Raw genomic sequence first — 57,671 nt, forward strand, 5'->3', positions numbered from 1 at the left:
GTGCTTCTCCGGGGCGGGCCTGCGCTGCGGGCGCCTCGGGCGCCGGGGCCTCGCGGCGGCCGTCCGTCGGGTGGGAGGCGTCACGGCTTTGCCGGTGCTTCTCCGGGGCGGGCCTGCGCTGCGGGCGCCTCGGGCGCCGGGGCCTCGCGGCGGCCGTCCGTCGGGTGGGAGGCGTCACGGCTTTGCCGGTGCCTCTCCGGGGCGGGCCTGCGCCGCGGGCGCCTCGGGCGCCGGGGCCTCGCCGAACCGGGCCAGCAGCAGCGCCCCCACCACGGCGACACCGAAGCCGAGCACCGCCAGCCAGCCCAGGCCCTCGCGTGTCCGGTCGCCCAGCCACACCACCCCGACCGCCGCCGGCCCCACGGTCTCGCCCAGCACGAGGCCCGCCGTCGCCACCGTCACCGACCCCCGCTCCAGGGCCGTGGTCAGCAGCAGGAAGGCCGCGCCGCCGCCCAGCAGCAGCGCGTACGCCGCCGGATTGGTGAGCAGGGCGGACGGTGTGAGCCCGTCGATCAGCCGTACCGCCACCTCGACGACCCCGAAACCGAACCCGGCGCCCAGCCCCAGCGCCAGCGACCGCCCCCGCGCCGGCAGCCGCCCCCCGGCAAGGCCCAGCAGCAGCACGGCCACCGCGGTCGCCAGCATCGCGTACTTCAGTGCCATGGACCCGGGTCGGCCCCCCTCGGCCCCGGAGGCAAGCCCCAGCAGCGCGAGCCCCGCGCACACCACCCCGACCGCGGCCCACTCGCTCCCGGCCAGCCGCGCCCCGAGCAGCCGGGCCCCGGCCACCGCCGTCACCGCGAGGCTCGACGCGAGTGCCGCGCCCACCACGTAGATGGGAAGCGACCGCAGCGCCGCGATCTGGAGCAGGAACCCGAGCCCGTCCAGCGCGAGCCCCGCCAGATACCGCCACTGCCGCAGGGCCCGCAGCAGCAGCGCCGCGTCCCCGCCCCCGCCCGGGCTCGCCGCGCGTGCCGCGACCGCCTGCAACACCGTCGCCGTACCGAAGCAGACCGCCGCGCCGAGGGCGCACACCATTCCAAAGAACACAAAGCGACTGTAAGGGAGTGGGTGAAGGGAGGGGGCCGATCGAACGCCAGAGTGGCGCTCTTTAGTGTGGTGGCCGAAAACCTCTCACCGACGTCTCAACGAACACTCACTCGACGGGGGAAACGGACATGGCGGACGCTCGCCGGCAATTGCGCTCGGGCACGGTCGTCCTCGGCGGCATGGGGCTTCTCGCGGTGGCGCTCACCGCCTGCTCCTCGGAGCCGGACAAGCGCTGCGTCGACCGTGACAGCTACACCCTGGGCAGGGGGTACAAGGTCGTGGCCGACAAGAACTGCACCTCCCACACGTCGACCGCGCACGGCGGCTGGTACTACGGCGGCACCAAGAAGAGCGGCTTCGTGGACGACGGCTCCTTCACCAGGCCGAGGAGCTCCGGCAGCGGCAGCCACAGCGGCGTCCACCGCGGCGGCTTCGGCGGCCACGGCAAGTCCGGCGGCTGAGCGGCCGTGGAACGCCGCAGGACCGAGCCCCGCCCCGAGTGGCAGCGGACCGTCGAGGCGCAGGGCCTCGTCTACCCGCTCACCCGCCACCCGGACGACTCCCTGCGCCCCTACTGGGACGAGAGCGCGTACTACGTCTTCGGCCTGGACGAGGTGGAGGCGCTGGAGGAGGTCGTCGAGGAACTGCACGGGATGTGCCTGGCCGCCGCCGCGCACATCGTCGCGGAGGACCGGTTCCCCGACCTCGGCATCACCGATCCGCGCATCTCCCGCGCGGTCGCCGACGCATGGCACCGCCGCGCCGAACTCCCCTCCGTCTACGGCCGCTTCGACCTGCGCTACGACGGCACGGGCCCGGCCAAGCTCCTGGAGTACAACGCCGACACACCCACCTCCCTGGTCGAGGCCGCCTCGCCGCAGTGGTTCTGGATGCAGGAGCGCTTCCCGGGCGCCGACCAGTGGAACTCGCTCCACGAACGCCTCGTCGCCGTCTGGCAGAAGCAGTCCGAGCTGCTCCCGCCCGGCAGCCCGCTGTACTTCGCGCACTCCTCCGTCGACGAACTCGGCGAGGACCTCATGACGGTGGCGTATCTCAAGGAGACCGCCGAGCAGGCCGGGCTCGACACCGACTGGATCTCCATGGAGGAGATCGGCTGGGACCCCCTCTCGGAGCGCTTCGTCGACAACCGGCTCCGCTTCATCCGCAGCTGCTTCAAGCTCTACCCCTGGGAGTGGCTCCTCACCGACCGCTTCGGCGGCCATGTCCTCGACACCCTCGACAACGGCGGCGGCACGGGAAGCACGCTGTGGATCGAGCCCGCCTGGAAGATGCTGCTCAGCAACAAGGCGCTGCTCGCGATCCTATGGGAGCTGTACCCGGGCCACCCGAACCTCCTGCCGGCCCACCTCGACGGCCCCCGGGACCTGGCGCACAGCACCGGCTACGTCGCCAAGCCGCTCCTGGGCCGCGAGGGCGAGGGGGTGACGATCCACGAGCCGGGCGCCGAGCCCGTCGTACGGGACGAGCCCTGCTGCTACCAGGAGCTGGCGCCCCTGCCCTCCTTCGACGGCAACCATGTCGTCCTCGGCGCCTGGGTCGTGGGGGACGAGTCGGCCGGGCTCGGCATCCGCGAGTCGTCCGGCCTGGTCACGGACGAGTACGCACGGTTCCTTCCGCACGTGATCCTGTGAGGCTTCAGCCGCACGGGATCACGTGGGGCTCCGCCGCGCGCGATCCCGTGCGGCGCGTCCGCCCCCGCCGGGGCGTGCCCCGGGGCGTTCTCCCGCGAGGGGCCCGCATGATGGACGTATGCCCCCGCCGTCCGACCGGCCCGGTAGGCTGATCGCCGGGCCGTGACTGGCGCGCTGGGATGGGACCGACCATCGGGGAGCGGCCCTGATGTGACGAGTGCCGTGCGCCTGGGCCGACCGAGAACCGTGACCGCTTCAAGCCACGCCACCCGGAGGCCGACATGCCGGAGCAGCAGCCACTCTCCACCGAGTCCACCGCCTTCCGCGCCGCCCTCGACGTGATCCGCGCCGTCGAGCCCCGCGTCGCCGACGCCATCGGGCAGGAGGTCGCCGACCAGCGCGAGATGCTCAAGCTGATCGCGTCGGAGAACTACGCCTCGCCCGCCACTCTGCTGGCCATGGGCAACTGGTTCAGCGACAAGTACGCCGAGGGCACCATCGGCCGCCGCTTCTACGCCGGCTGCCGCAATGTCGACACCGTCGAGTCGATCGCCGCCGAGCACGCCAGGGAACTGTTCGGCGCCCGCCACGCGTACGTCCAGCCGCACTCCGGCATCGACGCCAACCTCGTCGCCTTCTGGGCCGTCCTCGCCCAGCGCGTCGAGACCCCCGCCCTGGAGAAGGCCGGCGTCCGCCAGGTGAACGACCTCTCCGAGCAGGACTGGGCCGAGCTGCGCCAGGCCTTCGGCAACCAGCGCATGCTCGGCATGTCCCTGGACGCGGGCGGCCACCTCACCCACGGCTTCCGCCCGAACATCTCCGGCAAGATGTTCGACCAGCGCTCGTACGGCACCGACCCGGCCACCGGCCTGATCGACTACGAGGCCCTGCGCGCCTCCGCCCGCGAGTTCAAGCCGCTGATCATCGTCGCGGGCTACTCGGCCTACCCCCGACTGGTGAACTTCCGGGTCATGCGCGAGATCGCCGACGAGGTCGGCGCCACGCTGATGGTCGACATGGCCCACTTCGCGGGCCTGGTCGCGGGCAAGGTCCTCACCGGCGACTTCGACCCGATCCCGCACGCGCAGATCGTCACGACCACCACCCACAAGTCGCTGCGCGGCCCGCGCGGCGGCATGGTGCTGTGCGACGACTCCCTGAAGGACCAGGTCGACCGCGGCTGCCCGATGGTGCTGGGCGGCCCGCTCCCGCATGTGATGGCCGCGAAGGCGGTGGCCCTGGCGGAGGCCCGGCAGCCCTCCTTCCAGGACTACGCCCGGCGGATCGTGGACAACTCCCGCGCCCTGGCCGAGGGCCTGACGCGCCGCGGCGCGACCCTGGTGACCGGCGGCACGGACAACCACCTCAACCTGATCGACGTGGAGACCTCGTACGGCCTCACCGGCCGCCAGGCCGAGGCGGCCCTGCTGGAGTCGGGCATCGTCACCAACCGCAACGCCATCCCGGCCGACCCGAACGGCGCCTGGTACACCTCCGGCATCCGCATCGGCACGCCCGCGCTCACCACCCGGGGCCTCGGCACCGCGGAGATGGACGAGATCGCGGCCCTGATGGACCGCGTCCTCACGACCACCGTCCCGGGCACCACCGCCAAGGGCGCCCCGTCGAAGGCCCAGCACGTCCTGGACCCGAAGATCGCCGACGAGATCGCCCACCGCGCGAGCGACCTGCTCCAGGGCTTCCCGCTCTACCCGGAGATCGACCTGGGCTGATCCGGCCCCCGGCGGAGCGCTCCGCCGCTCACAGTTCGATCAGCTCCTGCCGCGGCTCACGAGGCATCCCCTGCCTCCGGGCCGCGGCCCGGCGTACGGCGTAGGTGCCGAGGACACCCAGCGCCAGCCCCGCCGCCGCTCCGGCGGCCCCCCAGCGCAGGTCGTCCGGGAGGCCGTCCGCGGCCGCGGGGGTGGACGGCTCGAACAGCCCAGCCCGCTCCAGCCGGTCGAAGACGAGCCTCGGTGCCCGGTGCCACCGGATGTCGTCGTCGGAGACGTCCGGCGCCGGATCGGACCGGACCCACGGCGTCCCGTCCGCCGCCAGGAACAGCTGGTCCTGGCGCTCCACGGCCACATCGCCGCCCGACGCCCGCCGGGTGTACGGCCACCCGCCGATCCCGGTCAGCGCCCACACCACGGTGGTCCGCACCCGCGGATACCGGCCCTCGGCCCAGGCGTCCGGCACCGGCTCGGTCCCGTTCTCCGTCGGGGACATCAGCTGCCACAGCAGCGCGAATTTCTGGTCCCCGGAGCGCAGTGTCGTCGTACGGCCCGTGCCGTTCGTCACGACGAGCGCCAGATCCGGGACGTCCTTGCGCATCGCCCACGCCGGGGCGGCCGTCCCCGCGAGCACCGCGACCGCCATCGTCAGCGCCGCCGCCAGAGCACGCAGCCCCCGCACGCCTTCCCCCTCGCTCCGCATGCCTCTTTGTTACACCGTCCGTCTTACGGCCGGGTCACCCCGTGGGGCACGGTCCGCGCCCCGTCTGTCTCCCACCGCTTCCGGAACGGCCCTCCGGACCTGAGAGAATGGTGAACATGGCCTCAGACAGTCCCCGCGTGCTCTCCGGGATCCAGCCCACCGCCGGCTCGTTCCACCTCGGCAACTACCTCGGTGCCGTCCGCCAGTGGGTGGACCTGCAGGAGACCCACGACGCGTTCTACATGGTCGTCGACCTGCACGCGATCACGGTCCCCCAGGACCCGAAGGAGCTGCGCGCCAACACCCGTCTGGCCGCCGCCCAGTTGCTCGCCGCGGGGCTGGACCCCGAGCGGTGCACGCTCTTCGTCCAGAGCCATGTCCCCGAGCACGCCCAGCTCGCCTGGGTCATGAACTGCCTCACCGGCTTCGGCGAGGCCAGCCGGATGACCCAGTTCAAGGACAAGTCCGCCAAGCAGGGTGCCGAGCGCGCGAGCGTGGGCCTGTTCACGTACCCGATCCTCCAGGTCGCCGACATCCTGCTGTACCAGGCGAACGAGGTGCCGGTCGGCGAGGACCAGCGCCAGCACATCGAGCTGACCCGCGACCTCGCCGAGCGCTTCAACGGCCGCTTCGGCGAGACGTTCACGATCCCGCGGCCGTACATCCTCAAGGAGACGGCGAAGATCTACGACCTGCAGGACCCGTCGATCAAGATGAGCAAGTCGGCGTCCACACCGAAGGGCCTGATCAACCTGCTCGACGACCCGAAGGCCACCGGCAAGAAGGTCAAGAGCGCCGTCACCGACACGGACACCGTGATCAGGTTCGACAGGGAGGAGAAGCCGGGCGTCAGCAACCTGCTGACCATCTACTCCACCCTCACCGGCACCGCGGTCGCCGATCTGGAGGAGCGCTACGCCGGCAAGGGCTACGGCGCGCTCAAGACGGACCTCGCCGAGATCATGGTCGACTTCGTGACGCCGTTCCGGGAGCGCACCCAGCAGTATCTGGACGACCCCGAGACGCTCGACGCGGTTCTGGCCAAGGGTGCGGAGAAGGCGCGTACGGTCGCGGCGGAGACGCTCGCTCAGGCGTACGACCGAGTGGGCTTCCTGCCTGCCAAGCACTGACCCGTCCCGTGCCCCGACGCGCCGTGGAGTGCTGCACTCCACTCTGACTGTGCCTGCCCGATGGCAGGGCGTGGTCGTACAGTCGGAAAGCGAACACCGTGACGGCAGTCCGTCCCGCCCCGGCCACGCACACCAACACGACGACAGGAGACGACGTGGGGACCGTAACGATCGGTGTGTCGATCGCGGTCCCGGAGCCTCATGGCAGCCTCCTCCAGGAGCTGCGCGCGGGCTTCGGCGACGCCGCGGCTCACGGCATCCCCACGCACGTCACCCTGCTGCCGCCGACGGAGGTCGGTGCCGACGAACTGCCCGCGATCGAGGCGCACCTCGTCGACGTCGCGGCGGCCGGACGTCCCTTCCCGATGCGGCTGTCCGGGACGGGCACGTTCCGGCCCCTGTCGCCCGTGGTGTACGTCCGGGTCGTCGAGGGCGCGGAGGAGTGCGCCTGGCTGCAGAAGCAGGTCCGGGACGCCTCCGGGCCGGTCGCGCGCGAGCTGCTGTTCCCGTACCACCCGCATGTCACGGTGGCCCACGGGATCGACGAGGCGTCCATGGACCGGGCGTACGAGGAGCTGTCCGGCTACGAGGCCCAGTGGCCGTGCACGGGCTTCGCCCTGTACGAGCAGGGCCCGGACGGCGTCTGGGGCAAGCTGCGGGAGTTCCCGTTCGGCAGCGCGATGGTGCCGCCCCAGGCCACCGCCCCGACCGAGGACGCCACCCTGCCCGCCCACCGCGCCTAGGCGGCTCGAACCAGGGGGTGTCGTCAGCCTCCCGCCTGCCCTGCGACGCCGTGCACGCTCGGCTTCGCTCGCGCGGGCGGTGCCTCCACCGCCGCACCGGGCGAAACCCCACGTACCTCCAGTACGAGGGCTTCCGCCCGGCACTCCCCCCGAGCTCTTCGAGCAGGGGGCGCCCCCAGAGCACGCACCTGACGCCGCAGGGCCGCCCTTCGGGCGCCGACGCGAGTTCGACGACAGGCCCTAGAGCGACAGACGCCGGAACAGTGTCCTCGGCAGATGCCGCAGGGCCGACATCACCACGCGCAGGACCCTCGGCACCCACACCACCTCCGACCGCCTGCGCAGCCCCAGCTCGATCGCCGTGGCGACCTCCTCCGGGGTCGTGGCCAGCGGCTCCCGGTCGTGCGCGGCCGTGCCGGGCCGCCGCAGGGACGCGGGGCGTACGACCATGACGTGCACCCCGGTGCCGTGGAGAGCGTCGCCGAGGCCCTGTGCGAAGGTGTCGAGCCCCGCCTTGCTGGAGCCGTAGATGAAGTCCGAGCGGCGCGCGCGCTCACCGGCGGCCGAGGACAGCACCACCAGCGAGCCATGGCCCTGGGTCTGGAGCGCCCGGGCGCACACCAGGCCCGCGGAGACCGCGCCCGTGTAGTTGGTCGCCGCGACGCGCGCCGCGGCCGAGGGGTCGCGCTCGTCGGTCGCCTGGTCGCCGAGCACACCGAACGCGAGCAGCACCAGATCGACGGCCCCTTCCGCGAACACCTTGCCGAGCGCGTCCTCATGGGACTCGACGTCCAGCGCGTCGAAGGCGACGGTGAACGTGTCGGCGCCGAGCCCGCGCAGATGCCCGGCGGCCCTCTCCAGCTCGGGGGAGGGGCGGCCGGCCAGCCCGACGGTCCGGGTGCCGCGGACGATGAGGCGGCGGGCGGTGGCCAGCGCGATCTCGGACGTGCCGCCGAGGATCAGCAGGGAGCGAGGAGTGCTGAAAGCGTCCTTATGGGCAGGCATGACCGTGACCGTAGCGTTGCAGATAGGGCATACCCTCTCAATATCTCCACTCGGCGGTACTGCTCACTGGAATGGGTGATACGGGGAATGCTGAGTAGGCCGGGAGGCGGCGAAGGGCACGAGGGGAGCGTCTGATCATGGACTGGCTGAAGAGACTCCCCGGCATCGGACCGCTGGTCGTCCGGCTCATGGCCACGCACGCCTGGCGGTCCTACGAACGCCTCGTCCGGGTGAAGTGGACCCGGCTCGCGGCCGCCATGACGTTCGTCAGCTTCGTGGCGCTCTTCCCGCTGCTCACCGTCGCCGCCGCGATCGCCGCTGCCACGCTCAGCGTGGACCGGCAGAACAAGCTGCAGAGCAAGGTCGCCGAACAGTTCCCCGGCATCTCCGGCCAGCTCGACATCCACGGCCTGGTCCAGAGCGCCGGCACGGTCGGCATCATCGCCGGTGCCACCCTGTTCCTCGTCGGAATCGGCTGGGTCGCCCAGACACGGGACTGTCTGCGCGCGGTGTGGGAACTGCCGGACAAGGACGAGAACCCGCTCCTGGCCAAGGTCAAGGACGGTGGGGTGCTCATCGGCCTGGGCGGCGCGGTCCTGGTGACCCTCGCCATCTCCACCCTCGCCACCGCCCTCGTCGACTGGATGGTCGGGGAGCTGGGCCTCGACAAGGGCGGCTGGGGGAGTGTGCTGCTGCGGATCGCCGCCTTCGCGGTGGCCGTCCTCGCCGACTTCCTGGTCCTGCTCTACGTCCTCACCCTGCTGCCCGGCGTCGAGCCCCCGCGGCACCGGCTGCTGGTCGCCGCGCTGATCGGCGCCGTCGGCTTCGAGCTGCTCAAACTGCTGCTCAGCGGCTATATCCAGGGCGTGGCCTCGAAGAGCATGTACGGCGCCTTCGGGGTGCCGGTCGCGCTGCTGCTGTGGATCAACTTCACCGCGAAACTGGTGCTGTTCTGCGCCGCCTGGACGGCGACGCGGAACAGCGGGACCGAGGAGGTCAGGGACGCGTCCGGCGACGCATCAGATCGGGCAGCGGCCAGCGGCGGTTGACCAGGAAGACACCCGCCGCGAGCAGGGCGAGCACGCCGGCGGAGATGCCGAGCGCCACCCCGGCCCCGCTGGAGCCGCCGCTCTTCGCCGAGGCGGCCACCGGTTTGGCGCTCCCCCCGCCCTTGCCCCCGTTCGGGGTCGCTCCGGTGCCGCCCCGGGGGCTGGCGCCGACGCCCTTGGGGGCGACCAGCTCACCCACCGGCCTGACCTTCCCGGCCGCGCTGAAACCCCAGTCCAGCAGTCGGCCGGCCTCCCGGTAGACCTCGTTGTGCTCCTTCTTCTCGGGGTTCATCACCGTGACGAGCAGCACCCTGCCGTCGCGTTCGGCGACCCCGGTGAAGGTGGCGCCCGCGTTGGTGGTGTTGCCGTTCTTCACGCCGGCTATGCCCCGGTAGGGGCTGATGTCGAAGTCCCCGGCCAGGAGACGGTTGGTGTTCTGTATCTCGAAGGACCCGCGGGTCGTCTTGCCCTTCTTCTTCGTGGTCTCGCCCGGGAACTGGGTGCGCACGGTCGAGCAGTACTCCCGGAAGTCCTTCTTCTGCAGCCCGGACCGGGCGAACAGCGTCAGGTCGTACGCCGACGAGACCTGCCCGGGCTCGTCGTAGCCGTCCGGACTGACCACATGCGTGTCGAGGGCCTGCAGCTCCTCCGCGTGCGCCTGCATGTCGCGGACCGTCTGCGCGACCCCGTGGTTCATCGCGGACAGCACGTGCACGGCGTCGTTGCCGGAGCGCAGGAACACACCGAGCCACAGATCGTGGACGGTGTAGGTCTCGCCCTCCTTGATCCCGACCAGGCTGGAACCGGAGCCCATGCCGGCCAGGTCGGAGGAGACCACCTTGTGCGTCTCGGTGCGGGGGAACCTGGGCAGCACGGTGTCCGCGAACAGCATCTTCAGGGTGCTCGCCGGGGGCAGCCGCCAGTGCGCGTTGTGGGCGGCCAGAATCTCACCCGACTCGGCGTCGGCGACGACCCAGGAGCGCGCGGTGAGGTCCTTCGGGAGCACCGGGGCGCCGTTGGCCAGGGTCACCTGGGTGCCGGGCCGGCCCAGCAGCTCTCCGCCGACCGTGGACATCGCCGCCGGAGGCGCGGCGGAGGGGGCCACGGCAGGACTGCGCGGGGCCGCGAACGCGGTCGCGGGCGCGGCGAGCGAGAGGGACAACACGGCGGCGGAGGCGATCGGCAGGCGGCGCCGGGCGATCTTCTTCAAGGCGGACACGGTCGCGAACGTACCGGGTGCGCGACGGGAAGTCCCGGCCGGTCCCGGCCGATAGCCCGCACCCCCGGGCGAGTGGTCGTCGGGCAACGGCGATACTGGGCTCATGCTGTGCCTGACCGGGCGACCGTCCCCGGACCCCTGGCCGGTCGGCTCGGCCTCGGGAGCCCGGCGCAGCGAGGAAAGGCCCGGTCTCGTGAAACTCAGCCGCCGCATCTCCTGGTTCCTGCTCGCTTTCGGGGTGTGGAGCTGGTTCATCTGGATCACTTTCGTCAAGAACCTCTGGAAGGACGGCAGCGGACTCGCGTTCGACAACGCGGGGAACCCGACGGCGTACTTCTGGGTGCATCTGACGCTCGCCGTGGTCTCCTTTGTCTTGGGGACAGTCATCGGCGTCATCGGGTTGCGCGGGCTGCGCGCGCTGCGACGAACGCCATAGCGGAGATCCACGAGGCCGTGCGGCACCACGTGGACCTCCAGCTCTCCGGCCACACCCACGGCGGTCAGCTCTGGCCCGGAAACTTCGTCGCGGCCGCCGCCAACCCGACGGTCGCGGGCCTGGACCGCTACGGCGACACCCAGCTGTATGTGACCCGGGGAGCGGGCGCCTGGGGCCCGCCGACGCGGGTGGGCGCGCCGTCGGACATCACGGTGGTGGAACTGGCGTCGCGCCGGGCGTGACGAGCCGCGAGAGCGGCGGGTTCACTCCGAGGGCGCGCGGGCCGCGCACTCCGCCTCCTGGGCCGCCATGACCTCGTCCCCGTGCACCCGAGCGCCGCCGCGGGTGGAGTAAGCGCTTCACCAGCGGTGACATCGGCTTGAAACAATCCGTCGGTAAGTTCTTTCTCATCTCGAAAGATCCCTCTTCCCCCAGGTGAAACACCTGTGATTAGGTGATCCGCGCCACAGGGGAGTGGCATGCGCTGAGGGCCTGGGGAGGGGCGCCGATGCGATCGGTTCGCATGCGGATTCTCGCGACCGTGCTGGTACTGGCGGGGGTGGGAGTGGGCGGGTGGCAGTTGCTGCCGGCCGAGGAGAACACCGGCAAGACCATCACGGTCGGTACGGCGGACGCCGTCACGTCACTCGATCCGGCGGGCGCCTACGACGCCGGATCCTGGGCGCTGTACAGCAATGTCTTCCAGTCCCTGCTGACCTTCGAACCCGACGGCGTGGCCCCCGTGCCGGACGCCGCCCAGAGCTGCACCTTCGAGGGGACGGACCTCACGACGTACCGCTGCACCCTGCGCAAGGGGCTGAGGTTCCCCGGCGGACGCACCATGACCGCCGAGGACGTCAAGTACTCCTTCGACCGGGTCAAGCGCATCAACTCCGACGTCGGTCCCGCGAGTCTGCTCGAGACGCTCCACTCGGTCGACGCCGACGGCCTCACGGTCACCTTCCATCTGTCGTCGCCCGACGCGACGTTCCCGTTCAAGGTGGCCACCGGCGCCGGTTCGATCGTCGACCGCACCAAGTACCCGGGCAACGCGCTGCGCAAGGACGACGGCGCCGACGGGACCGGCCCGTACACCCTGACCTCGTACACGAAGGACAAGGAGGCCGTCCTCGCGCCCAACACGCACTACCAGGGCGATGTGAAGGACACCGGCCGACCCGTCGTGCTGCGCTACTACGCCGACCCGAACACCCTGGAGAAGGCGTGGAAGGGGCGGCAGATCGACGTCGCCACGCGTCAGCTGCCGCCCTCCGTGCTCGCCGGGCTCTCGCCCAGCGACCCCAACGAGCGTGTCAGCGAGACCGACAGCGCCGAGATCCGCAATCTGGTGCTCAACACCGCCGCCGGATCACCGCTGCACGACCGCAGCGTCCGCCAGGCCCTCGCCCTGCTGATCAACCGTGAGGAACTGGTCAGCAAGGTGTACGAGGGCACCACCGACCCGCTGTACTCGCTGATCCCGGCGGGCATCACCGGGCACACCACGTCCTTCTTCGACGCCTACGGCAAGCCCGACGCGCACAAGGCCCGCGCCCTGCTCGTCGCGGCGGGCGCGCACCTGCCGGTGCACTTCACCTACGGCTATGCCCAGGGCAGCGGCGCCGCCGCCGCGGAGGCAGCCGAGCTCAAGCAGCAGCTGGAGGCGAGCGGTCTGTTCACGGTGGACACCAAGGGCTATGAGTGGACCGACTTCCAGAAGAGGTACGCGAGCGGCAAGCTCGACGCGTACGCCGTCGGCTGGGTCGCCGACTTCCCGGACCCGGACACCTTCGGCGCCCCGCTCGTCGGAACCGGCAGCAGCATGAAGAACGGCTACAGCAACCAGGAGGTCGACCGCCTCATCCTGGACAGCCAGCGCTACTCGGACCGCAGCCGTACGGCCGACGACTTCTCGCAGATGCAGCAGATCGTGGCCGAGGAGGTGCCGCTGATCCCCCTGTGGCAGCGCAAGGAGTACGTGGTCAGCAGCGAGGACGTCGGCGGCGGACAGTATCTGTCGGACGGTACCGGTGTCTTCCGGCTGTGGCGGCTGGGCTGGATCTGAGCGGTCGGAACTCTCAGGGGCGCTCGTCCGGGGCGGGCGCCCCCGTCCGTGCGGCGGGATCCGGAAGCGCCTTCGTCATTCCGGGCAGGAAGTCCGTGAACAGCTCGTGCACCTCGTGGACGAGCGGCCTGAGCACCCGGAATCGGGCCAGCGAGACGCCCCGGGCGGTGAGCCGGGCGCCGCGTTCGGCCAGCCGGTAGCTGCGCTCGCGCCCCTCGGTCCGGTCGAAGACCCAGTACAGGACGAGCCCCATCTGGGCGAGCCACATCAACTCGGGCAGCACGTCCCGCAGTTCCTCCGCCACCTTGGTCTTCGCGCCGCGGAGCACCTCCTTGTGGACGCTGATGGCCTCCACGCGCGCGTGCTCCGACTCGGGGGAGAAGGGGCTGAGCGGACTGTCCGGGTCGGCGGCGTTCTTGAAGAACTGCACCGCGAACTCGTGGTACGGCGCGGCGATGTCCAGCCATGCCTTCAGCACTCCCGCGAGCCGCGCCTCCAGGTCGGTCTCCTCGGCCAGGATTCCCCGGACGGCTTCCTGGTGCTCGGCGGCGATCCGGTCGTAGAAACCCTGGATGAGGTGTTCCTTGCCGGCGAAGTAGTAATAGGCGTTGCCCACGGAGACCCCGGCCTCCTGGGCGATGGCCCGCATGGTGGTTCTGTCGTAGCCGCGCTCCTGGAACAGCCGCATCGCCGTCTCGATGATCAGGGCGCGGGTCTGCTCGGACTTGGTGGGCACGAGGAGAGAGCCTAGTCCTCCTGCCTGCGCCGCCCCGCGTCGAGGATCTCCTCGACGTCCAGGGTGACCTTGGCACCGAGGGAGTCGGGGAGGGTGACGAGTTCACCGGGGGCGTGGACGCGGTGGGTGGCGTAGTCGCCCTCGCTCGGGTCCGTGAGGACGTGGACGCGCTGGTGCTTGCGGTCGACGATCACGTACACGGGGACGCGGGCGTCGGCGTATGCGGACACCTTGGTGCGCAGGTCGGTCTTCCAGTTGCCGGAGGTGACCTCCAGGACGAGCCGGAAGACCACCGGGTCGTAGCAGTTGTCCCTGACAAAGTGTTCATCGATGTCGGAATCGACGATCGCCAGGTCTGGGATGGCGTAGTCCTCGCCTGTGTGGAGCCACAAGCCGATGCCTTGCAGCAGCTCCGACTCGCCGTCGTCGAGGCCTGCCTCGATGAACGGGCGCATGAGCTTGGTCAGGCAGCGAGAGTGGGGGGCGTCCGGGGGCGGGGACACGATGATCTGGTCTCCGATGATCTCGACTCGGTAGCCCGGCAGGCGGTCCGTGATCCGCTTCGCCTCCTCGATCAGCGAACGCTCGTCATGGGGCCGCTCGACAGCTGCTGCTGACATCGGGTGCCTCCTGGGGGCTGGTGTCGAGGGCATCATCGTAGGCGGGCGAGCCCGGGAATGTCCCGATCACGACGCTTCACCCGATCGTGGCCCCGCACGCCCGAGGGCCCCGTTTCCAGCGGAAACAGGGCCCTCGGCCGTCGCGCGGGCAGACCTCAGAAGCGGCGCGTGATCAGCGCTCGCTTCACCTCCTGGATCGCCTTGGTCACCTCGATACCGCGCGGGCAGGCGTCCGTGCAGTTGAACGTGGTGCGGCAGCGCCACACGCCGTCCTTGTCGTTGAGGATCTCCAGACGCTGCTCGCCGGCGTCGTCACGCGAGTCGAAGATGAAGCGGTGCGCGTTGACGATGGCCGCCGGGCCGAAGTACTGGCCGTCGTTCCAGAACACCGGGCACGAGGACGTGCACGCGGCGCACAGGATGCACTTCGTGGTGTCGTCGAAGCGCTCGCGGTCCTCCGCCGACTGCAGACGCTCACGCGTCGGCTCGTTGGTGTCCTTCGCGATCAGGAAGGGCATCACGTCCCGGTACGCCTGGAAGAACGGCTCCATGTCCACGACCAGGTCCTTGAGGACCGTGAGGCCCTTTATGGCCTCGACCGTGATCGGCTTCTCGGGGTTGATGTCCTTGATCAGCGTCTTGCAGGCCAGACGGTTCTTCCCGTTGATCCGCATGGCGTCCGAGCCGCAGATGCCGTGCGCGCAGGAGCGACGGAACGTCAGCGTGCCGTCCATGTCCCACTTGATCTTGTGCAGGCCGTCGAGGACGCGCTCCTTCGGGTCGATCTCCAGCTGGAAGTCTTCCCAGGTCGCCTCGGCCGAGACCTCCGGGTTGAACCGGCGGATCCGGAACGTGACGGTGATGAGGTGCGACGAGGCCGCGGCCTCCGCCTCCACCTGGTCCAGAACAGGGGTAGCCATCAGTACTTACGCTCCATCGGCTGGTAGCGGGTCTGGACGACCGGCTTGTAGTCGAGACGGATCGACTCGGTGCCGTCGTCGCCCACCTCGCGGTACGCCATGGTGTGGCGCATGAAGTTGACGTCGTCGCGGTTCGGGTAGTCCTCGCGGTAGTGACCGCCGCGGGACTCCTTGCGGGCCAGGGCGGACACCGCCATGACCTCGGCCAGGTCGAGCAGGTTGCCCAGCTCGACGGCCTCCAGCAGGTCCGTGTTGTACCGCCGGCCCTTGTCCTGGATCGCCACGTTCTTGTAGCGCTCCCTGAGCTCGGCGATCTTCTCGACGGCCGTCTTGATCGTCTGCTCGGTGCGGAACACCATGACGTTGGCGTCCATGGTCTCCTGCAGCTCGCGGCGCAGTTCCGCCACGCGCTCGGTGCCCGTCGACGACCGCAGTCGTTCGATCTGCGAGACCACCAGCTCCGCGGGGTTCTCGGGCAGCTCGACGAACTCCGCCTTCTGCGAGTACTCGGCCGCGGCGATACCCGCGCGACGCCCGAAGACGTTGATGTCCAGCAGCGAGTTGGTGCCGAGGCGGTTCGCGCCGTGGACGGACACGCAGGCGACCTCGCCGGCCGCGTACAGGCCCGGGACCACCGTTGTGTTGTCCGACAGGACCTCACCCTCGACGTTCGTCGGGATGCCGCCCATCGCGTAGTGCGCGGTCGGCTGGATCGGGATCGGGTCCGTGTAGGGCTCGATGCCGAGGTAGGTACGGGCGAACTCGGTGATGTCGGGCAGCTTGGCGTCCAGCTGCTCCGGCGGGAGGTGGGTGAGGTCCAGGTAGACGTGGTCGCCCTCGGGACCGCAGCCCCGGCCCTCGCGGATCTCCGTGTAGATGGAGCGGGAGACGACGTCACGCGACGCCAGGTCCTTCATGACGGGCGCGTACTTCTCCATGAAGCGCTCGCCGTCCTTGTTGCGGAGGATGCCGCCCTCGCCGCGCGCACCCTCGGTGAGGAGGATGCCCATGCGCCAGATGCCGGTCGGGTGGAACTGGAAGAACTCCATGTCCTCCAGCGGCAGACCACGGCGGTACACCGCGGCCTGGCCGTCACCGGTCAGCGTGTGCGCGTTCGACGTCACCTTGAAGAACTTGCCGGTGCCGCCGGAGGCGTAGATCACGGCCTTCGCCTGGAAGATGTGGATCTCGCCGGTCGCCAGCTCGTACGCCACCACACCGGCCGACTTCTTGACGCCGTCGACCTCGGTGATCAGCTGGTCCAGGACGTAGAACTCGTTGAAGAACTCCACGCCCTCCTTGACGCAGTTCTGGTACAGCGTCTGGAGGATCATGTGGCCGGTGCGGTCGGCCGCGTAGCAGGAGCGGCGGACCGGGGCCTCGCCGTGGTTGCGGGAGTGACCGCCGAAGCGGCGCTGGTCGATCTTCCCCTCGGGCGTCCGGTTGAACGGCAGGCCCATCTTCTCCAGGTCGAGGACGGAGTCGATGGCCTCCTTCGCCAGGATCTCGGCGGCGTCCTGGTCGACCAGGTAGTCACCGCCCTTGACCGTGTCGAAGGTGTGCCACTCCCAGTTGTCCTCCTCCACGTTGGCCAGCGCGGCGGCCATGCCGCCCTGCGCGGCGCCCGTGTGGGAGCGGGTCGGGTAGAGCTTCGTGAGCACGGCGGTGCGGCTGCGCTTCGTCGACTCGATGGCCGCGCGCATGCCGGCGCCACCCGCGCCGACGATGACGGTGTCGTACTTGTGGATCTTCATGATTCTCGCAACCCCGTGCCTAGCGGATGTTCGGGTCGAAGGTGAAGATCACCAGCGTGCCCAGCAGGATGGTGAACACCGTGGCGGTGTACAGCAGGCCCTTCAGCCACAGACGGCTGCTCGGCTGCTCGGCGTAGTCGTTGATGACCGTACGCAGACCGTTGGCGCCGTGCAGCATGGCCAGCCACAGCATGGCGAGGTCCCAGACCTGCCACCACGGGGAGGCCCAGCGGCCCGCCACGAAGGCGAAGCCGACCTTGGTCACGCCGCCGTCGAGGACCAGCTGGATCAGCAGGTGGCCGAGGACCAGGACGACCAGGACGATGCCGGACAGGCGCATGAACAGCCAGCCGTACATCTCGAAGTTGCCGCGGGTCGACTTGGGGGTCTTCCTCGTCCGCTTGCGGGGCGGCTCGATGACCGGCGCCGGGTTGTCGACGTCGTACAGCGGGGCACCCTCGACGGGGCCGATGCCGGAGGCGGTGGTTTCAGTCGTGGACATACGCGTCAGCTCCCGAACACTTCACGAGCGGCGTGGCCGAGGACGGGGTAGATGGCCCCGAGCATCAGCACGACCCAGAGGCCGACGACGGTCCAGAGCATCTGCTTCTGGTAGCGCGGGCCCTGCGACCAGAAGTCGACGGCGATGACGCGCAGGCCGTTCAGCGCATGGAAGAGGATGGCGGCGACCAGGCCGTACTCCAGCACGGCGACGATCGGCGACTTGTACGTGGCCACGACCTTGTCGTAGGCCTCGGGAGAGACACGCACGAGAGCGGTGTCCAGCACGTGTACGAACAGGAAGAAGAAAATGAGGACGCCGGTGACTCGGTGAGCCACCCAGGACCACATTCCTTCCCGGCCGCGGTACAGCGTTCCAGCCGGCACGGAAGAACCCTCCGGGAGCGGGGACTAGGGCCGCGCCGGCTTCTGTGTCGGTCGGGCCCGGCCGGGTACGGTCCACCGGCCCCCAGCATCGTAGCGACGTGTTGTCAGAACGCTTACGGCGCCCCTACCGATGTGATCGAACCGGCAATCAAACGAGCACGGACGGCCTATTGGCAGCGTTCCGCCACCGGCCGTCCCGAGGGATCCCGGACGAGTCGGGTCAGTCTGCCCCTCGCCAGCCTGCGCAGCTCCTCGGCCGCGAGCAGGCGTTCCTCCTCCGGATCGTTCGCCAATCGTGATCGGATGGCCGCCAGTATCAGGTCGGCGGATTCGGCCGGGGCCACATCGTCCAGACAGATGACGAACACATGCCCGAATCGGCTCTCGTAGGCCGCGTGCGCGGCGCTCAGCGCGGTGTGGGCCGCGGAGTAGGCGCCGTCGGGCAGCTGGGTGAGGTTCTCGCCCGCCAGGGCTTCGGCGAGGTCCGCAGGTGACAGGTCGTATGCCGCCTCGTCGGCCGCGGCCAGCAGGGAGTCCACGTCCGGGTAGGGGCGGTGCTCGGCGACCCGATGGACCCAGCGCAGGCTGTGGCAGCAGGCCAGGAGGGTGTGCCGGACCACGTCGCCGGGCGCGGAGTTGAACCCCTCCAGACCGTTGGGGGCCGGGGGGCGGTGTTGCGCCGGCAGGGCGGTGGGGCCGGGGAGGCGGGGGAGACGGTGCGGGGGCAGCGTGAATCCTCGGCGATGGCGGCGTGGCGTCGTGCGGACGTCACGTCCGGGGCGGCAGGGAGGGTGGGGACGCGCCGTCACGCTATCGACGGCGGTCGGGCGGGCGTCCAGCGCCTGTCCCGATTTCACCCGAACGGGAGAGCCGTGGGGTGTTCTGTGGACGATCGGAGGGCGCCGGCGTCGTAGGTTCGAAAGGGATAAAAGCGGATAAGAGGGTCGGATGCCTGGAGGTGGGTAGCGTGTGGGCGAAAGCTGAGCGAAAGCGAATACATGCGGGTTTGGTGCGTGAGGGGGAGCCGAGGCCTACCGGCACGGTGTGTCCGTCCGCGCGTGTGGTGCGGGGTGCGGCGCGGTGACCGGCCACAGGCGACGGGCTCCCGAGAGGGAGACGCACACGAGGCGCAACCGGTTGCTGCTGGCGGCCGGAGTCGTCACCGCGGGCGCGGTCGCGGCGGCCGTGGCGTTCTGGCCGTCCGGCGGCGGCACATCTCCCGGCTCCAGGGTCACGGGCGGCACCCCCGCCGCGACCCCGTCCCCCACCTACCCCCTCTCCCAGGCGCCCCGCACCATTCCGGCCGTCCGGGAGTTCACCCCCGCCCACGGTCCGGGCTGGCGGCCCGCCTCCGGGGAACGGGTGGTCGTGGACGACGCCTCTCTCGCCGACGAGGGGCAACTGCTGGCCGGGGAGCTGGGGGTGGCGTACGGGGGGCAGACCGGCGCGCGCGCCGGTGACGTGGAGCTGGACGTGACCGGGAGCGGCGACCAGGAGTCGTACGTCCTGACCGTCCAGAACGGGAAGGTCCGGATCACCGGTCCGGGTGAGGCCGGGGTCTTCTACGGCACCCGCACGCTCAAGCAGGAGGTGCGCGGCGGCGGCACCGCGCCCGAGGGCGTCGTCCACGACACCCCGGCCAAGCCCCGGCGCGGCCTCATGCTCGACATCGCCCGCAAGTACTACACGGCCGGCTGGATAGAGGACCGCGTCAGGGAGCTGGGCGACCTGAAGTACAACGAGATCGGGCTGCACTTCTCCGACGACCAGGGCTTCCGGATCGAGTCCTCCTCGCATCCCGAGATCGTCTCCGCGCAGCACCTCAGCAAGGCGGAGGTCAAGACGATCGTCGACCTCGCCGCGAGCCGGCACATAGCCGTCGTTCCCGAGATCGACTCGCCCGGCCACCTGGGTGCCGTGATCGCCGCGCACCCAGATCTCCAGCTGCGCAACGCCCGCGGCGTCACCTTCCAGGGGTCGCTCGACATCTCCAAGCCCGCCGCCGCGAAGGTCGTGGACGACCTTCTCAACGAGTACGCGGACGTGTTCCCGGCTCCCTTCTGGCACCTGGGCGGCGACGAGTACCTGGCGCTCACGGTGGCGAACCCGACCGCCTCCTTCCCGCAGCTCGTCGCCGCCGCGCGGGCGAAGTACGGCCCGCAGGCGGGCGTGGCGGACCTCGCGACCGGCTGGCTCAACGACCGGGCGAACGTGATGCGCGGCCACGGCCGCACCATGCGCGCCTGGAACGACGGCTTCTACCAGGCGAGCGCGGTGTCGCCGGCCAAGGACCTCCAGGTCGCGTACTGGACCGGCAAGGAGGCCGGCGCCCGGCCGCCTACCTCGTATCTGAGCGCGGGCCGGCAGCTGATCGTCTACAACGACGACCTCCTCTACTACGTGCTCGGCCAGCCGCAGACCTTCGTCTACCCCACCGGTCAGCGGATCTACGAGCAGTGGACACCGCGGGTGGTCCGGGGCACGACGGCGGTGCCCGCGCAGTACGACGGGCAGATCCTCGGCGGAGTGTTCGCGGTGTGGGGCGACCGGCCGAACGCGCAGACGCAGGACCAGGTCGCGGCCGGGATCCGGATGCCGCTGCGGGCGACGATCCAGAAGCTGTGGGACCCGCGCACGCCGACGCTGTCCTGGGCACAGTTCCATCAGCTGGCGGACCGTCTCGGATGAGGGCGGACCGGGGTGTCCGGCCCGGAGGGCGGCACCCCGATCGTCCGGAATACTGCATTCCGGGAGCGCGCCCCGTGTCGCTGTGGTCTATTCGGAACCCGGCGACGGAACCGGGGCACAGATGGCTTGAATCAGCTCCTCGCTCCGTTAGGGATCTCGACCGGCACCCGACCGGCACGGTGGGGTGCCGGTCTGTGACACTCACAGTCCGTCGCACGCAGTAAGGGGAAGTGCGGGCTCCGTAGAGACGAGGCGCCCCGTCGAGGGTTTCGAGGAGGCGTCATGAGCCTGGTGGACCTGATCGGACAGGCCGACGAGCGAGGGCTCGCGGCAAGCGGACTGGCTTGTTTGGATCGGTGTGTCCCCCTCCTCGGAGGCGACGACGACACCCTGCGCCCGTTGTGGGCGAGCCTGGTCGAGGGCCGCGAGTGGGAGGAGCGGCTCGCCAAGGCGCGGGCCGCACTGGGGACTCAGCTGCCGCAGGAGGACGACTCCACCGCGGACTGCGCCTTCGAGGCCGAGGCCGCGGGACTCGCCCGCCGGATGCTGGAGGGCGTCCCCGTCGAGCCCACCGCCGACGCCCTGCGCCGGTGGGCCGACGCCTGCTCCGTCGACGCGCTGCGGATCCACCAGTTGCTGGACCCCGCCGACGGCGACGGCGAGTCCTCCGTGGCGGCCCACCGCGAGGGCCGTACCGACGGCATGTCACCCCTCGTCGCCGCCGAACTGCGGCGCCAGACGGCCGTCCTGGAACTGGTCGGCGGTCACGGCGCGACCGGACTGCGCCAGGCCCGTGACGTGGCGACCGAGGGCCGGCGGGTGCTGCAGGCGGTGGTCTCCCGCCGCGCCCGCGGCCGTTCCTAGGGCCTGTCGTCAAACTCCCGCCTGCCCCGCGGCGCCATGCACGCTCCCCGACGCTCGGCTTCGCTCGCGCGGGCGGTTCCCCCACCGCCGCACCGGGCAAAACACCACGTACCTCCAGTGCGAGGGCTTCCGCCCGGCACTCCCCCGAGCTCTTCGAGCAGGGGGCACCCCCCAGAGCACACCTGACGTCGCAGGCCGCCCTCCGGGCGACGACGCCAGTTCGACGACAGGCCCCAGTGCCGCGGCCCCGGCCTGCGTAAACCTCCTCGCGTGCAAGGATCCTGTGTCCGTCCGGTGCGGCGGTGGGGCGGTCCTGCGCCGGTGTCGGGGAGTCCGTCCGGGGGGCGTGACGTTTCCCGGCGGCACCGCGCTCTTCCGGTTGTGAACGCAACTGAGGTGACCAGGCCCCCCGCCGCCACCAAGCCCGCGCGCTGGGCGGCCGACGCCGTCACGGCCCTGCGCGAGGGCGCCCGGCTGCGACTCGACTACTCGGCACAGAGCCTGTGGCGGCTGGACCGGACGATCGAGGAGATACGCGGTCAGGGCGCGCCCTACGACGCCGTGCGGGCCGCGCTGCGCGGCTTCGGCGCGTACGCGGGCGAGGTGGTCGTACGGCTGACCGGCGGCGAGTGGTGGGCGACCGGCGGCGACCACTGGGTGCGCACCCCCGACGGCCGGCTGTGGGACCCGATCGAGGAGGCCCGTCGCTGCTACCACGGCGAAGGCTCGCTGCGGCTGCTGTGCCGGGACGCGACGGGGGACGGCAGCTACTGACAGGCGCCGGCCCCGGAACCCGACGGCCGGTGACGATCACGTACGAGCGGACGCCGAGGACCTCAGCGGCATGGGCACGACCGGGGGTGCCCCGCGTGAGGGGACGCGAGACCACTCGCCACGAACGAGGACAGCGTCGGGCCAGGGAGAGGAATCCCGCCGCACGCGCCCGCCGCCGCCCGGGTGCTCGGCAAGCGCTCCGGCGCGGTCCGCACCGCCGCCCACCCGGTTGGAAGCGACTCGCGCGCGAACTCGGGGAGTCGGGATGAAGGGGGCGGGGACGGACGGTCCGCGTTACCGCCCACGGGTAAGAAGGAGTACAGAAAACGCGTACCACTCGACCCTCGTGTACCGATGGCAACGGCCGGGGCCGCCACCCCCCACAGGAGAGGCCCCGGCCGTCGCGCGGTACGGGCCGCGCGGCGGCCCGTACTCTCTACAGCGCCGTGGATGCGTTTTCTGTCACACCCCGCCGCGTCACGGGTCGGTTGCGGGGCGTGCGGACATGGACGTAGACCGGTTTCAAGTCGTAACGTGCCTTTCGCGCCGACCGAGGATGATCAGTAAATCCGGTGAGAGGATCCGCCGCACATCACGAGCGGCAGCAGACCGCAACGAACGATGAGGAATCACGACAGTGAGAACCCGGTCCGCGGGAGCGTGCGGGCTGAGGCGCACAGAGGGGCAGTTCGGGTGCTGGGGGACGACGCGGAGTTGACCGCCGCGGTACTTGCGGCCCAGGTCGGGGACGAGACCGCGTTCCGTACCGTGTACCGCGCCGTGCACCCACGGCTGCTCGGATATGTGCGGACGCTGGTCGGGGATCCGGACGCGGAGGACGTCACCTCCGAGGCGTGGCTGCAGATCGCCCGTGACCTGGAGCGGTTCAGCGGAGACGCCGACCGGTTCCGCGGCTGGGCGGCGCGGATCGCCCGCAACCGCGCGCTCGACCACATACGGATGCGTGGGCGCCGCCCCGCGATCGGCGGCGACGAGACGGAGCTGACCGGCAAGGCGGCCGAGTCCGACACGGCGGGCGAGGCCATGGAGGCCCTGGCCACCGGCCACACCCTCTCCCTCATAGCCCAGCTCCCGCAGGACCAGGCGGAGGCCGTCGTGCTGCGCGTGGTCGTGGGCCTCGACGCCAAGTCCGCGGCCGAGACGCTCGGCAAGCGCCCCGGGGCCGTCCGCACGGCGGCCCACCGCGGGCTCAAAAGGCTCGCGGAGCTGATCGCCGGTCCCGACGGGGATCCGGAATCGGCCGACGTGCTCAGCGCCATGCCTCCCCAACGCGGAACCCACAGGCGCCCGGTGACGTCTGCCGGTGTGACGCATATGCGTTCGCGTACGCAGAGGGACATGTGATGGCCGACGAGCAGTACAGGTGGCTGAACGGCGACGCGGCGGAGCGTCTGCTACGTGGAGAGCCGCTGGACGCCATCGACGACGACGCACAGGAACAGGCCGCAAGGCTTGCCGAAACCCTTGCCTCACTCGCCGTCACACCCCCGTTGACCAGCGAGGAACTGCCGGGCGAGGCCGCCGCGCTGGCCGCGTTCCGAGCCGCGCGCACCGGCGCGGACCAGGCCCGGGAGGCGTCCGGCCGGCTTGATGCCGGGCATGCCGAGTACGCCGCCCATCAGGGCGCCGACGCCGGGCTGGTGCGTCTCGGGCGTCCCGCCGCAAACGGTCGAGGCCGCCACTGGGGGCGTCCCCTGCGGTTCGGCCTGGCCGCCGCGCTGGCCGCCGGGATGATCGGCGGAGTCGCGGTCGCGGCCGGAACCGGAGTCCTGCCGGCACCCTTCCACAAGGAGCCGGGACCCGGGGCGTCCGTGTCGGCGGCCGTGTCGCCGCCGCAGCCGATGCCCACGCCCGACGCCACGGAGACCGGCACACCCCTGCCACCGACGCCGGACGCCGGCGGGTCCACGCCGGGCGGTTCCTCGTACGACGAGGCAGGCGCCGGTCCCAGCGCGAGCGGCTCGGCGGGCCCCGGCGACGACCACGGCAGCGGACACACCCGGAACTGGTGGCTCGCCCTGCGCTCGTCCTGCCGTGACATGGCCGTCGGCCGGGAACTACGCGCCGACCGGCTGCGCGATCTGCAGGACGCGGCGGGTGGCAGCGGACGGGTGAAGACCTTCTGCAAGGGCGTGCTGGGCGACGGCGAGGGCCGCTGGGGCGGCGGCGACGGCCAGGGCTCCGGCCAGGACGGGAACGGCTCGAGCGGCGAGGACGGCCACGGCCACGGTCACGGTGGTGGCGGCGACGACCACGGCGGCAGCGGTGACGACGAGGGCCACATACGGCCCGGCGGTAGCGGTCTGTTCGGCGTCCCCTTGGGCGCCTCATCGGCCCCGGTCTCGGCCCTGTCCACGCCAGACCATGCCTGACCTGCGGTTTCGTGTTTTTTTGAATTATCTTCCAAACGGGTGTGACACTTTCGGCCCCCGCTACGCAGTAATGAGTGAGCCGACTGGTCATCGGCCGTCGCACAGAGCCGGGGTTCCCCCCGTACCCACGGCTCGGTGCCCTGGCGCGGGCGGGACACGTTCCCCCGGTCCCGCCCGCGCCCCACACGCTTCCCCGTCGGCTCCTCTCACCTGCTGACGACGACCTTGTCGCCCGTCCTCACCTGGGAGAACAGCGTCGCGATCGCGGCCTCGTCCCGTACGTTCACGCATCCGTGGGAGCCCCCGGCGTATCCGCGCGCCGCGAAGTCGTACGAGTAGTGCACCGCCTCGCCCCCGCTGAAGAACATCGCGTACGGCATCGGGGCGTCGTAGAGCGTGGACACATGGTGGCGTGACTTCCAGTAGATCCGGAACACGCCTTCTCGGGTGGGTGTGTTCTGCGTGCCGAACCGGACCGCCATCGTCGAGAGCGTCTGTCCGTCGATCATCCAGCGCAGCGTGCGGGTCCGCTTGCTGATGCACAGCACCCGGCCCGTCAGACAGCGCGGGTCCGGCGCGGCGGCCGGCTGCCCGCCCATCAGATACAGCTCCCATGTGCCGGGCTCGTGCGTCATGCTCAGCAGCCGCTGCCAGGTGACCGGGTCGACCTCGCCCGTCGGCGCGAGCCCCCGTTTGCCCTGGAAGCCTCTTACGGCGTTCTCGGTGAGGTCGTCGTAGGTCCCCGTCGGCCCGTCGAACAGCCAGTCGACCTGGCGCAGCCGGGCCTGCAGTTCGCGCACCTGAAGGCCCGAGTCCCCGCGTCTCAGCAGGGCGGCGGACGGCGTCCCCGGGGTGGGCGCGGCACTCCGGGTGCCGGTGCCGGAGGGAGTGTGCGGGATCTCGATGTGCACCGGTGAACGGCCCCTGCCGTCACCCCCCTGGGCGCCCAGGGGCTGCGCCGTGCAGCCGGCCACGGCGGTGAGCGCGACCGCCCCGGCCACCCCGACGAGGGATCGTCCCCAGCGCTCCGTACCCATGCCCGCTCCCCCTGTCCGCGCCCGCCCTGCCGGCGCCACCGCGACCACCGCTCCCAGGCGCCGCCGTGTCCCCGAGATGTTCCCCCTGCGTGACCGCCACCGAACCAAGGAGCATGGTTGTGAGCAAGGTCCCAGCCGACGGACCTCCACGCGGCGCACGGCCGCCGCTACAGTCCGTGGCGACAGTTGTCTACTGGCGAGTAACCAAAGCCGGGTAACCGAGCCGGGTCTCGAAGCCGGGTCACGAAGCAACGCGGAGGCACACACCATGACGCGCGAGTCGGAGTCGGGGCTGCCCATCGAGCCGGTGTACGGGCCGGACGCCCTGGAGGGCTGGGACGCGGCGGAGAAGCTGGGTGAGCCGGGCGCGTACCCGTTCACCCGGGGGGTGTATCCGAGCATGTACACGGGCCGCCCGTGGACGATGCGGCAGTACGCCGGATTCGGCACGGCGACGGAGTCCAACGCCCGCTACAAGCAACTGATCGCGAACGGCACGACGGGTCTGTCGGTGGCCTTCGACCTGCCCACCCAGATGGGCCACGACTCCGACGCGCCGATCGCGCACGGTGAGGTCGGCAAGGTGGGGGTGGCCATCGACTCGGTCGACGACATGCGGGTGCTTTTCGGCGGGATCCCGCTGGACAAGGTGTCGACGTCGATGACGATCAACGCTCCGGCGGCGCTGCTGCTCCTGCTGTACCAACTGGTGGCGGAGGAGCAGGGGGTGCCGGCCGAGAAGCTGACGGGCACCATCCAGAACGACGTGCTGAAGGAGTACATCGCGCGCGGGACGTACATCTTCCCGCCGAAGCCGTCGCTGCGGCTGATCGCGGACATCTTCAAGTACTGCCGGGCCGAGATCCCGAAGTGGAACACCATTTCGATCTCCGGCTACCACATGGCGGAGGCGGGCGCCTCCCCCGCGCAGGAGATCGCCTTCACGCTCGCGGACGGTATCGAGTACGTGCGCACCGCGGTCGCGGCCGGGATGGACGTGGACGACTTCGCGCCGCGTCTGTCGTTCTTCTTCGTGGCGCGGACGACGATCCTGGAGGAGGTCGCCAAGTTCCGGGCGGCGCGCCGGATCTGGGCGCGGGTGATGCGGGAGGAGTTCGGGGCGCGGAACCCGAAGTCGCTGATGCTGCGGTTCCACACGCAGACGGCGGGGGTGCAGCTGACGGCGCAGCAGCCGGAGGTGAACCTCGTGCGAGTGGCGGTGCAGGGTCTGGGCGCGGTGCTGGGCGGGACGCAGTCGCTGCACACGAACTCCTTCGACGAGGCGATCGCGCTGCCGACGGACAAGTCCGCGCGGCTGGCGCTGCGTACGCAGCAGGTGCTGGCGTACGAGACGGACGTGACGGCGACGGTCGATCCCTTCGCGGGCAGCTACGTGATCGAGAAGATGACGGACGACGTGGAGGCGGCGGCGCTGGAGCTGATGCGGAAGGTCGAGGACCTCGGCGGCGCGGTGCCTGCGATCGAGCACGGCTTCCAGAAGCGGGAGATCGAGCGCAACGCGTACCGGATCGCGCAGGAGACCGACGCCGGTGAGCGGGTCGTGGTGGGTGTGAACCGCTTCCAGCTCGACGAGGAGGAGCCCTACGAGCCGCTGCGGGTGGACCCCGCGATCGAGGCCCGGCAGGCCGAACGCCTCGCCAGGCTCCGCGCGGAACGCGATCAGCAGACCGTGGACGCGGCCCTGGCCTCCCTGCGGAAGGCCGCCGCGGGTGAGGACAACGTCCTGTACCCGATGAAGGACGCGCTCAAGGCCCGCGCGACGGTGGGCGAGGTGTGCAACGCGTTGCGGGAGGTCTGGGGGACGTATGTGCCGTCGGATGCGTTCTGACCTGGGCAATTCGTCCGAATGGGTGATCGGGGGCGGAATCCATGCACTCCCGGTTACGCTCGTGCGGAGTGAGTCCCGAAATGGAGGATGCCGCGGCCGTACCGCAACACGAGCTGACGTCGGGTCAGGGCGCCGACCTGCTCTCCCGTGCACTGCCTGGGCACCGCGTGGAGACTCTCCAGGGGAGGCTCACGAGGACCCGGTCGACGGCAGGTGTCCGGTCCCGCGCGCTACAAGCGTGGTACCACCGTCCCCGTCCCCGAGTCGGTCGGCGTCGCTGTCGAGTTCGCCGTCGACACCCTCCTCGACGGCGACGACTGACCTTCCCGTCTCACCCGTCGACACCCGGAACGGGACTGTCGTACCCCCGTGCGACACTCCTGTCCATGTTCGGCGTCATCGATCTCCCCACCTACCTGGCAGGCCTCGTCCTGATCGTCCTCCTGCCCGGCCCCAACTCCCTGTACGTCCTCTCCGTCGCGGCCCGACGTGGTGTGCGAGCCGGCTATACCGCGGCGGCCGGAGTGTGGTGCGGAGACACCGTGCTGATGACCCTGTCCGCGGCCGGAGTCGCCTCGCTGCTCAAGGCGAACGCCGTGCTGTTCGGGATCGTGAAGTACGCCGGGGCCGGTTATCTGACGTGGCTCGCCATCGGGATGCTGCGCGCCGCGTGGGGAATGTGGCGGACCCGTCGGGCGAAGACCGTGGAGGAGGAGGCCCCGGTCGCGGGCCCCGCCGCGGAGCGGCCCTTCCGCCGTGCGCTGGTGGTCAGCCTGTTCAACCCCAAGGCGATCCTGTTCTTCGTCGCCTTCTTCGTGCAGTTCGTCGACCCGGCGTACGCCTACCCGGCGCTCTCCTTCGTCGTCCTCGGCGCCTTCGCGCAGCTCGCCAGCTTCCTCTACCTCACCGCGCTGATATTCAGCGGTACGCGCCTGGCCGCGGCCTTCCGCCGGCGTAAGCGTCTGTCGGCGGGGGCCACCTCGGCCGCGGGCGCCCTCTTCCTCGGCTTCGCGGTGAAGCTGTCGCTGGCGAGCTCGTAGCGGCCGTACCGGTACGCGATCAGGCGGGCCCCGGCCGGGTCAGGACCCTGCGGATCCTCGGTGTGAGCAGATCCTCCACGAACCGGTTGAGCAGCCAGGCCAGCAGCAGCATGGCGGCGACCGTCAGCAGGAACGTGCCGTAGGACGGGATGCCCAGCCCCTCGTGCAGGGCGTGGATGACGACCCAGCCCAGGTGTTCGTGGACGAGGTAGAAGGGGTACGTCAGGGCGCCCGCGACGGTCAGCCAGCGCCAGTTCGCCCAGCCGAACAGGCCCAGCGCGATCGCGGCGACGGCGACGAAGCCCAGGGTGACGACCAGGATGATGCCGGAGGCGCTGCGGTAGGAGAAGCCGGGCGCGTCCGCGGCGTGCCACAGGCCCCGCACCGCGTAGTGCTGGCCTATGAGCCAGCTCACGGCCACGATGCCCCACGCGTACGCGTCGCGCCGGTCGCGGTGCACGAGGTAGAGCCCGATGCCACCGATGAAGAACGGAGCGTACTCGGGCATCAGGACGATGTTCAGCAGCGGCATCTGTGCGCCCTGCGCGATGGCCGCCGCCAGGGTCCAGCAGGCGCAGAACAGGATGACCCGCCGCCGGTTCGCGCCCGGCAGCACGATGCACAGGGCGAACAGGGCGTAGAAGCGTATCTCCGCCCACAGGGTCCAGCAGACGCCGAGGACGCGGTCCACGCCGAGCGGCTGTTGCATCAGCGTCAGATTCACCAGCGCGTCGCTGGGCGAGACCGCCTTGTAGGCCACGGCCGGCAGTGCGAACACCGCTGTCACCAGGACTATCGCGGCCCAGTACGCGGGCAGCAGCCGGGAGGCGCGGGAGGCGAAGAAGGAGCGCAGGGGCCGGCCCCAGCCGCTCATGCATATGACGAAGCCGCTGATCACGAAGAATATCTGCACGCCCAGACAGCCGTAGGCGAAGAAGGGGTGCAGGGTGGGGAACTGGTGCCGGGGCGAGCTTCCCCAGGCCTGGGTGACCTCGCCGTCGCGCCCGCCGTAGTGATAGGCCGCGACCATCAGCGCCGCCACCAGCCGCAGCCCGTCGAGGGCGCGCAGCCGGGCTCCGCCGCCGCGGGGGCGGACGGGGGCGGGGGACGGGGCGGCGGCCGGCGACAGGGGAGGCGTCGGGCCCACAGCGGTCGGGGTCGGGGCGGAGCCCGGGTCGGGGGCGGCCATGGTCTGCTCGGACGTGGTCATGCCGGACTCTCTCGACGAGGCAGCAGATGGGGAGTGACCCTGTCGCGGGGTGGGACGTACGACGAGCGCGGTGCGCCTACCCGGTGGCCTCCGATCCATGACACCCGCGGCCCGAACCGGGCTGTCACACAGGCATCATGGGGTCGGAGCCGGGACGCATGCGCCTCGTCGGCCGTCGCCGCGGGGCGGCACGACGCCCCGCCCCGGTGGCCGGGACGGGGGCGTCGACGGGGTCGGTCGTGGCGGCGGGTGTCAGCGCTTGGCGCCACGACGCAGCTCGCGGGCCCGGCGGGCGACCTTGCGGACGGTCGCGTTGCGCGGGATGAACGCGAGCTGGACGGGGATCCCGCCGGGCAGCACCAGTGAGGTGAGCCGGCGCCGCTTGAAGTACCGCCAGGTGTGCGGGTTGAGATGCTTGGTCAGGTACAGCTCGGTCTCGGCGCGCAGCCCGGGGTAGATCTTCGGCTGCATCGCGAAGCCCACGGCGCGCACGAGTGCGTTCAGGGCGTCGACCTCGATGCCCTGGCGCCGGCTCGTGACCGCCTTGCGGTTGGTCAGCTCGGGCAGCAGCGCGTCGACGATCGTGACGGGGACGCGGTTGCTGTTCTCGTACGGCGTCAGACGCTCCAGAAGGGCCTCGGTGCCGATGCGGGCGACCGGCAGGCCGTAGAGCGCGGAGGCGGTGAGCAGAGCGGTGGAGAAGCAGCCCACGACCAGCGCCGGACGCATGCGCTGGTAGAGGACCTCGGCGAGGACGGGGGTGTCGAGCACCGTCAGATCGACGCCGAGCTTCTCCGCCTCCTTCTCCAGGATGCGCGACCAGCGCGCCGGGGCCGTCGGGTGCGGCTTGAACACCACCTGGGTGTGCCCGAGCGCGACCGCGCCCTTCAGCATCCGTACGTGGAGGTCCTCCTCCTCCTCGGCGGTGAGGATGCCGAGCGCGGAGAGGTACTGGCCGAGCAGCAGCGCCGGAGCGTCGAGGGACGGCAGCGCGTCGCCGGTGTTCTCCAGTTCGGTGAGGACCTTGGCGAACGCCTCGGTCGGCACGATCTCCGGCTCGACACCGAACTCGGTGAGCAGCAGCGGCTTGAGGCCGGGCACCAGGTCCAGGTGGAGCAGGCGGTCGATACGGGTGCCGACCAGCGGGTCGATCTTGTTGCGGGTGGGGCCGTAGCTCATCAGGCCGTCCGCGTACACCGTGACGGGCGCGCCGGTGAAGAGCTGACAGAACCCGAGCGCCGGATTGACCTGGATCGACTCGACGATCAGCTCGATGTCGTCGTCGCCGAGGTTCCACAGGAGGCGGAGGTACCTCTCCCAGAGCGGGACGTCGTCCAGCCGTGGAGCCCAGCCGCCGGGGTGGAACGGGGTGATGGTCTCGTTCCAGGAGATGACCTCGTCGAAGCGGCGGCGCAGCTGCTCGAAACCGGGCATCTCGTCCAGGCCGGGCGTCGTCTCGGGCGTCGCCGCGTTGTTGCAGACGAGGAGTATGCGCCGGTCGGCGGGCGTGAAGCAGTCGCTGTCCAGCGCCGCGGCCAGGGTCGCCGTGCCGTAGAGCGTCGACGCCAGGAAGATCTGCGTCGTCACGCGGCCACCCCCGAGGAGGCGGGACGGCGGCGCAGCCGGCGCAGGCGCGAGGCCCGCTGGATGTCCATGGAGTCGAGGGCCTCGTCGAGTACGTCCTGCGGCATACGCCGTAGCGCGGCAGCGCTCATCGACTTCAGTTTCCGTGCCACCGCCGGCTCGAACCTTTCGATGGATCCCAGATGATGGGAAATGATTGCGCAATATGTGCGAACAGCCTTGGGGAGCAGTTTATCCGCGTCCCGGTCCTTGGCTGTTTCGGCCACCACTTGGTCGAACGCGCGAATGAAGTCCAGCTGGCGAACGTCGCCGATCTGGGTGAGTGAGGAGGCGACACCACGCCGGTAGAAGACACCGAGAAGCCCCACCGTGGCGAAGGATTCCGCCTCCCGGTGCAGCTTCCAGATCCACGGACGGTCCTCGGCCGTGCGCAGTCCGTCGGTGAAGTGCAGCAGACCGCGGTCGACGAGCCGGCGGTGGTAGACGCCGGCCCACGCGTACGCGTAGTCGACGGAGGTGGAGCGGTCGGCGGGCAGGATCGCGTCGCGCGGGTTCATCACCACCCCGCGCCGGCCCTGCGGCACCCGCTGGATGGTGCGCGCCCGGGCGGTGGACTGGACATGGTCGGTGCGGATGAAGTCGCAGCCCAACTCCTCGATAGCGGCGAGGAGTTGGGGGTAGTAGCCGGGTGCGAGCCAGTCGTCCCCGTCGAGGAACGTGAGGTAGTCGCCGCGCGCCTTGTCGATTCCCGTGTTGCGTGCGGTCGCCAGCCCTCCGTTCTTCTCGTGGCGGACGTACACCGCGCCCGGAAGCTCGCGCTCCGCGCGCGCGAGGATGTCCGGGGTCTCGTCGCGCGAGCAGTCGTCGACGAGAATGAATTCGAAGTCCTCACGTGCGTTCGCACGCAGGCTCTTCAGGGTGTCTGGCGCGTATTGCTGCACGTTGTAGAACGGCACGATGACGGAGAGCTTGACCACCCCTGTGACGTTAGGCGGCGGCCCGGCATTCGTCTTGACCGCCGGCTTGATGTCAGGTGAACGACGCGTGGCGGAACAGTGAACCAAGCTGTTTCCCCGGCGTTTCACGGCCTGATTCTCCGTTCGGCGATGTGCTGTTAACCCTTTGTTGTATTTCGGTTGGGCTGAGCATCGGAATCGCTTCCTAGCGTCTTCGATGTGCCAGCCAGTACCGCGAAGTCCCTTCGGGTAGCCGTCCTAGCCGATTCCGATACCCGGTGGAAGTGGGGTGCGCTCACCGCGAACCGCATCACGCCGTCGGAGTTCACCGCATCCAGCGAATCGACCGAATCCACCGAATCTCGCAAATCGGTCGATTCGGGCATACGGCTTGACGGCTTCCTCCTGAGGGGCCGTGCCACCCCCACCGCCCGCCAGCTCGAAGAGGTCGGCGTCCGCGCGGACTCCCTTCGCGAGGTGACCGCCGTCGAGTTCCTGCGCGAGATGACGAAGGAGAGCTACGACATCCTCGTGCTCGCCCTCGTCGGCGGCGGTGTCCAGGCGATGCTGCACGGGCTCGCCCACGCCTGGCAGGGGCGCGCCCGGCGTCCTGTGGTCGTCACCGGCTACGTCGGTGTCGTCTACGAGAAGCTCGCCGACGGCCTGCTGCTGCGCCACGGCGCGGACCTCGTGCTCGCCAACTCCCGCCAGGACGCCGAGCGTTTCCGCGCGGTGTACGAGGGAGTGGGCGCCGACGCCTCGTCGGTGACCGAGGTGGCGCTGCCCTTCCTCGGGGGTGCCGCCTACGAGAAGAACGACCCGTACACGGTCGTCTTCGCCGCGCAGCCCTCCGTGCCCGAGAGCCGCAAGGACCGGGCGTACCTGCTGGAGCGGCTGATCGGGCATGCCCGCAAGCACCCCGAGCGCGAGGTGCTCCTCAAACTCCGCTCCAAGCCGGGCGAGCACACCACGCACATCGAGGAACTGCCGTACCAGAAGCTGGCCCAGAAGGAAGACCTGCCGACCAACTTCCGCCTGGTGTACGGGAACATGGGCGAGGTCCTCGACCGCACCGACCTGATGGTCACCGTCAGCTCGACGGCCGCCCTGGAGTCGCTGCACCGCCGGATCCCCACCGTCGTGCTCACCGACCTCGGGGTGCGGGAGGCGCTCGGCAACCACCACTTCGTGGGCTCCGGCTGCCTCGCCTCCTGGGACCAGCTCGACGCCGGGCACGAGCCCGCGCCGGACGCGGAGTGGGTGTCGCGGCAGGGCGTCGCGGCTGGGGGTACCCCCTCTGGGGGAGGTTCGTACGCGACCGCCTTCGACGAGGCGCGCGAGCGCATCACCGGGCTGCTCGCCGCCGGCGAACTCCCGCCCCTCGCGCCCTACTACACCCCCGTGACCGCGCCGGGCTATCTGCCCGGCGTCCTCGCCCGCCACCACCTCGCCCCGGACGGCAGCCCGCTGCCCGGCGCGCCCGCCGCCGACAAGGCGCCGAGCCCCGTACGCCAGATCGTCCGCCGCGCCGCGCGTGGCGCCTACCGCCACGGAGTGCAGCGCGTGGCGCCCGTGATCCGACGGATGGGGGAGCTGTGAACGAGCGGTTCCCACGCCAAGGACTCCAAGGAGCTGAACCCATGTCCAACCCGGAAGCGGGACAGGCGGCGCCGGTGCGCCGTGTGCTCGCGGTGATCCCCGCGCGCGGCGGCTCCAAGGGTGTGCCCGCGAAGAACCTCGCCCCGGTCGGCGGGGTCCCGCTGGTAGCCCGCGCCGTGCGCGAGTGCCTGGCCGCCCGGCTCGTCACCGACGTCGTGGTCTCCACCGACGACCAGGCGATCGCCGCCGCCGCCCGCGAGGCCGGCGCCGAGGTCGTGCTGCGCCCCGCCGCCATCGCCGGCGACACGGCCACCTCCGAGGACGCCGTCCTGCACGCCATGGACGCCCACGAGACGCTGCACGGTTCGCCCGTGGACGTGGTGCTGCTGGTCCAGTGCACCAGCCCCTTCCTCGTCCGTGAGGACGTCGACGGGGTGGCCGCCGCGGTCGTCGAGAACGGCGCGGACACGGCCCTGACGGTGGCGCCCTTCCACGGCTTCATCTGGCGCGACGCGGCGGACGAGCCCGCCCCCGTGATCGGCTCCCAGCGCACCGGCGAGGTCGGCGGCGCCACCCGGATCGCCAACTCCACGGCCACCGACGGCGGGTACGGCGTCAACCACGACAAGTCCTTCCGGCCGCGCCGCCAGGACCGCCCCCAGGACCTGCTGGAGACCGGCGCCGCGTACGCGATGGACGCCGCCGGGCTGCGCGAGCACCGGCACCGCTTCTTCGGCCGCACCGAACTCGTGCGCACCGACCCGGCCCGCGTGCTGGAGATCGACGACCCGCACGACCTGGCCCGTGCCCGCGCCCTCGCGCCCCACTTCGACGGCGCGCGGCCCGGCGCCCTACCGACCGCCGCCGACATCGACGCGGTCGTACTCGACTTCGACGGCACCCAGACCGACGACAGGGTGCTGATCGACTCCGACGGACACGAGTTCGTCTCCGTGCACCGCGGGGACGGCCTCGGCATCGCCGCGCTGCGCAAGAGCGGTCTGACGATGCTCATCCTGTCCACGGAGCAGAACCCGGTCGTCGCCGCACGGGCCCGGAAGCTCAAGATCCCGGTCCTGCACGGCATCGACCGCAAGGACCTCGCACTGAAGCAGTGGTGCGAGGAGCAGGGCATCGCGCCTGAGCGCGTGCTCTACGTCGGCAACGACGTCAATGACCTCCCGTGCTTCGCCCTCGTCGGCTGGCCCGTGGCGGTCGCGAGCGCCCACGACGTCGTGCGCGGCGCCGCACGCGCGGTCACCACCCTCCCCGGTGGCGACGGCGCCATCCGAGAGATCGCCAGCTGGATCCTCGGCCCCTCTCTCGATTCCCTCACCAAGTAAGGACATCTTCTGCCATGAGCACCAACTCCCGTCTGCGCATGTTCGGTTCGCGTGAGGTCGGCCCGGGCAAGCCCGTCTACGTCTGCGGCGAGATCGGCATCAACCACAACGGTGAGCTGGAGAACGCCTTCAAGCTGATCGACGTGGCCGCCGAGGCCGGCTGCGACGCCGTGAAGTTCCAGAAGCGCACCCCGGAGATCTGCACCCCGCGCGACCAGTGGGACATCGAGCGCGACACCCCCTGGGGCCGGATGACCTACATCGACTACCGCCACCGCGTGGAGTTCGGTGAGGACGAGTACCGTCAGATCGACGAGTACTGCAAGGAGAAGGGCATCGACTGGTTCGCGTCCCCGTGGGACACCGAGGCCGTCGCCTTCCTGGAGAAGTTCGACGTCCCGGCCCACAAGGTCGCCTCCGCGTCCCTGACCGACGACGAGCTGCTGAAGGCGCTGCGCGCCACCGGCCGCGCGATCATCCTCTCCACGGGCATGTCGACCCCGAAGCAGATCCGCCACGCGGTCGAGGTCCTGGGCTCGGACAACATCCTCATGTGCCACGCCACCTCGACCTACCCGGCCAAGGCCGAGGAGCTCAACCTCCGCGTGATCAACACGCTGGAGAAGGAGTACCCGAACGTGCCGATCGGCTACTCCGGCCACGAGACGGGTCTGCAGACCACCCTCGCCGCGGTCGCGCTCGGTGCGACCTTCGTCGAGCGCCACATCACGCTCGACCGCGCCATGTGGGGGTCGGACCAGGCCGCCTCCGTCGAGCCGCAGGGTCTCGTCCGCCTCGTCCGTGACATCCGCACCATCGAGGCCTCCCTCGGTGACGGCGTCAAGAAGGTCTACGACTCCGAGCTCGGCCCGATGAAGAAGCTGCGCCGCGTCGCCGGCGTGGTCGCCGAGGCGGAGATCGCCGCGGCCGCCGGTGAGCCGGTGTCGGTCTGAGCGCCTTACGCGACGGTCACACGCCGATGAGCCCCCGCGCCGGATCCGCCGGCCAGCCCACGCTTGCCTTCGTGGAGAGCCCGGTCCAGCTCCTGAACGTCCTGGAGTGGGCACACGCGCACGCGCTTCGCACACAGGGGAGCGGTGCGTCCGAGCGCGGGGCGGCCATCCCCGCGCAGGGCGGACCCCGGTCCGGCGCGGGGAGCACGGCGGCGACAGGCCCGGGGGCCACCGGTGCGGGGCCTTCGGCCGCGGCGGCTTCGGCGGGCCCGGCGCGCGAGAAGTTCATCCTCGTGGTGCTCTCGCCCACCGACCCGATGACCCGCGGCCAGTTGCGCCGCATGGCGGAACTGGCCCGGGACGAGGGCCACGAGGTCCGCTGGGAGGAAGCCCGGGGCGGCGCGGCGGCGCCGTTCCGGACGGTCGGCGGCCTCACCCCCCTGCTGCGCCGGGCCCGCCGGGTGGTGATGGGGGACCCTTTCTCCCGCTACGTCCAGCTGCTGCTGACCATCACCCGGGCCCGCGAGCTGGTGGTGGTGGACGACGGCACGGCGACCATGGAGTTCGTCGCCCAGCTCGCCCGCGGCGAACGTCTGGTGCGCTGGCACCGCAAGGGTGGCCGTCCCGGCGCCCGTGATCTGCTCTTCGCGCCGGTCTCGGCGGTGGCGCGGCGCAGGCTGACGCCGCGCGCGCGGCGCGCCGTGGAGGTGTTCTCGTCGATGCCGATCGACGAGGCCCCGGCCGGGGTCACGGTCACCGCCAACGACTTCTCCTGGACCCGGTTCCGCTTCGGCCCGCCGCGCCTCACCAAGAGCGCGGACCTGGTGGGCACCTCCCTCGTGGAGACGGGCGTGGTGGACGGCGAACGCTATCTGGAAGCGGTCCGCGGCCTCGTCGCGGCGCACGGCGCACGGCGCTACTTCGCCCACCGCCGCGAGAGCCCCGAGAAACTGCACAGGCTGGCGGTCGAGGTGGGCCTGGAGGTGGTCCGCCCGGATCTCCCCCTGGAACTGATCGCCCGGCGCGGCCCCATCGGCCGTACGATCCTCAGCTTCCCGTCCACGGTCGTCCACACCCTCCCCCTGGCCCTGGTCGGCACGGAGGTGCGGGTGGCGGTGTGCGACATCGACCCGGCCTGGCTGACGGACGGGGCATCCCCCCGCGCCCAGGGCTTTCTGTCGGGGGTGACCGGGACGGCCCGGGACGTGGACAGACTCTCCTCGCTGAGCCCGGCGGACTCGCCGCGCTCGGCGAGTTCGGCGTAGCAAGGCCGGCTGGTCCGGCGCAGGACTGAGGGGCGGGACCGCGACCGTCGGCTGACGGCACGGGGCCTGCCCTTTCTGCTGTGCCCGGCCCATAGGAAACCCTCGGCATCTCCCCAGGCCTTGCACCCAACAGACACGTGCTGTTCTTCGACTCGCCATGGATCACGCGTTGGAGCGACACGATCCGGCCATTGAATCTGCCCCGTGCGACGCCGACGGATCGGCGCGCGAGCAGATTCGTTCCCACAGTGGGGGGTCCACCCGTGGCGGCCACAGCACAGGAGTCCGGCAGACCGGATTCCGACCGATCGGATTCGGACACGTCGGCTTCCGGCAGTTCGGAGTCCGACGGATCCGGATTCGACAGCCCGGAGGGCGAGAACCCGGAGTCCCACAGACCGGGGGACGAGAATCCGGAGTCCCACAGACCGGGGGACGAGAACCCGGCGGACGAGCGTCCGAGGGACGGGAGTCCCGAGCCCGGCAGACCGGGAGTCGAGGCCCCGAAGTCCGACAGCCCGGCCCCCCGCCGGAAGCCCGCGGCCCGTGGCATCGGTGACCGGATCTTCCGCTACCAGCTCACCGCCAGTGGGGTCGTCGTCCTCGCCGTCATGGCCGCGGTCGGACTCTTCCTGCTGCTGAGGGCCTTTCAGGCGCTCCGCGTCACCGGCTTCTCCTTCCTCACCACCGCCCAATGGCAGCCCGACGTCCACCGGTTCGGCATCGCGGCCGTGCTCACCGGCACGCTGCTGATCGCCGCCGTCGCGGTCGTCTTCTCCGTACCGCTCGCCGTCGGCACCGCGCTGTTCATCTCCGACGTGGCCCCGCGCAAGCTTCGCCACACCCTCGTGACGATGGTCGACCTGATGGCGGCCGTACCGTCCGTGGTGTACGGACTGTGGGGACTGTTCTTCCTCCAGCAGCACGTCATCGGGCTCTCGCGCTGGCTCTCCACCTGGTTCGGCTGGATTCCGCTGTTCACGGTGGACGGCGCCCAGCCCGGCGAGCCCCTCGCCACCGACAGCGTGTACACCGCCTCCACCTTCGTCGCCGGCATCGTCGTCGCGCTCATGGTCGCGCCGATCCAGTGCTCGGTGATGCGCGAGGTGTTCGCCCAGGCCCCGGCCGGTGAGCGCGAGGGCGCGTACGCGCTGGGCGCCACCCGGTGGGGGATGATCCGCGCGGTCGTCCTGCCCTACGGCAAGGGCGGCATCATCGGCGGCACGATGCTCGGCCTCGGACGGGCGCTCGGCGAGACCATCGCGGTCTACCTGATCATCTCGCCGGTCTTCGTCATCCAGCCGCACATCCTGCAGACCGGCTCCAACTCGGTCTCCTCACTGATCGCCCTGCACTACGGAGACGCCTCCACCTTCGGCATGTCGGCGCTGATGGCAGCGGGCCTGGCGCTGTTCCTGCTCACCCTGGCGGTCAACTTCACCGCCTCCTCCGTCGTGGCCCGCTCCCGGTCCGGTGCACAGAGCGAGGCCTGAGATGACCGTCGTAGAAATCGAAGCAGGGGCGGCCGAGACCGCCCCGGTCCCGGCGGCCGTCGCCGCCCCGCCGGAGCCCGCCCCCGACCAGCCCCGCCGCATCGGCGGCCCCACCCGTTCGGGCGTCCTGTCCCTGACCGGGGCCGCCGCCGCCGCGGTCTGCGTCACGATCCTGCTGTACGGCGAACTCGCCCAGTTCTCGGGTGCGTTGGGCTTCACCGTCACCGCCTACCTGGCCTTCCTTGCGCTCTACGCGGTGCTGACCGGGCTGGAGGAGGACGGCCAGACCGTACGCGACCGGGTCATGACCGTCGTACTGTGGACGGCCGCCCTGCTGCTGTTCTCGGCGCTCGCCCTCGTCGTCGGCTTCACCGCCTGGCGCGGTCGCGAGGCGCTGCCGCACGGCAACTTCTTCACCGAGGACATGCGGGCTGCGGGCCCGCTCGACCCGATCACCCGCGGTGGCATCACCCACGCGATGCTCGGCACCCTCATCATGATCGCCATCGCCCTGGCGATCACGGTCCCGCTCGGCCTGGCCTGCGCGGTCTATCTCAACCAGATCCCGGGCCGCTTCTCCCGGTTCGTGCGGACCATCGTCGAGGCGATGACCGCGTTGCCATCGATCGTGGCCGGTCTGATGGTGTACGCCACCTGGATCCTCATCCTCGGCATGCCGAAGTCGGGCCTTGCGGCCGCCCTCGCGATCAGCGTGATGATGCTGCCGATCGTGATCCGCGCCGCGGACGTGGTGCTCCGGCTGGTGCCCGGCACGCTGACCGAGGCCGCGGAGGCGCTCGGAGCCCCGCGCTGGCGCACCGTGTGGCACGTCGTCCTGCCGACCGCCCGCTCCGGCCTCGCCACCGCCGTCATCCTCGGTACGGCGCGCGGTATCGGCGAGACCTCGCCCGTGCTGCTCACCGCGGGCTTCACCACGGCGCTCAACGCCGACCCGACGAGCGGGCCGATGATCTCGCTGCCACTCGCCGTCTTCAACTTCGTCAAGTCGCCCGAGCCCGCGATGATCGCCCGCGGATTCGGCGCGGCGGCCGTCCTGATGACCCTGGTCCTGGTGCTCTTCACCATCGCCCGGGTGATCGGCGGCCGCGGCCCCGGGCACCAGAGCCGCCGCCAGGCCCGCCGCACGGCCCGCGCCTCGCGCCGCGATGCCGCCCGCTTCGCCGAACTGCACGCCCCCGGCCTCACGTTGTTCGACGCCACCTCGCCAAACGCCCCGTCCGCCAAGCCTTCCGGGTCCACCACCGAAGAGGACCCCGGACAGAAGCCCGGAGAGACCGACTGATGCGCAGTCACCTGCCCCTTCTTCGCCGCCTGCGCGCGCCGGGGATCCTCGGCGCACTGCTCGCCATGATCGCCGGGCTGCTGGCCGTCCCCCTGACCGCACCGGCCGCCGCCGCCACGTACACCCCGATCGCCGGTGCCGGCTCCACCTGGGCGGAGAACGCCGTCGCCGCCTGGGGCCGCGCCGTCAACCAGTACGGCATGCGGATCGACTACGCCGGCAACGGCTCCTCCGACGGCCGCCGCCAGTTCCTCAGCGGCACCGTCGACTTCGCGGTCTCGGACATCCCGTTCCAGACCCACCCGACCGACGGCTCGGCCGCCGAACGGCCCGCCCCGGGGTCGTACGCCTACATGCCCATCGTGGCCGGCGGCACCGTCTTCATGTACCACCTGACCGCGAACGGCCGGAAGATCACCAACCTGCGGCTCTCCGGCGACGTGGTCACCAAGATCTTCACCGGCGTCGTCAAGACCTGGGACGACCCGGTGATCAAGGCCGACAACCCGGGCCTGCAGCTGCCGCACCGCGCCATCGTCCCCGTGGTCCGCTCGGACGGCTCGGGCTCCACAGCACAGTTCACGATGTGGATGGCCAACCAGCACAAGGGCCTGTGGGAGGACTACTGCCGTCGCGTCGGCCGCGCCGGCGCCTGCGGGCAGACCTCGGACTACCCGACGGTCTCCGGCATGATCGCCCAGTCCGGCGACCTCGGCGTGGCCTCGTACGTGGCCCAGAGCTACGGCGAGGGCGCGATCGGCTACGTCAACTACTCGTACGCGCTCAACGAGCACTATCCCGTCGCCAAGGTCCTCAACCACGCCGGCTACTACACCGAGCCGACCCCGCAGAACGTGGCGGTGTCGCTGCTCAAGGCGAGGATCAACACGAACAAGAGCTCCGCGGACTACCTCACGCAGCAGCTCGACGGCGTCTACAACGACACGGACAAGCGCAACTACCCGCTGTCCAGCTACTCGTACATGATCCTTCCGCTGAAGGTGCAGGGCATCTTCAACAAGGACAAGGGCAGGACGCTCGGCGCGTTCTCGTACTACTTCATGTGCCAGGGCCAGCAGCAGGCACCCAATCTCGGGTACTCACCGCTGCCGATCAACCTGGTCAAGGCGGGCTTCGACCAGATCCGCCGCATCCCGGGCGTGCAGGCGCAGAACATCAACATCCGGGGCTGCAACAACCCGACGTTCACCACCGACGGCCAGAACAGGCTGGCCCAGACCGCGCCCTACCCGGCCGCCTGTGACAAGAAGGGTGCCGCGCCCTGCACGACCGGCAGCGGCGGCGCCAAGTCGGGCGGCGGCTCCGGTGGTTCGGACGGCGGCTCGGGCGGCTCCAGCGGCGGCGGCTCGTCGAACGGCGGCACGTCCGCCGGCACCTCCGGCGGCGGTACGGGTGGCGGTACGGGCGGTGGCGGTACGGGCGGCGGCTCCGGCGGCGGCGGACAGCCGTCCGTCGACCCCGACACCGGCCAGACCCTGGCGCCGAACGGCTCCGCGGGCGGCGGTTCCTCCGTCGGCGGCACCGTGGCCCTCGCCCAGCCGGTCGCGGTGGCCGGGCGGCAGGGCTGGACCAGTACCCAGACGCTGATGCTGCTCGCCGTGATCCTGATTCTCGGGCTGCTGCTCCTCCCGTCCGTCATCTCGCGGCTGATCGCCCCGCGCGCCGGCGAGAGCGGCGACCGTGCCCGCCGGGACATCCACGACGGGAGCGCGCGATGAGACGGCTGCGCAACGCGTTCCTGCGCCTGGTCGCCGGAGCCGCTGTCGGCGCCCTCGCCGGGCTGGCCGTGGCACAGGCGGCACCCGCCGCCACCGCCGCGAACACCACCAACTCCGCCGTGACGGTCTCCGGGCGCGGCGAGTTCAAGGACATGAAGTTCACGGTCGACCAGACCACCCACCTCACCAGCCAGGCGATCACCGTCTCCTGGAGGGGCGGCACCGCCACCACGTTCGCCGGTTCGCAGTTCAACACCGACTTCGTGCAGATCATGCAGTGCTGGGGCGACGACGACGGCACTGTCCCGTCCAACCCGGGCCCGCCGCGCACCCAGTGCGAGTACGGCGCCTCCCCGACCACCGACCGGGGCAGCTGGCCGGGCAACAGCTACGACGACACCCGCCAGGTCTTCTACAGCGCCGACCCCACCAACTACGGCCAGGACAACCGGTACGGGGCGGCCAACCCGAACGCGCCGGGCGAGGTGCCGTTCAAGTCCGTCGACGGCACGACGATCACCACGGGCACCCAGAACAACGCCTTCTTCAACCGCAACACCACCAACGAGGTCGACTTCGCCCGCACCGGCGCCGACGGCTCCGGACGCGAGTACTTCGAGGTACAGACCGCCAACGAGGCCCCGCACCTGGGTTGCGGTGCCCCGGTCAAGCAGAACGGCGTCACCAAGCCGCGCTCGTGCTGGCTGGTGATCGTCCCGCAGGGCCATCTCGACCTGGACGGGAAGCCGTACGCGGACCACAGCCAGGTCAACGCCGGCTCCCCGGTCTCCTCCACCAACTGGAAGAACCGCGTCGCGATCCCGCTGCACTTCAACACGGTCGGCACCAGCTGCGCCCTCGGCGCCAAGGAACGTGCCACCTGGGGCAGCGAACTCGCCGCCGACGCCATGACCAGCTGGCAGGCGGCCCTGTGCCCCAGCGGCACGGTGTACGGCTACACCGAACTGGCCGAACCCGTCGTCCGCAGCCAGCTCACCGACGACGGTTCCTCCGGACTCGCCTTCACCACCCGGGCCCTGGGCTCCGACGAGGGCACGACCGCACCGTCCGACACCACGACCTACGCGCCCGTCGCGCTCTCCGGAGCCGTCATCGGCTTCACCATCGAACGCAGACCCAAGGCCGGAGCGCCGGACAGCGTCAGAAAACTCGCCGGCACGAAGGTCGACTCCATCGACCTCACGCCCCGCCTGGTCGCCAAACTCCTGACCGAGTCGTACCGCAACTCCCCCTGGGGAGCGGTCATGGGCGACAAGGCCGCCGCTGGATACGGGTGGGCGAAGAACAACCCGGCCGGTCTCGCGAGCGATCCCGAATTCATCGCCCTCAACCCCGAGTTCGAGCATCTGTCGGTCTCCGAGACCCCGGCGACCGACACCGACCTGCTCACCTCGGCCGGCCACTCGGACACGGCCCGAGCGCTGTGGCAGTGGGTCCTGTCCGACAAGGACGCCCGCCAGTTCCTCGCCGGGGTGCCCGACGAATGGGGCATGCGCGTCGACCCGTACTACAGCACCAACACGGACCTGAACCCGACCGGCGTCCCCTTCGACCCCTCCCACAGCGACGACTACCCCAGGAACGCACGCTGGTGCACCGTTCCGCCGGGCTCGGACGCCCCGGAGAACAAGCAGCAGTGCATGACGGACTTCCACCCGTACGTGCAGGACATGCACGCCGCCGCCCGGGCGACGAGGCGCGCCGACACCCTGTGGAAGTCGACCTGGGACGCGCTCGCCAACCCGCCCACGTACAAGAGCCCCGGCCCGCAGATCGTCGGTTCACGGTTCGTGATCACGATCACCGACGCCGCCTCCGCCGTCCGCTACGGGCTGCAGACCGCACGGCTGCGCAACGCCGCGGGCAAGTTCACCGCGCCGACCCCGGCGTCGCTGACCGCGGCCGCCGCCGGCGCCTCCGGATCGGGGGTGGCCGAGATCAGCGCGGCCAAGGCCACGGCGAAGGGCGCCTACCCGCTCGCCCAGCTGGTGTACGGGGCCGCACGTCCCGCCAAGCTCGACGCCGCCGCCCGCAAGGACTACGCGGCCCTGCTCAAGTACGCCGCGGGCAACGGCCAGATCAGCGGCGCCGACCCGGGCCGCCTGCCGGCCGGTTACGCCCCGCTGCCCCAGCAGTTGCGCACCCGGACCCTCCACGCGGCCGATGCCCTCGTCCACTACACCGGGCCCTCGTCGCACGACGGCGGCTCCGGGGGCGGATCGAGCGGCGGCAGCGGAGGTTCCGGCGGCTCCGGCGGTACGTCCGGCGGGGGAGTCCCCGGCGGCACGGGCGACGGCGGCGCGGGCGGCGCGGGCGGCGGCGGTGCGGGCGGCACCGGCGCGAGCCCCACGCCCAGCGGCGCGCCCTCGTACGGCGGCGGCAAGGCCCTCCAGACGACAGCCCTCGGCACCACGCCCGCCGACCCCGCGAACGCGCTGCGCTACGCCGTCCCGGTGGGCGCCGCGCTCGGCGCCGCCGCCGCCGTGGGCGCGCCCTTCGCGGGCGGCAGCCGGCTGCGCCTCCCGCTGCGGGTGCCGTTGCCCGGAGGCCGCACGGTGACCGTCGTACCGGCGTTCACGCTGCCGGAGCGGTTGCGGAGGCTGCTGCCGCCAGGCCGGGACTAGCTCCCGGCCCGGAGTGCGAGCCTCGCGGGCCCGCGCTCCCCACAGACGGCCGTCCGCCCCGAAAGGCAGTCGGGGCGGACGGCCCGTACCACCCTGCCAGATCACCCGACGCAATCCCACGCACAACCCTTCAGGAGACTCTCGATGCGCAGCATGCGCTCTACGGCCGCGCTGGTCGCCGCCGCCGTGGTGGCCGGCGGCCTGGCTCTCGCGAGCCCGGCGTCCGCCGACCCCACCCCCGCCGGGACCTTCCGCCAGCTCGTCGGCGTGGGCTCCGACACCACCCAGGACGTGCTCAACGCCCTGGCCGGTGACACCGTCAACGGCAAGAGCTACGCCGACTCCGCCGTGAAGTCGGCGGACGGCGCGGGCATCGCCTCGTACGACGCGATCGAGCCCGGCACCGGCTCCACCACCTCCCACATCCAGACCCGCACGAACGGCCCGTCCTTCCTGCGCCCGAACGGCTCCGGCAAGGGCCGCCTCGCCCTGAGCGAGTCGCTGACCGGCGACAAGTTCCCGGACAGCTCCGGCGTCGGCATCCAGGGCCAGGTCGACTTCGCCCGCTCCTCCAGCGGCCCGAGCACCTCCGGCACCGCGTTCACCTACATCCCGTTCGCCCGGGACGCGGTCGGCGTCGCGGTCAAGGGTTCGGCCCTGGACACGCTGACGGTGGACCAGCTGCACGACATCTACTCCGGCACGCTCACCGCGGTGAACGGCCAGACCGTGCACCCGAAGATCCCGCAGAGCGGCTCCGGCACCCGCAAGTTCTTCCTCTCCGCGATCGGCCTCACCGACGCGACGCTCTCCCCGAACATCCCGACCGTCCAGGAGAACCAGGGCGACGCCGCGCTCACCGAGGACGGCGCGCTCGTCCCGTTCTCCGTGGGCAGCTGGATCGCCCAGAACAACGGGATCTCCCCCGACTTCAGCAAGGACGCGGCCGCGGCCGGCGGCCACCTGGCGGCCGTGCAGCTGCCCGGCGACACCGGCGCCACCAGCCCGGTGACGACGGTCAACGGCAAGCTCACCCCGGTCGGCGGCTACTTCGAGAACGCCACCTTCGGCCGCGACGTCTACAACGTCGTCCCGAGCCGCGCGATCGACCCCACCAGCATCTTCTTCGACAAGGCGCTCTACGACGTCTTCGTCACCAGCGGCAGCCACAGCGCGGAGCTCGCCTCCGACAGCGCCGAGAAGGTCATCGCCGACTTCGGCTTCATGAACGAGTCGTACAACGGCTCGATCAACCCGGCCAAGCACGCCAAGCTCGGCGGCCTGGAGGAGTCGGGCGTCGACGCCTCGATGCCCGCCGCGCCCGCCCTGAAGGCCACCGCCGGTGACGCGAGCCTCAAGCTGACCTGGGCCGCCCCGGCCGCCACCGGCCTGCCGCTCACCGACTACCGTGTCACGCTGACCGGTTCGGACGGCGCCGTCGTGGCCGTCAAGGACCTCCCGGCCGGCACCATGTCGTACACCTTCTCCGGTCTGGCGAACGGCAGCTACACCGCCTCGGTCACCGCCGCGAACCTCAACGGCGCGGGCACCCCCGCCACCTGGTCCGGCTCGGTCAAGTACGCGAGCACCACCAAGGCGGTCACCGCCACCACCGTGTACGGCAAGACCCCGAAGGTCACCGTCACGGTCACCGGCTCGCACGGTGTCGCCCCCACCGGCAAGGTCACGGTGAAGGACGGCAACACCATCCTGGCCACCGGCACCCTGGACGGCTCCGGCAAGGTCACCCTCGGCCTGTCGAACCACCTCAAGGTCGCCACCCACACGCTGAGCGTCTTCTACGGCGGCGCCACCACGCTCAACGCGTCCTCGACGACCGTCTCCCTGAAGATCACCAAGGCGACGCCGTCGGTCTCCACCAGCGCGCCCACCACGGTCAGCCACACCAGCCGCGCCAAGGTCACGGTGAAGGTGACCGCGACCGGCACCACCCCGGGCGGCACGGTCCGCATCTACGAGGGCGCCCGGGTCATCGCCACCGGCACTCTGAGCGGCGGCAAGGTGACCGTCACCCTGCCCAGGCTGAGCCGCGGCAAGCACACCATGCACGCCTTCTACACCGGCTCCTCGACGGTGAACTCGAAGAACGGCGCGAACTTCACCATCAAGTCCAGCTGACCCCACGCGCCCGGGGAGACCGCCGTCGCGGCGGTCTCCCCGGCCGTGACCGAAACCCGAAACCACCCCACGACCAGCGAAGGAGGCGGGCCGCCGTGACCGTCGCCGTACCGACCACGCTCGCACCGGCCGCGCTCCGGACGCGCGTTCGCAGCGTCACCGCCGTCCGTCACCTCGCCCGCGGCGGGCTGCTCAGCCTCGCCGCCCTGCTGCTCGGCATCACCGTCCAGGTGCTGCTGGTCAGCGGGATCCAGGAACACTCCGCGCAGCACGCCGCGTTCGACGAGCTGCGCAGTCAACTCGCCCTGGGCACCGCGCCGGTGGCCCAGACGGACCAGGCGGGCCGACTGCTTGCGCCCGGCACCCCCGTCGCGCTCATCGACATCCCCGCCCTGGACATGAGCCAGGTCGTCCTCGAAGGCACCGACTCCACGGTCCTGACCGACGGCCCCGGGCACCGCCGGGACACCCCCATGCCCGGACAGGCGGGCACCAGCGTGCTGATGGGCCGGGCGGCGGCGTACGGCGGTCCGTTCGGACGGCTGGCCGGCCTCAGCGAGGGCGCCAGGTTCACGGTGGTCACCGGCCAGGGCAAGGCGACCTACCAGGTCCTCGGCGTACGCCGGGCCGGCGATCCGGCGCCCGCCCCCGTGGCCTCGGGCAAGGGCCGGCTGGTGCTGGTCACGGCCACCGGCCCGAAGTACATGCCAAGCGGCGTCCTGCGCGTGGACGCCGACCTGGTCTCCGCGCCCTTCCAGACCCCGGCGGCCGTCATCCGCTCCGGCACCCTGCCGGCCGCCGAGGAGCCGCTGGCCGGCCCCTCCGGGGTGCCGTGGCCGCTGGTGATGTGGCTCCAGGCGCTGCTGCTCGCGTCCGTCGCCGCCGTGTGGGCCTGGCACCGCTGGGGCCGCCACCAGACATGGATCGTCTTCGCCCCCGTCGTCGCGGTGCTGGGCCTCCAGGTCGCCACGCACACCACCGAACTGCTGCCCAACCTGCTGTGACCGCCGCACCGGCCGGCCCGCCACGAACCGAGGTACCCGACGTGACCGACACCCTGACCGAGACCGCCGTCCTGCCGCCCGTAGCCGCGGCTCCCGCCCCCGCGACCCTCGAAGCCCGGGCGGTGTCCGCCTGGTTCGGCAACCACCAGGTGCTGAGCCGGGTGTCGCTGACGATGCCCGCCGGCCGGGTCACGGCGCTGATCGGCCCCTCCGGCTGCGGCAAGTCCACCTTCCTGCGCACGCTCAACCGCATGCACGAGCTGATCCCCGCGGCGGCGTTCGCGGGCGAGGTGCTCTTCGAGGGCGAGGACATCTACGCCCCCGAGCGGCGGCTGACCGACGCCCGGCGCCGGATCGGCATGGTCTTCCAGAAGCCCAACCCGTTCCCCGCCATGTCGATCTACGACAACGTGGTGGCGGGTCTGCGCCTGACCGGCACCCGCGCCGGCCGCCGCACCAAGGACGAACTGGTCGAGGAGTCCCTGACCCGCGCCGGTCTGTGGAAGGAGGTCCGGGACCGCCTGCGCCAGCCCGGCGGCGCGCTCTCCGGCGGCCAGCAGCAGCGTCTGTGCATCGCCCGCGCCCTGGCCGTACGGCCCCAGGTGCTGCTCATGGACGAGCCGTGCTCGGCGCTCGACCCCACCTCCACCCGCCGGGTGGAGGAGACGATCCAGGAACTGGTCGGCCAGGTGACGGTCGTGATCGTCACCCACAACATGCAGCAGGCGGCCCGCGTCTCCGACCAGTGCGCCTTCTTCCTCGCCGAGCAGGGCACGCCCGGCGGCATCGTCGAGCACGGCCCGACCGACAAGATCTTCGGCACCCCGGAGGACCAGCGGACGGCGGACTACGTGGCGGGCCGCTTCGGCTGACGGGCGGGACCGGGGGCCGTGCGGCGGGCGACTTCGGTCGCCCGGTGGACGGCGTCGATGTTGCGGCGGCTGCGGCCGACCGTCGGACCGGCTGACTGCCGGTTCGCGGACCATGCGGCGGTTCGTGGATCATGCGGCGGTTCGCGGGCCATGCGGCGGTTCGCGGACCACGCCGCGGTTCGCGGACCATGCGGCGTACCGCGGATCATGCGGCGGGGCGCGGATCACGCCGCGGACCGCGGACTATGCGGGGTACCGCCGACCATGCGGCGGACCGCGGATCATGCGGCGGGGCGCGGATCACGCCGCGGACCGCGGACTATGCGGGGTACCGCGGACCATGCGGCGGACCGCGGATCATGCGGCGGGGCGCGGACCATGCGGCGGACCGCGGACTATGCGGGGTACCGCGGACCATGCGGCGTACCGCGGACCATGCGGCGGGGCGCGGACCATGCGGCGTACCGCGGACCATGCGGCGGACCGCGGACCATGCGGCGGACCGCGGACCATGCGGCGGACCGCGGACTATGCGGCGTACCGCCGACCATGCGGCGGACCGCGGACCATGCGGCGTACCGCCGACTGAGCCGCGGACCGTGCGGCGGTCCGCGGACCGTGCGTAGGACCGCCGACTATGCGGCGGGCCGCTGCGGACGGGCGGCCGACGGCTTGCGCGCCAGCAGGAAGACCCGGTCCCGCTTCTCGTCCTCGTCCGGGTCGAGCAGCGTACGCGCATGGACGAGCAGACCGGCCTCCGCGAGCTGCCCGGTGATCGTCTCCGGGGCATGCCAGTAGTGGTCCAGCTCGATGCCGTGCCCGAAGCGCTCGGTGAGGCGGGTGCGGTCGTCCGTGCCCGTCCGGAATCCCAGCAGGACCTGGCCGCCGGGCACCAGGATCCGCTGGAACTCGTTGAACACCGTCGACAGATGCCCGGTCGGCACATGGTCGACCACGTCGAGCGCGGCGATGCCGCCCAGCGTCTCCGGCGGCAGATCCAGGGCCGTCACCGTGCCCACATGGAACCGCAGCCCCGGGTGGGCGCGGCGGGCCAGGGTCACCATGCGCGGTGACAGGTCGACGCCGAACACGGGGACGCCGAGGGCGTCCAGCCGCGCCGTGACATGCCCCGGTCCGCAGCCGAGGTCGGCGACGGGGGCGGGGCCGTTGTCCCGTACGAGGTCCGCGAAGGCGGTCACCAGGGCCCGGTCCAGGGGCCGGGTCACCAGGGCGTCGGGCACGTGGGCGGCGTAGTCGGGGGCCATGGCGTCGTACGACGCCCGGGCGGTGCGCAGGAAATCCGGTTCCTCGGCGTTCACGCTCACGCACGCTACCCAGTGGCGCGGGCGCGCCGGGGGCTGCTTCCCAGGGTTCATCCGCTTGTCACCGGGGGAGGGGGAGTCCTTCGCGAAGCCCCGGCGGAGGAGAGAGAGGGGCGGGAGACGGCGGCGCGGCGGGGTACCCGGAGGAGACGGAGGCCCGGCGGAGACGGAGGCCCGGCGGAGTGCCGCAGTCACCGGGGAGAGGAGAGGTCGGCGTGACGCCCCTGGCGGAGGGGAACGGATCGGGCTCTTCGGGCGTTGCCCTGGCGGGACGCTCGGACACGGGAGCGGTCCCGCAGGGATCACCGGGCGCCGTCGGCGGCGCCGGACGGCTCCGCGGTCATCCCCGGCGGACCCGCTCACGGCCTTCCCAAGGATCCCATCGTCCGGAAAGACGGGCGAGTTTACCCATCGTCACCGTCGGCTATGCGACGCGCGGCCCGTTTTTCTTCCCCTGACGGTATGAAGTTTTGTTGATCGTGGGGAGAACGACCGCCCGATCGCCCTACCCTTCAAAGGGTGAACCAATTGATGTCCCGAGAGTCCGAGGCCGATCACCCCGGGGACAGCCTGCTCCCCGGCGCCCTGCCCGAGTTGCTGCGTGCCGAACTCGTGGCCTTCCGCCGCGACCTGCACATGCACCCGGAACTGGGCAACCAGGAGTTCCGCACGACCGCCGCGATCAAGTCCCGCCTGGAGCAGGCCGGACTCGCGCCGCGTGTGCTTCCCGCCGGCACCGGGCTCATCTGTGACATCGGCGAGCCGGACGGCGTACGTCCGATCCTCGCGCTGCGCGGCGACATCGACGCGCTCCCGATCCCCGACACCAAGACCGACTGCGCCTATCGCTCCACCGTGCCCGACCGCGCCCACGCCTGCGGACACGACGTGCACACCACGGTCGTGCTCGGGGCGGGACTCGTCCTCGCCGAGCTGCACCGCGAGGGCAGACTGCCGCGGCCGGTCCGGCTGATCTTCCAGCCCGCCGAGGAGGTCCTCCCGGGCGGCGCCACCGACGTGATCGCCGCCGGTGCGCTCGACGGGGTCGGACGGATCATCGCCGTGCACTGCGACCCGAAGGTGGACGCGGGCCGCATCGGGCTGCGCCACGGCCCCATCACCTCCGCGTGCGACCGGCTGGAGGTCACGCTCGCCGGCGCGGGCGGCCACACCGCGCGCCCGCACCTGACCACCGACCTGGTCACGGCCGTCGCACGGGTCGCGGCGGACGTGCCGGGCCTGGTCGCGCGCCGCGTCGACGCGCGCAGCGGGCTCTCGGTCACCTGGGGGCGCATCGAGTCCGGGCACGCGTGCAACGTCATCCCGCAACACGCCGAGCTGGCCGGGACCGTGCGCTGCCTGGATCTTGAGACCTGGCGGCACGCGCCCGACGTCGTCCATGCGGCGATCGACGAGATCGCGAACCTCTACAAGGCCAAGTCCGAGATCAACTATGTGCGCGGAGTGCCGCCGGTCGTCAACGACACGACCGTCACCGAACTCCTCCACGACGCCATGGCCGCACGCCGCGGTGTCCACTCCGTCGAGGACACCCAGCAGAGCCTCGGTGGCGAGGACTTCTCCTGGTACCTGGAGCATGTGCCCGGCGCCATGGCCCGTCTTGGCGTCCGCCGGCCGGGCGAGCGCACCGTCCGCGACCTCCACCAGGGCGACTTCGACGTGGACGAGCACGCGATCACGGTCGGAGTGGAGCTGTTCACGGCGGCGGCACTGCTGGACGCGGAGCGCTAGACGCAGCGCTGGGCGCCCCACGCTCCTGCGGGGAGCGCCCAGCCTCGCCCGTGGCAGCGCCCTGCTCACCCGCCGGGTGCCCCGCCCGCCCTCCTCCCCGGCCCCCCGATGGCCGAAAGCAGTCGTCCCCTTCATCCCCTTCGCCCGCCTGCGTGACCCGCCCGTAACGGGCGGCGCCGAAACGCGCCCGGATGTCGGCACGAATCGATAACGGCCACGAGAAACCCCGTTCCCCTCCCCTTCTACGCGCGTTACTGTGCGCCGAAATCGCTGCGGTGGCGGCGCATTGGGGAAACGGACCGGTGACGGTGCCGTGGGGATGAAGGGGTGCTTGTTGTGCGTCTGATCTCTCGGAGGACGAGGTTCTCCCAAGCTGCGGTGGCCGTCGCGGTCCTCGCCTTCGCCGCCGCCGGATGCGGCAAGTCCAGCAGCGAGTCCACCGGCAACTCGGGTGGCAAGAACTCGTCCGGCTACTCGGGCAAGGGCATCGGCCTTGCCTACGACATCGGCGGCAAGGGCGACCAGTCCTTCAACGACGCCGCGTTCGCCGGTTTCCAGAAGGCCGAGAAGGAGTTCAAGATCGGCGGCCGGGACGTCGAGCCGAGCGACAACGAGACCGACGCCGACAAGGTGCAGCGTCTGGAGCAGCTCGCGAAGGCCGGCTACAACCCGATCATCGGGGTCGGCTTCGTCTACGCGCCCGCCGTCAAGGAGGTCGCGGCCAAGTACCCGAAGATCACCTTCGGCATCATCGACGACGCCACGGACAAGGCGAGCAACGTCGCCGACATGGTCTTCCACGAGGAGCAGTCCTCGTACCTGGCCGGTGTCGCCGCGGCGAAGGCCACCAAGAAGAACCACATCGGATTCATCGGCGGCGTGGACATCCCGCTCATCCACAAGTTCAGGGCGGGCTTCGTCCAGGGCGCCAAGTCCGTCAACCCGAAGATCAAGATCGAGTCGCAGTATCTGACCCAGACGCCCCAGGAGGGCGGCTTCGCCAGCCCCGACAAGGGCAAGGACGCGGCGAACGGCCAGATCGAGGCGGGCGCCGACGTGCTGTACCAGGCGGCGGGTCTGTCGGGCCAGGGCGTGATCCAGGCCGCCGCCGCGCACAAGGTGTGGGCGATCGGCGTCGACTCCGACCAGTACCAGCAGAGCGCGCTGGCGAAGTACAAGGACTACATCCTCGGCTCGGCCCTGAAGAACGTCGGCGGCGCGGTCTACGACCTGACCAAGTCGGTCGTCGACGGCAAGCCGCTGACCGGCGAGCAGCGCGGCGACCTCAAGTCGGGCGGTGTCGGCTTCGCGGACTCCAACCCGAAGTACCAGGCGATGAAGGACGTCGTCGCGGCGGTCGAGAAGGCCCAGCAGGACATCATCGACGGCAAGGTGACCGTCGCCACGCAGTGACACCGGCGGCCCGGCCCACGGCCTGACGCTCGGACGAACGGAACCCACCCCGTACGCGGGGTGGGTTCCGTTCGTCCGGTCCCCTGAGTCACACTGGGCACATCGGTATCAGTGGCCGAAAACACCCCCTGCACCACACCGGTCGACCCCAGCCCCGCCGGGCTCTGTGGCCCCACCCACACCGGCTTCCTCGCCTCACGCAAGGACCCAGGCGCTCTCCGTAACCTGTCGCTGAGACCGTGGCCACATCTCGATAACGGACCGGACAGAAGGGGTTTTCCGTCTGGTCTACGCGCGTTACGCTGCCGCGGAACCAGCGCCTGGTATGGGCGCTTGCACAAAGGAGTCACGTTCCATGCGCCGGGTGTCCCGTATCGCCGCTGCGGGAGTTGCGACCGCAGCTCTTGCCATCACCGTATCCGCCTGTGGCAGCTCGTCCACCTCGTCCGCCGGTGGTGGCGGCAAGTCCAAGGGCGTAGGCCTTGCGTACGACATCGGCGGCAAGGGTGACCAGTCCTTCAACGACGCCGCGTACGCCGGCTTCCAGAAGGCCGAGAAGGACTTCGGCGTCACCGGCCGGGACGTCGAGCCGCAGGACGGCGAGACGGACGCCGACAAGGCCCAGCGCCTGGAGACGCTCGCGAAGGCGGGTTACAACCCCGTCATCGGCGTCGGCTTCGTCTACGCGCCGGCCGTCAAGGAGGTCGCGGCGAAGTTCCCGAAGGTGACCTTCGGCATCATCGACGACAACGAGATCCACGCGAAGAACGTCACCGACATGGTGTTCCACGAGGAGGAGTCCTCCTACCTCGCCGGTGTCGCCGCCGCCAAGACCACCAAGAAGAACCACATCGGCTTCATCGGCGGCGTGGACATCCCGCTGATCCACAAGTTCGAGGCGGGCTTCGTCCAGGGTGCCCAGTCGGTCAACCCGAAGATCAAGATCGAGACCCAGTTCCTGACGCAGACCCCTCAGGAGGGCGGCTTCGCCAGCCCCGACAAGGGTGAGAGCGCCGCGAACGGCCAGATCGACGCGGGTGCCGACGTGATCTACCACGCCGCGGGCCTCTCCGGTCAGGGCGTCATCAAGGCCGCCGCCACGCACAAGGTGTGGGCGATCGGTGTCGACTCCGACCAGTACAGCCAGAGCGCTCTGGCGTCGTACAAGAACTACATCCTCACCTCCGCCATGAAGAACGTCTCCGGCTCGGTGTACGACCTGGCCAAGTCGGTCATCCAGGACAAGAAGCCGCTGACGGGTGAGATCCGTGGCAGCCTCTCCAACGGTGGCGTCAGCCTGGCCGACTCCAACCCGGTGTTCAAGAACAACGCCGCCCTTCAGGCCGCCCTGAAGAAGGCCGAGCAGGGCATCAAGGACGGCTCGATCAAGGTCAAGACCTCCTGACCCGAGGGTCGCGGCCGACTCGAAAGCATGGCCAAGAAGACGCTGTAGTGGCAGCGTTACGGTCACGAAACGGGGCGCGGGGAGGATGACCGACTAGCGCCCCGTTCGCGCGGCAGAATGCTCGGAACGGATCGAAAATGATCGGATCCGGGCACTATTTAAAGCAGGGGCGCTACGCGCGTAGATGGCCCCTTTCCCAAGGAGAGTGCGCCATCGACGCGTCCAGCAGCCCTCCGCTCACCGCACCGTCCACCACCGCGGTCGAGCTGGCGGGGATCACCAAACGATTCCCCGGTGTCGTCGCCAACCACGACATCCACCTGACCGTCCGCAAGGGCACCGTGCACGCCCTCGTCGGCGAGAACGGCGCCGGCAAGTCGACGCTGATGAAGATCCTCTACGGCATGCAGAAGCCGGACGAGGGGACGATCACCGTCGGCGGCGAGCAGGTGACCTTCAACAGCCCCGGTGACGCCATCGCGCGCGGCATCGGCATGGTCCACCAGCACTTCATGCTCGCCGACAACCTCACGGTCCTGGAGAACGTGGTCCTCGGCAGCGAGAAGCTGTACGGCATCGGCGCCGGCGCCCGTAAGAAGATCAAGGAGATCTCCGAGCGCTACGGCCTCGGCGTACGCCCCGACGTCCTGGTCGAGGACCTGGGTGTCGCCGACCGCCAGCGCGTCGAGATCCTCAAGGTCCTCTACCGCGGCGCCAAGACCCTCATCCTCGACGAGCCGACCGCCGTGCTCGTGCCGCAGGAGGTCGACGCACTCTTCGACAACCTGCGCGAGCTGAAGTCCGAGGGCCTGTCCGTCATCTTCATCTCCCACAAGCTGGGCGAGGTCCTGTCGGTCGCCGACGACATCACCGTCATAAGGCGCGGCACGACGGTCGGAACCGCCGTGCCGTCCGAGACGACCCCCCGCCAGCTCGCCGAGCTGATGGTCGGCAGCGAGCTGCCCACCCCGGAGACCGCCGAGTCGACCGTGACGGACCGGCCGGTGATCGAGGTCAAGGCCCTCACCATCCGCGCGGGCGGTGGCCCCTCGCTCGGCGAGCTCGCCGAGCCCGCCTCCACCGGCCTGCTCACCGAGACGACGGCCGAGAGCGCCGCGGGTGTCCGCCGCGTCCTCGACGAGATCACCTTCACCATCCACGCCGGTGAGGTCATGGGAATCGCCGGTGTCGAGGGCAACGGCCAGACCGAGCTGATCGAGGCGCTGATCGGCCTGAAGAGCGCCGACTCCGGTTCCATCGCCTTCCTCGGCGACGACATCACCGGCTGGCCCACCCGCAAGCGCCGCGAGCAGGGCGTCGGCTACATCCCGGAGGACCGCCACCGCCACGGCCTTCTCCTCGAAGCCCCGCTGTGGGAGAACCGCATCCTCGGCCATGTCACCGAGCGTCCCAACGCCAAGGGCTTCTGGCTCGACCCCAAGGGCGCCCAGGAGGACACCCGGCGGATCGTCAAGGAGTACGACGTCCGCACGCCCGGCATCGACGTCACCGCCGCCTCCCTCTCCGGCGGCAACCAGCAGAAGCTGATCGTCGGCCGCGAGATGAGCCACGCGCCGAAGTTCCTGATCGCCGCCCACCCCACCCGCGGTGTGGACGTCGGCGCGCAGGCCGCGATCTGGGACCACATCCGCGCGGCCCGCCGCGAGGGCCTGGCCGTGCTGCTGATCTCCGCCGACCTGGACGAGCTGATCGGCCTCTCCGACACTCTGCGGGTGATCTACAACGGCCGGCTGGTCGCCGACGCCGACCCCGCCACCATCACTCCGGAGGAACTGGGCTCGGCCATGACGGGTGCCGCGTCCGGTCATCTGGAACACGTAGATAACGCCACTGAAGGCGACGCAGACGCCGGCCCGGAGGACGACGCCCGATGAAGAAGTTCGACAAGGAGCGGGTGCTCCTCGCGGTGGCCGGCCCGGTCATCGCGCTCGTCTCGGCGATCCTGCTCACCTCGGTCGTGCTGATCGCCTCGGGCAAGAGCCCGTTCGAGCCGTACCGGCTGATGATCGAGCAGGCGACGTACTCCGACGTCCAGGTGCTCATCCTCAACCAGGCGTCGATGTACTACCTGGCGGCGCTCGCGGTGGCCATCGGCTTCCGCATGAACCTGTTCAACATCGGCGTCGACGGCCAGTACCGCCTCGCCGCGATGATGACCGCCGTCGTCGGCGCGCACCTCGCGCTGCCGTCCTTCCTGCAGATCCCGGTGCTCATGCTGGTCGCCATGTTCACCGGCGCCTTCTGGTCCGGTATCGCGGGCCTGCTGAAGACCACCCGGGGTGTGAGCGAGGTCGTCGCGACGATCATGCTCAACGCCATCGCCACCAGCCTCATCGGCTACCTCACCCTCTCCAACGTGTGGGGCGTGCAGGTCGGCAACAACATGACGACCGGCATCATGAAGAAGTCCGGCTGGTTCCCGGGCATCAACATGGGCTCCGACGTCGGCGAGATCTACGGCCTGGTCTTCCTCGCGGTCATCGCGGGCGTCCTGTACTGGCTCGTCCTCAACCGCACCCGCTTCGGCTTCGACCTGCGCGCCACCGGCGCCTCCGAGACCGCCGCCGCGGCCTCCGGTGTCGACGCCAAGCGGATGGTCCTCACCGCGATGCTGATCTCCGGCGCGGTCGCGGGCCTGTCCGGCCTGCCGCTGCTGCTCGGCGACGCCCACACCTACAGCCTGAGCTTCCCGACGGGCCTCGGCTTCACCGGCATCACCATCGCCCTGCTCGGTCGCAACAACCCGGCCGGCATCGCCGTCGCCGCGCTGCTGATCGCCTTCCTGGACAAGGCGTCCCCCGCCCTCGACTACGCGACCCCGGTGGCGTACGAGAAGGAGATCGCCACGATCATGCAGGGCCTGATCGTCTTCGCGGTCGTCATCTCGTACGAGGCCGTACGCCAGTGGGGCCTGCGCCGCCAGCAGAAGCGGGTGGGCGCGGAGCTGGCCGCCCAGGCCGACAACAACTCGCACAAGAAGGAGGTGGCTGCCTGATGACCACCGCGACCGTCGCCAAGCCGAAGGCGCAGCAGCCCGGCAAGGGCAGCCGCCGAATGTCACTCCCGGTACTCCTGCTGATCATCGCCGGTGTACTGGTCCTCACCTCGGTCGTCCGCCTGATCACGGGCGCGGACGGCATCACCTCGACCGGTCAGATGTCCACGGCACTGCGCCTGGCCGTCCCGATCGGTCTCGCGGGCCTCGGCGGCCTGTGGGCCGAGCGCTCCGGCGTCGTCAACATCGGCCTCGAGGGCATGATGATCCTCGGCACCTGGTTCGGTGCCTGGGCCGGCTACCAGTGGGG

48 protein-coding genes, 1 pseudogene and 1 riboswitch (1 of these 50 running past the window's edge) are annotated in these 57,671 nt (G+C 70.9%); of the genes and pseudogenes, 33 read left to right on the forward strand and 16 right to left on the reverse strand.

Annotated features, from left to right (window positions below):
• Positions 1-174 precede the first annotated feature (174 nt).
• Entirely contained in the window at positions 175-1,038 is an 864-nt protein-coding gene (locus tag ACFY2Z_RS06180; protein WP_390743224.1) for a hypothetical protein, read from the reverse strand.
• 140 nt (positions 1,039-1,178) lie between these two features.
• Between ACFY2Z_RS06180 and ACFY2Z_RS06185 the strand changes: the two genes are divergently transcribed.
• From ACFY2Z_RS06185 to ACFY2Z_RS06195, 3 genes are all read left to right on the forward strand, one after another.
• Positions 1,179-1,511 (forward strand): hypothetical protein, encoded by a 333-nt coding sequence (locus ACFY2Z_RS06185; protein ID WP_390742988.1) that lies wholly within the window; start codon positions 1,179-1,181, stop codon positions 1,509-1,511.
• 6 nt (positions 1,512-1,517) lie between these two features.
• Positions 1,518-2,702: a glutathionylspermidine synthase family protein gene (locus tag ACFY2Z_RS06190; RefSeq protein ID WP_390742989.1), complete on the forward strand. Its 1,185-nt coding sequence runs from the start codon at positions 1,518-1,520 to the stop codon at positions 2,700-2,702.
• A 152-nt stretch (positions 2,703-2,854) separates the two neighbouring features.
• A riboswitch (ZMP/ZTP riboswitch) is annotated at positions 2,855-2,943 on the forward strand.
• Between the two features lie 40 nt (positions 2,944-2,983).
• Positions 2,984-4,435, forward strand: coding sequence for a glycine hydroxymethyltransferase (locus ACFY2Z_RS06195; RefSeq protein ID WP_390742990.1), 1,452 nt, complete (start codon positions 2,984-2,986; stop codon positions 4,433-4,435).
• Positions 4,436-4,463: 28 nt separating this feature from the next.
• On the opposite strand, the gene ACFY2Z_RS06200 is transcribed toward ACFY2Z_RS06195, so the two are convergent.
• Complete coding sequence (locus tag ACFY2Z_RS06200) at positions 4,464-5,138, reverse strand: hypothetical protein (protein WP_390742991.1); 675 nt, start codon at positions 5,136-5,138, stop codon at positions 4,464-4,466.
• A gap of 116 nt (positions 5,139-5,254) precedes the next feature.
• On the opposite strand from ACFY2Z_RS06200, the gene trpS reads away from it, so the two are divergent.
• Positions 5,255-6,268 carry a tryptophan--tRNA ligase gene (gene trpS / locus ACFY2Z_RS06205; RefSeq protein ID WP_390742992.1) on the forward strand — a complete coding sequence of 338 codons (1,014 nt, stop codon included), beginning with the start codon at positions 5,255-5,257 and terminating at the stop codon, positions 6,266-6,268.
• Positions 6,269-6,423: 155 nt separating this feature from the next.
• Positions 6,424-7,011 (forward strand): 2'-5' RNA ligase family protein, encoded by a 588-nt coding sequence (locus ACFY2Z_RS06210; RefSeq protein ID WP_390742993.1) that lies wholly within the window; start codon positions 6,424-6,426, stop codon positions 7,009-7,011.
• A 240-nt stretch (positions 7,012-7,251) separates the two neighbouring features.
• On the opposite strand, the gene ACFY2Z_RS06215 is transcribed toward ACFY2Z_RS06210, so the two are convergent.
• Positions 7,252-8,016, reverse strand: a complete 765-nt coding sequence (locus ACFY2Z_RS06215) for an SDR family NAD(P)-dependent oxidoreductase (RefSeq protein WP_390742994.1) — start codon at positions 8,014-8,016, stop codon at positions 7,252-7,254.
• A 137-nt stretch (positions 8,017-8,153) separates the two neighbouring features.
• Here ACFY2Z_RS06215 and ACFY2Z_RS06220 point away from each other — a divergent pair, with 137 nt between their 5' ends.
• Positions 8,154-9,065 (forward strand): YihY/virulence factor BrkB family protein, encoded by a 912-nt coding sequence (locus ACFY2Z_RS06220; protein WP_390742995.1) that lies wholly within the window; start codon positions 8,154-8,156, stop codon positions 9,063-9,065.
• Here the strand turns inward: ACFY2Z_RS06220 and ACFY2Z_RS06225 are convergent.
• Complete coding sequence (locus ACFY2Z_RS06225; protein WP_390742996.1) at positions 9,013-10,284, reverse strand: D-alanyl-D-alanine carboxypeptidase family protein; 1,272 nt, start codon at positions 10,282-10,284, stop codon at positions 9,013-9,015. The two genes, ACFY2Z_RS06220 and ACFY2Z_RS06225, sit on opposite strands and share 53 nt — an antisense overlap.
• A gap of 193 nt (positions 10,285-10,477) precedes the next feature.
• Between ACFY2Z_RS06225 and ACFY2Z_RS06230 the strand changes: the two genes are divergently transcribed.
• From ACFY2Z_RS06230 to ACFY2Z_RS06240, 3 genes and pseudogenes are all read left to right on the forward strand, one after another.
• On the forward strand, positions 10,478-10,720 hold the full coding sequence (locus ACFY2Z_RS06230) for an SCO4848 family membrane protein (protein ID WP_311698260.1): 243 nt from the start codon (positions 10,478-10,480) through the stop codon (positions 10,718-10,720).
• A 2-nt stretch (positions 10,721-10,722) separates the two neighbouring features.
• Positions 10,723-10,962 (forward strand): annotated as a pseudogene (locus tag ACFY2Z_RS06235) (metallophosphoesterase); the annotation flags it as partial.
• 266 nt (positions 10,963-11,228) lie between these two features.
• Entirely contained in the window at positions 11,229-12,785 is a 1,557-nt protein-coding gene (locus ACFY2Z_RS06240; RefSeq protein WP_390742997.1) for an ABC transporter substrate-binding protein, read from the forward strand.
• Positions 12,786-12,798: 13 nt separating this feature from the next.
• Here ACFY2Z_RS06240 and ACFY2Z_RS06245 read toward each other — a convergent pair whose 3' ends face one another.
• The 7 genes from ACFY2Z_RS06245 to ACFY2Z_RS06275 all read right to left on the reverse strand — a co-directional run bounded on the left by ACFY2Z_RS06245 (position 12,799) and on the right by ACFY2Z_RS06275 (position 18,431).
• Positions 12,799-13,473, reverse strand: a complete 675-nt coding sequence (locus tag ACFY2Z_RS06245) for a TetR/AcrR family transcriptional regulator (protein ID WP_390743225.1) — start codon at positions 13,471-13,473, stop codon at positions 12,799-12,801.
• Between the two features lie 59 nt (positions 13,474-13,532).
• On the reverse strand, positions 13,533-14,141 hold the full coding sequence (locus ACFY2Z_RS06250; protein WP_390742998.1) for a Uma2 family endonuclease: 609 nt from the start codon (positions 14,139-14,141) through the stop codon (positions 13,533-13,535).
• A gap of 155 nt (positions 14,142-14,296) precedes the next feature.
• Positions 14,297-15,061: a succinate dehydrogenase iron-sulfur subunit gene (locus tag ACFY2Z_RS06255; protein ID WP_390742999.1), complete on the reverse strand. Its 765-nt coding sequence runs from the start codon at positions 15,059-15,061 to the stop codon at positions 14,297-14,299.
• Positions 15,061-16,815 (reverse strand): succinate dehydrogenase flavoprotein subunit, encoded by a 1,755-nt coding sequence (sdhA, locus tag ACFY2Z_RS06260; protein WP_390743000.1) that lies wholly within the window; start codon positions 16,813-16,815, stop codon positions 15,061-15,063. Before sdhA ends, ACFY2Z_RS06255 begins: the two co-directional genes overlap by 1 nt.
• Positions 16,816-16,834: 19 nt before the next feature.
• Positions 16,835-17,317 (reverse strand): succinate dehydrogenase hydrophobic membrane anchor subunit, encoded by a 483-nt coding sequence (locus ACFY2Z_RS06265; RefSeq protein ID WP_390743001.1) that lies wholly within the window; start codon positions 17,315-17,317, stop codon positions 16,835-16,837.
• Positions 17,318-17,322: 5 nt separating this feature from the next.
• Positions 17,323-17,703, reverse strand: a complete 381-nt coding sequence (gene sdhC / locus ACFY2Z_RS06270; protein ID WP_311698245.1) for a succinate dehydrogenase, cytochrome b556 subunit — start codon at positions 17,701-17,703, stop codon at positions 17,323-17,325.
• 167 nt (positions 17,704-17,870) lie between these two features.
• The gene (locus ACFY2Z_RS06275) at positions 17,871-18,431 is read right to left on the reverse strand and encodes a 2-oxo-4-hydroxy-4-carboxy-5-ureidoimidazoline decarboxylase (protein WP_390743226.1); all 561 of its coding nucleotides are present in this window, start codon (positions 18,429-18,431) and stop codon (positions 17,871-17,873) included.
• 352 nt (positions 18,432-18,783) lie between these two features.
• Between ACFY2Z_RS06275 and ACFY2Z_RS06280 the strand changes: the two genes are divergently transcribed.
• From ACFY2Z_RS06280 to ACFY2Z_RS06300, 5 genes are all read left to right on the forward strand, one after another.
• A complete protein-coding gene (locus tag ACFY2Z_RS06280) occupies positions 18,784-20,391 on the forward strand; it encodes a glycoside hydrolase family 20 protein (RefSeq protein WP_390743002.1) in 1,608 nt (535 codons plus the stop codon).
• A 282-nt stretch (positions 20,392-20,673) separates the two neighbouring features.
• Positions 20,674-21,255: a hypothetical protein gene (locus tag ACFY2Z_RS06285; RefSeq protein ID WP_390743003.1), complete on the forward strand. Its 582-nt coding sequence runs from the start codon at positions 20,674-20,676 to the stop codon at positions 21,253-21,255.
• Positions 21,256-21,651: 396 nt separating this feature from the next.
• A complete protein-coding gene (locus tag ACFY2Z_RS06290) occupies positions 21,652-22,029 on the forward strand; it encodes a hypothetical protein (protein WP_390743004.1) in 378 nt (125 codons plus the stop codon).
• A 693-nt stretch (positions 22,030-22,722) separates the two neighbouring features.
• Positions 22,723-23,394 (forward strand): RNA polymerase sigma factor, encoded by a 672-nt coding sequence (locus tag ACFY2Z_RS06295; protein ID WP_390743005.1) that lies wholly within the window; start codon positions 22,723-22,725, stop codon positions 23,392-23,394.
• Positions 23,394-24,422, forward strand: coding sequence for a hypothetical protein (locus ACFY2Z_RS06300; protein ID WP_390743006.1), 1,029 nt, complete (start codon positions 23,394-23,396; stop codon positions 24,420-24,422). Before ACFY2Z_RS06295 ends, ACFY2Z_RS06300 begins: the two co-directional genes overlap by 1 nt.
• 206 nt (positions 24,423-24,628) lie before the next feature.
• On the opposite strand, the gene ACFY2Z_RS06305 is transcribed toward ACFY2Z_RS06300, so the two are convergent.
• Positions 24,629-25,459: a L,D-transpeptidase family protein gene (locus ACFY2Z_RS06305; protein WP_390743007.1), complete on the reverse strand. Its 831-nt coding sequence runs from the start codon at positions 25,457-25,459 to the stop codon at positions 24,629-24,631.
• 268 nt (positions 25,460-25,727) lie between these two features.
• Here ACFY2Z_RS06305 and ACFY2Z_RS06310 point away from each other — a divergent pair, with 268 nt between their 5' ends.
• Positions 25,728-27,308 carry a methylmalonyl-CoA mutase gene (locus tag ACFY2Z_RS06310; protein WP_390743008.1) on the forward strand — a complete coding sequence of 527 codons (1,581 nt, stop codon included), beginning with the start codon at positions 25,728-25,730 and terminating at the stop codon, positions 27,306-27,308.
• Positions 27,309-27,694: 386 nt separating this feature from the next.
• Positions 27,695-28,348, forward strand: a complete 654-nt coding sequence (leuE, locus tag ACFY2Z_RS06315; protein ID WP_390743009.1) for a leucine efflux protein LeuE — start codon at positions 27,695-27,697, stop codon at positions 28,346-28,348.
• A gap of 19 nt (positions 28,349-28,367) precedes the next feature.
• Here leuE and ACFY2Z_RS06320 read toward each other — a convergent pair whose 3' ends face one another.
• From ACFY2Z_RS06320 to ACFY2Z_RS06330, 3 genes are all read right to left on the reverse strand, one after another.
• Positions 28,368-29,558 (reverse strand): acyltransferase family protein, encoded by a 1,191-nt coding sequence (locus ACFY2Z_RS06320; RefSeq protein ID WP_390743010.1) that lies wholly within the window; start codon positions 29,556-29,558, stop codon positions 28,368-28,370.
• 252 nt (positions 29,559-29,810) lie between these two features.
• The gene (locus ACFY2Z_RS06325) at positions 29,811-31,145 is read right to left on the reverse strand and encodes an alpha-2,8-polysialyltransferase family protein (RefSeq protein ID WP_390743011.1); all 1,335 of its coding nucleotides are present in this window, start codon (positions 31,143-31,145) and stop codon (positions 29,811-29,813) included.
• Positions 31,142-32,119 (reverse strand): glycosyltransferase family 2 protein, encoded by a 978-nt coding sequence (locus tag ACFY2Z_RS06330; protein ID WP_390743012.1) that lies wholly within the window; start codon positions 32,117-32,119, stop codon positions 31,142-31,144. The genes ACFY2Z_RS06325 and ACFY2Z_RS06330 overlap by 4 nt, the downstream gene beginning before the upstream one ends.
• 198 nt (positions 32,120-32,317) lie before the next feature.
• Between ACFY2Z_RS06330 and ACFY2Z_RS06335 the strand changes: the two genes are divergently transcribed.
• The 11 genes from ACFY2Z_RS06335 to pstB all read left to right on the forward strand — a co-directional run bounded on the left by ACFY2Z_RS06335 (position 32,318) and on the right by pstB (position 48,453).
• Positions 32,318-33,697, forward strand: coding sequence for a DUF6716 putative glycosyltransferase (locus ACFY2Z_RS06335; RefSeq protein ID WP_390743013.1), 1,380 nt, complete (start codon positions 32,318-32,320; stop codon positions 33,695-33,697).
• A gap of 41 nt (positions 33,698-33,738) precedes the next feature.
• A complete protein-coding gene (locus tag ACFY2Z_RS06340) occupies positions 33,739-35,040 on the forward strand; it encodes a cytidylyltransferase domain-containing protein (protein ID WP_390743014.1) in 1,302 nt (433 codons plus the stop codon).
• A 14-nt stretch (positions 35,041-35,054) separates the two neighbouring features.
• A complete protein-coding gene (locus ACFY2Z_RS06345; protein WP_311698231.1) occupies positions 35,055-35,993 on the forward strand; it encodes an N-acetylneuraminate synthase family protein in 939 nt (312 codons plus the stop codon).
• A 26-nt stretch (positions 35,994-36,019) separates the two neighbouring features.
• Complete coding sequence (locus ACFY2Z_RS06350; RefSeq protein ID WP_390743015.1) at positions 36,020-37,258, forward strand: hypothetical protein; 1,239 nt, start codon at positions 36,020-36,022, stop codon at positions 37,256-37,258.
• A gap of 263 nt (positions 37,259-37,521) precedes the next feature.
• Complete coding sequence (gene pstC, locus ACFY2Z_RS06355; RefSeq protein WP_390743016.1) at positions 37,522-38,751, forward strand: phosphate ABC transporter permease subunit PstC; 1,230 nt, start codon at positions 37,522-37,524, stop codon at positions 38,749-38,751.
• A gap of 1 nt (position 38,752) precedes the next feature.
• On the forward strand, positions 38,753-40,054 hold the full coding sequence (gene pstA, locus ACFY2Z_RS06360; RefSeq protein WP_390743017.1) for a phosphate ABC transporter permease PstA: 1,302 nt from the start codon (positions 38,753-38,755) through the stop codon (positions 40,052-40,054).
• Positions 40,054-41,793, forward strand: a complete 1,740-nt coding sequence (gene pstS, locus ACFY2Z_RS06365; RefSeq protein ID WP_390743018.1) for a phosphate ABC transporter substrate-binding protein PstS — start codon at positions 40,054-40,056, stop codon at positions 41,791-41,793. The genes pstA and pstS overlap by 1 nt, the downstream gene beginning before the upstream one ends.
• Positions 41,790-44,438 (forward strand): hypothetical protein, encoded by a 2,649-nt coding sequence (locus tag ACFY2Z_RS06370; protein WP_390743019.1) that lies wholly within the window; start codon positions 41,790-41,792, stop codon positions 44,436-44,438. Before pstS ends, ACFY2Z_RS06370 begins: the two co-directional genes overlap by 4 nt.
• Positions 44,439-44,582: 144 nt before the next feature.
• Positions 44,583-46,577, forward strand: a complete 1,995-nt coding sequence (locus ACFY2Z_RS06375) for an Ig-like domain repeat protein (RefSeq protein ID WP_390743020.1) — start codon at positions 44,583-44,585, stop codon at positions 46,575-46,577.
• Between the two features lie 95 nt (positions 46,578-46,672).
• Positions 46,673-47,581: a sortase gene (locus tag ACFY2Z_RS06380; RefSeq protein ID WP_390743021.1), complete on the forward strand. Its 909-nt coding sequence runs from the start codon at positions 46,673-46,675 to the stop codon at positions 47,579-47,581.
• 71 nt (positions 47,582-47,652) lie between these two features.
• Positions 47,653-48,453 carry a phosphate ABC transporter ATP-binding protein PstB gene (gene pstB, locus ACFY2Z_RS06385; protein ID WP_390743227.1) on the forward strand — a complete coding sequence of 267 codons (801 nt, stop codon included), beginning with the start codon at positions 47,653-47,655 and terminating at the stop codon, positions 48,451-48,453.
• A 635-nt stretch (positions 48,454-49,088) separates the two neighbouring features.
• On the opposite strand, the gene ACFY2Z_RS06390 is transcribed toward pstB, so the two are convergent.
• Positions 49,089-49,772: a class I SAM-dependent DNA methyltransferase gene (locus ACFY2Z_RS06390; RefSeq protein ID WP_390743022.1), complete on the reverse strand. Its 684-nt coding sequence runs from the start codon at positions 49,770-49,772 to the stop codon at positions 49,089-49,091.
• Between the two features lie 534 nt (positions 49,773-50,306).
• Between ACFY2Z_RS06390 and ACFY2Z_RS06395 the strand changes: the two genes are divergently transcribed.
• From ACFY2Z_RS06395 to ACFY2Z_RS06420, 6 genes are all read left to right on the forward strand, one after another.
• On the forward strand, positions 50,307-51,527 hold the full coding sequence (locus ACFY2Z_RS06395; protein WP_390743023.1) for an amidohydrolase: 1,221 nt from the start codon (positions 50,307-50,309) through the stop codon (positions 51,525-51,527).
• A 378-nt stretch (positions 51,528-51,905) separates the two neighbouring features.
• Positions 51,906-52,940 carry a BMP family protein gene (locus ACFY2Z_RS06400; protein ID WP_390743024.1) on the forward strand — a complete coding sequence of 345 codons (1,035 nt, stop codon included), beginning with the start codon at positions 51,906-51,908 and terminating at the stop codon, positions 52,938-52,940.
• A gap of 355 nt (positions 52,941-53,295) precedes the next feature.
• The gene (locus ACFY2Z_RS06405) at positions 53,296-54,345 is read left to right on the forward strand and encodes a BMP family protein (RefSeq protein WP_390743025.1); all 1,050 of its coding nucleotides are present in this window, start codon (positions 53,296-53,298) and stop codon (positions 54,343-54,345) included.
• A gap of 137 nt (positions 54,346-54,482) precedes the next feature.
• Entirely contained in the window at positions 54,483-56,240 is a 1,758-nt protein-coding gene (locus ACFY2Z_RS06410; protein WP_390743026.1) for an ABC transporter ATP-binding protein, read from the forward strand.
• Entirely contained in the window at positions 56,237-57,361 is a 1,125-nt protein-coding gene (locus ACFY2Z_RS06415; RefSeq protein ID WP_390743027.1) for an ABC transporter permease, read from the forward strand. The genes ACFY2Z_RS06410 and ACFY2Z_RS06415 overlap by 4 nt, the downstream gene beginning before the upstream one ends.
• Positions 57,361-57,671 carry the 5' end (the start) of an ABC transporter permease gene (locus tag ACFY2Z_RS06420; RefSeq protein WP_390743028.1) on the forward strand. The gene runs 952 nt beyond the window's last position, so 311 of the gene's 1,263 nt are visible here — the first part of the coding sequence; the start codon lies at positions 57,361-57,363; its stop codon lies beyond the right edge, outside the window. Before ACFY2Z_RS06415 ends, ACFY2Z_RS06420 begins: the two co-directional genes overlap by 1 nt.

The sequence above is a fragment of the Streptomyces sp. NPDC001222 genome (assembly GCF_042896945.1).
Lineage (GTDB): Bacteria > Actinomycetota > Actinomycetes > Streptomycetales > Streptomycetaceae > Streptomyces > Streptomyces gibsoniae.

Coding starts and splice junctions, on each gene's coding strand:
- ACFY2Z_RS06305 (WP_390743007.1), bottom strand. CDS start 25,459: ATGGGTACGGAGCGCTGGGGACGATCCCTCGTCGGGGTGGCCGGGGCG.
- ACFY2Z_RS06375 (WP_390743020.1), top strand. CDS start 44,583: ATGCGCAGCATGCGCTCTACGGCCGCGCTGGTCGCCGCCGCCGTGGTG.
- ACFY2Z_RS06265 (WP_390743001.1), bottom strand. CDS start 17,317: ATGTCCACGACTGAAACCACCGCCTCCGGCATCGGCCCCGTCGAGGGT.
- ACFY2Z_RS06410 (WP_390743026.1), top strand. CDS start 54,483: ATGATCGGATCCGGGCACTATTTAAAGCAGGGGCGCTACGCGCGTAGA.
- pstS (WP_390743018.1), top strand. CDS start 40,054: ATGCGCAGTCACCTGCCCCTTCTTCGCCGCCTGCGCGCGCCGGGGATC.
- ACFY2Z_RS06240 (WP_390742997.1), top strand. CDS start 11,229: ATGCGATCGGTTCGCATGCGGATTCTCGCGACCGTGCTGGTACTGGCG.
- sdhA (WP_390743000.1), bottom strand. CDS start 16,815: ATGAAGATCCACAAGTACGACACCGTCATCGTCGGCGCGGGTGGCGCC.
- ACFY2Z_RS06300 (WP_390743006.1), top strand. CDS start 23,394: ATGGCCGACGAGCAGTACAGGTGGCTGAACGGCGACGCGGCGGAGCGT.
- ACFY2Z_RS06345 (WP_311698231.1), top strand. CDS start 35,055: ATGAGCACCAACTCCCGTCTGCGCATGTTCGGTTCGCGTGAGGTCGGC.
- ACFY2Z_RS06195 (WP_390742990.1), top strand. CDS start 2,984: ATGCCGGAGCAGCAGCCACTCTCCACCGAGTCCACCGCCTTCCGCGCC.
- trpS (WP_390742992.1), top strand. CDS start 5,255: ATGGCCTCAGACAGTCCCCGCGTGCTCTCCGGGATCCAGCCCACCGCC.
- ACFY2Z_RS06415 (WP_390743027.1), top strand. CDS start 56,237: ATGAAGAAGTTCGACAAGGAGCGGGTGCTCCTCGCGGTGGCCGGCCCG.
- ACFY2Z_RS06200 (WP_390742991.1), bottom strand. CDS start 5,138: ATGCGGAGCGAGGGGGAAGGCGTGCGGGGGCTGCGTGCTCTGGCGGCG.
- ACFY2Z_RS06285 (WP_390743003.1), top strand. CDS start 20,674: ATGAGCCTGGTGGACCTGATCGGACAGGCCGACGAGCGAGGGCTCGCG.
- ACFY2Z_RS06405 (WP_390743025.1), top strand. CDS start 53,296: ATGCGCCGGGTGTCCCGTATCGCCGCTGCGGGAGTTGCGACCGCAGCT.
- ACFY2Z_RS06320 (WP_390743010.1), bottom strand. CDS start 29,558: ATGACCACGTCCGAGCAGACCATGGCCGCCCCCGACCCGGGCTCCGCC.
- pstA (WP_390743017.1), top strand. CDS start 38,753: ATGACCGTCGTAGAAATCGAAGCAGGGGCGGCCGAGACCGCCCCGGTC.
- ACFY2Z_RS06220 (WP_390742995.1), top strand. CDS start 8,154: ATGGACTGGCTGAAGAGACTCCCCGGCATCGGACCGCTGGTCGTCCGG.
- ACFY2Z_RS06180 (WP_390743224.1), bottom strand. CDS start 1,038: ATGGTGTGCGCCCTCGGCGCGGCGGTCTGCTTCGGTACGGCGACGGTG.
- ACFY2Z_RS06370 (WP_390743019.1), top strand. CDS start 41,790: ATGAGACGGCTGCGCAACGCGTTCCTGCGCCTGGTCGCCGGAGCCGCT.
- ACFY2Z_RS06395 (WP_390743023.1), top strand. CDS start 50,307: ATGTCCCGAGAGTCCGAGGCCGATCACCCCGGGGACAGCCTGCTCCCC.
- leuE (WP_390743009.1), top strand. CDS start 27,695: ATGTTCGGCGTCATCGATCTCCCCACCTACCTGGCAGGCCTCGTCCTG.
- ACFY2Z_RS06215 (WP_390742994.1), bottom strand. CDS start 8,016: ATGCCTGCCCATAAGGACGCTTTCAGCACTCCTCGCTCCCTGCTGATC.
- ACFY2Z_RS06340 (WP_390743014.1), top strand. CDS start 33,739: ATGTCCAACCCGGAAGCGGGACAGGCGGCGCCGGTGCGCCGTGTGCTC.
- ACFY2Z_RS06250 (WP_390742998.1), bottom strand. CDS start 14,141: ATGTCAGCAGCAGCTGTCGAGCGGCCCCATGACGAGCGTTCGCTGATC.
- ACFY2Z_RS06255 (WP_390742999.1), bottom strand. CDS start 15,061: ATGGCTACCCCTGTTCTGGACCAGGTGGAGGCGGAGGCCGCGGCCTCG.
- ACFY2Z_RS06310 (WP_390743008.1), top strand. CDS start 25,728: ATGACGCGCGAGTCGGAGTCGGGGCTGCCCATCGAGCCGGTGTACGGG.
- ACFY2Z_RS06185 (WP_390742988.1), top strand. CDS start 1,179: ATGGCGGACGCTCGCCGGCAATTGCGCTCGGGCACGGTCGTCCTCGGC.
- ACFY2Z_RS06350 (WP_390743015.1), top strand. CDS start 36,020: ATGAGCCCCCGCGCCGGATCCGCCGGCCAGCCCACGCTTGCCTTCGTG.
- ACFY2Z_RS06245 (WP_390743225.1), bottom strand. CDS start 13,473: ATGCGGCTGTTCCAGGAGCGCGGCTACGACAGAACCACCATGCGGGCC.